This window comes from Craterilacuibacter sinensis (assembly GCF_009831765.1).
Classification (GTDB): domain Bacteria; phylum Pseudomonadota; class Gammaproteobacteria; order Burkholderiales; family Chromobacteriaceae; genus Craterilacuibacter; species Craterilacuibacter sinensis.
The window spans coordinates 223,931-278,063 of the sequence record NZ_WSSB01000002.1 but is presented as its reverse complement, the minus strand read 5'-3'; the positions used below and the strand labels follow the sequence as shown (position 1 = coordinate 278,063).

Below are 54,133 nucleotides of genomic sequence, written 5' to 3'. Positions count from 1 at the left end.
TTCGTTTGCGTCGTCAGCTGAGGAGGCGAAATATACGCACCCTAGGCTGATGCGTCAACACCTTTTGCAAGATATTCCCGATTTATTGCCAACAACCCGTTACATATACCAAGCAACAGCTTTTTGGCATCAAAAATTCTGATACGCTAGCTTTTATCGGCGAAACCATCGCTTGCGGACATCTATCATGCTCAAGTTTGACGTACTCATTATCGGCAGCGGCCTGGCCGGTATGACTTTGGCGCTACATCTGGCCGAACAGCGCCGGGTGTGCGTAATCACTAAACGGGACCTGCTGGAAGGTAGCTCAAGCTATGCCCAAGGCGGCATCGCGGCGGTACTGGATACCGGTGACTCGGTCGAACACCATATAGCCGACACCCTGGTCGCCGGCGCAGGCCTGTGCAACGAAGCCTCCAGCCGCTTTATTGTCGAGCACTCCAAGGAAGCCATAGACTGGCTGATCGAACTGGGCGTGCCCTTTACCCGTGATGAAGCCCACCAGACCGGCTATCACCTGACACGCGAAGGCGGCCACAGCCATCGGCGCATTATCCACGCGGCCGATGCCACCGGTGCCGCCGTGACCAGCACCTTGGGGCAGAAGCTGCGCGCCCATCCCAACATCACTTTGCTGGAAGAGCATATTGCCGTCGATCTGATTACTTCCGCCAAGCTGGGGCAGGAAGGCAAACGCTGTTTCGGTGCCTATGCGCTGGACAAAGCCAGCGACCGCATTATCACCATCGCGGCCCAGCACACCATCATTGCATCTGGCGGCACCGGCAAGGTCTATCTCTATACCACCAATCCGGACACCGCCACCGGCGACGGCATCGCCATGGGTTGGCGCGCCGGCTGCCGCGTGGCCAATATGGAATTCATCCAGTTCCACCCGACCTGTCTCTATCACCCGCACAGCAAGTCTTTCCTGATTTCGGAGGCAGTACGCGGTGAAGGCGGCATTCTCAAGCTGCCGGACGGCACCCGCTTTATGCCCGAACACGATGCGCGCGCAGAACTGGCACCGCGCGACATCGTGGCGCGTGCCATCGACTTCGAGATGAAGAAGCACGGTCTCGATTGTGTCTATCTGGATATTTCCTACAAGCCGGCCGCCTTCGTACGCGAGCACTTCCCCAATATCTACGCCCACTGCCTGGCGCTGGGCATCGATATCACCCAGCAGCCGATTCCGGTGGTGCCGGCCGCGCACTACACCTGCGGCGGCCTGGTCACCGACCTTGCCGGGCAAACCGATGTAGAAGGGCTGTTTGCCGTGGGCGAGGCTGCCTGCACCGGGCTGCACGGTGCCAACCGCTTGGCCAGCAATTCCTTGCTGGAGTGCATGGTCATAGGCAAGGCCGCTTCGGCCCTGATCCTGACCCAGCCCGAACAGAAACTGCCCGAGATTCCGGACTGGGACGACAGCCAGGTGACCGATCCGGACGAGGAGGTGGTGATCTCGCACAACTGGGATGAACTCAGGCGTGCCATGTGGGACTACGTCGGTATCGTGCGTACCAATAAACGCCTGAAGCGTGCGCTGCACCGCATCGAGCTGTTGAAACTGGAAGTCGACGAGTACTACAGTCACTTCCATGTCGGCAATGACCTGATCGAACTGCGCAACCTGCTGCTGTGCGCCGAGCTGATCGTGCGCTCGGCCATGGAGCGCAAGGAAAGCCGCGGCCTGCACTACAGCCGCGACTATCCGGATACCCTAAGCGAAGCGCACGAAACTATCCTGACGCCGGATTAAGCCCTGCACCGTTTAGGCCTGAAACGCCCTGCCCGATGTTGTGTCCGGCAGGGCGTGCCCTTGCCCGGAAAGCGGCAGGGTAAACCAGAAGACACAACCGCCGGCCAGAGTCCGGGTGACACCAAACTCGCCGCGGTGAAATTCGATGATCGAACGGCAGATATTCAAACCGATGCCCATGCCGTCAGCCTTGCTGCTGTAAAACGGGGTAAACAGATTGGCGTAAGCCGCCTCGGACAGGCCCGGGCCATTATCCTGCACCTCGACCCGCCAGCTGGACACGCCGCTTTCGGCGCGCACATCCACCCGCGGGCGCGTGACGCCGGCCTCGACTTGCGCCTCGATGGCATTCTTGACCAGATTCAGCATCACCTGTTCGATCAGCACCGGATCAAGCTGCAAGGCACATGGCCGGCCCAGTTGCGTCAGGCGTAGCGGCACCAGATGCTTGTCGGCCAAGGGCTGTGCCAGGCTCAGCGCATGCGGCATCAAGACCAGCGGATCCACTTCCTGCAATTGCGGCGTATGCCTTTTCACAAAAGCGCGAATGCTGCCGACAATCTGCCCGGCGCGCTGCGCCTGATCGGCCAGAGCCTGCAAGGCGGGGGTGACGCCATCGGGCAAAGACTCAACACCGGCCAGACGCCGTTTCAGCCCCGAGGCATAGGTATTGATGGCGGTCAACGGCTGCCCCAGCTCATGCGCCAGACTGGAAGCCATCTCCCCCATAGCCACCAGCCGGGTTGTCGTCTGGAAACGGACTTCCAGCGCCCGCTCGCGCTCGTCGCGCAATCGGGCTTCGGTCACATCCCGCAAACGCGTCAACCACGCCTGCTCGCCATCACTCCACTCGATCCGGCTATGTTGCAGCTCGAAATAATGCCCGGCGGCATCCGGGCCGTACTCGATCAGCTGTCCTTCGCTTCCCGCCAGCAATGGCAAGCCCGGCAAGACCACGCAATAACTGCCCTCGCCCGCCAGCGGCCACAGACGGGTAAAAGCCGGGTTGCTATAGAGCAGGGTCAAGCCCCCACCCGCCGACACACACAGCCCGGTTTCCAAGCCATTCAACACCGCGAGAAAACGCTCTCTCGATGCCACCATGGTCAGGCGCTGGCGTTTCAGCTCGGTAATATCGTACATGGACGCAATCCAGCCGCGCTGCCCGCCGTCGCCATCGCCCAGCGGCGTCACATAGACCCGCACCTCGACCACGCTGCCTTGCGGCGTCTGCAACTGCAATTCCAGCCCGTGCTCGGGCCAGCCGTCGCACCCGAAGTCCTTGAGCATGGCCAGAAGATCGACCGGCGCTCCCCCACCCCAAAACGGATAGGGCGGCATCCGTCCCGGCAAGCTCTCCGGTTCCGATGCCGTCATGCGACAAAACGCGCGGTTGACGTAGACAATGCGGCCGCTCAGATCAAAGACCAGCAAGCCGTTCTTCATCCCGTCCTCCATCGCCTGACGCAGCGAAATCTCGCCGGACAGCGCACGCTCGGCCCGCAAGCGCTCGCCGGTATAGCGCCGGATACGCCAGAACGCGCCGGCCAAGGCCAGCGCCAACAGGATGATGACCCCCACCAGCACCGGCAGTGTCACCCCCAGGCTCTGGCGGTACGACACGGCCCGCAGGCTGAGGCCGAAGCCGGGCGGATCGAAACTGAGCTGGTGACTGAGCGTACCTTGCGGTTCATGCTGCGGAAACTTACTGGCAATCACCTTACCGCCTACATCAACCAGACTGATGTGGTAGCGCTCGGCCATCCACCACGGCACCTGCGATTGCAGCAAACGATCGAAGCGATAGACCAGCCGCAAAAACTGCCCCGGCCTGTCCGGCAAAGCAACAGCCAGATCAAAGCGGTAGCGTCCATCCTTACCCTGATAAGGCTCGCCATAGGCGGCATGCCCCAGCCGGGCGGCACGCCATAAGGCATCCATCTCCGGCGCCACCCGCGTCTTCTCCGCCAGATCGGCAGAGACAACCAGGCCAAGCTCGACCACATCGGGGTGTTCGCGCAGGAACAAGGCGCGCGCATTGGCCAGGTGGGCGGCGCTACGCTTAACGCCGGCCAGTGATGTCGCCATGTTCTGCGCCCAGTACCGTTCGCCATCCAGCGACACCCGGATCGACTGCTCCAGCCACAACACATCCTGAATCAGGGTATCGCGTTGCTCTTCTTGCCAATCGCGGTACAACAAAAAGGAAATACTGCCTATGCACAGCAATAAGGCAATAAAAGCCACGCCGGTAAAGGACAACAACAACCGCACTGAACGCGGCTTAAGCACTGACAGCAGGTATTTCATGACATATGAGGGTATTCCCTATTGCGGAATTCCCCAATAGATATAAAAGGCAGAGGTTTCTACTTTACACCCTAATGACAGCCTGGGAACAAGGGCTGCATGAACAATCACAAAACACTGGAGAAACCGATGAAACTCAAACTGACCACCCTGGCCATCGCCGCCACGTTTGCTGCAGGCTCCGCCTTCGCAGCCGGCGAAATCGTTATCAAATTCAGCCACGTCGTGGCCAAGGACACCCCTAAGGGCAAAGCCGCCGAATATTTCAAAAAAGTGGCCGAAGAGCGCACCAAGGGCAAGGTCAAGGTTGAGATCTACCCGAACAGCCAGCTGTACAAAGACAAGGAAGAACTGGAAGCCCTGCAACTGGGCGCTGTGCAGATGCTGGCACCGTCCCTGGCCAAATTCGGCCCGCTGGGCGTAAAAGAATACGAAGTGTTCGATCTGCCGTACATCTTCGACAACTACGACGAGCTGCACAAAGTCACCCAAGGCCCGATCGGCCAGCAGCTTCTGGGCAAACTGGATAGCAAGGGCATCAAGGGTCTGGCGTTCTGGGATAACGGCTTCAAGCACCTGTCGGCCAACAAGCCGATCAAGCTGCCATCCGACATCAAGGGCCTGAAGATGCGCATCCAGTCGTCCAAGGTGCTGGACGAAGAAATGCGCGCACTGGGCGCAATGCCGCAGGTGATGGCGTTCTCCGAGGTGTATCAGGCGCTGCAGACCGGCGTGGTCGACGGCACCGAAAACCCGCCATCGAATATGTACACCCAAAAGATGCACGAAGTGCAGAAGAACCTGACCACCACCGCACACGGTTATCTGGGCTATGCGGTGATCGTGAACAAGAAGTTCTGGGATGGCCTGCCGGCTGACGTACGCAGCCAGCTGGAAGGCGCAATGCGCGACAGCACGACCTACGCCAACAAGATCGCCAAGCAGGAAAACGAGGCCGACCTCAAGAAGATCGCCACCTCGGGCAAGACCACCGTCTACAACCCGACCCAGGCCGAGCGCGCTGCTTTCCGTCAGGCACTGGCGCCAGTACACGCCAAGATGGCTGACCGCATCGGTGCCGACCTGCTGAAATCGGTTCAGACCGCCACCGGCTTCAAGGCTAACTGATAGCCCCGTCCCTGGGCGCTACTCCTGACGGGTAGCGCCCTTTTGTATGGAGAGACCCCATGCTCAAATTCCTCGACCATCTCGAGGAGTGGCTGATCGCCTTTTTAATGGCCGCCGCCACCTTGATTACCTTTGCCGCCGTTGCCCACCGCTACGGCTCCGGCATCGACCTGCTCTACCCCTATCTCGCCCATATCAATATGGCGTGGGCACAGGAGCTGACTATTTACCTGTTCGTGTGGATGGCCAAGTTCGGCGCCGCCTATGGTGTGCGCACCGGCATCCACGTCGGTGTCGATGTGCTGATCAACAAGCTGGGGGATAAAAACCGCAGCCGCTTTATCGTGCTGGGCCTGCTCGCCGGCGCGCTGTTCACCGCCATCGTCGGCACCCTGGGTGCGACCTTTGTCTGGGAAATCGCCCACACCGACCAGACCTCGGCCGACCTCGAAGTGCCAATGTGGCTGGTCTACCTCGCCGTTCCCTGCGGTTCCTACCTGATGAGCTTCCGCTTCCTGCAGGTCACCTGGAACTTCCTGCGCACCGGCGAGCTGCCCAAGCATGACCACAGCCACGTTGAAGGCATGGATGACGTTGCCGAAGACAGCAACTGGTTCGCCATGGACGACAACCTGCACCCGCACGATATCAAGCACAAGGATGACAACAAATGAGCGCGCTGATCATCTTCGGACTATTGATTGTCCTGATGCTTACCGGCATGCCGATTTCGATCTCGCTCGGTCTGACGGTACTCACCTTCCTGTTCACCATGACCGAGGTGCCGATCGAGGCGGTGGCGCTGAAGCTGTTCACCGGCATCGAGAAGTTCGAGATCATGGCGATCCCGTTCTTTATCCTGGCCGGTAACTTCCTCACCCACGGCGGGGTGGCACGGCGCATGATCAACTTCGCCACCAGCATGGTTGGCCACTGGCATGGCGGCCTCGGCCTCGCTGGCGTGATGGCGTGCGCACTGTTCGCCGCCGTGTCCGGCTCCAGTCCGGCCACCGTGGTCGCCATCGGCTCCATCCTGTTGCCGGCCATGGTCAAGCAAGGCTTCCCCAACAGCTTCGGCGCCGGCGTGATTACCACCAGCGGCGCGCTGGGCATCCTGATCCCGCCATCCATCGTGATGGTGATGTACTCGGTCGCGACCAACACCTCGGTCGGCCAGCTGTTCATGGCCGGCGTGATCCCGGGGCTGATGCTGGCAACCTTCCTCGGCCTCACCACCTGGTATCGCGCACGCAAGTTCGGCTACCCGCGTCTGGCCAAGGCCACTGCCGTGCAACGCCTGAAGGCATTCCGCGAATCGATGTGGGGCCTGTTCCTGATCGTGGTGGTAATCGGCGGCATCTATAGCGGCATCTTCACCCCGACCGAAGCGGCGGCGATGAGCGCGGTGTACGCCTTTATCGTGGCGGTGTTCGTGTACAAGGACATGAGCCTGAAGCAGGTGCCGAAAGTGCTGCTGGACTCGGCCTCGATGTCGGCGATGCTGCTCTACATCATCACCAACGCGGTATTGTTCTCCTTCCTGATGACCAGCGAAGGCATCCCGCAGGCGATGGCCGGCTGGCTGATCGACGCCGGCCTCGGCCCGATCGCCTTCTTGCTGGTGGTGAACGTACTGCTGCTGCTGGCTGGCAACGTGATGGAGCCGTCATCCATCGTGCTGATCTTCGCCCCCATCCTGTTCCCGGTGGCGATGGCGCTGGGCATCGACCCGGTGCACTTCGGCATCCTGATCGTGGTGAATATGGAAGTGGGCATGTGCCACCCGCCGGTCGGCCTCAATCTGTATGTTGCCTCGGGCATCACCAAGATGGGCATCACCGAGCTGACCATCGCGGTATGGCCATGGCTGCTGACCATGCTGGCCTTCCTGATGCTGATCACCTATGTGCCGGCCATCTCGCTGTGGCTGCCACGCACACTGGGCATGATGTAAACCACGCCCTGATTGGCCAGAAAGCGACGGTTTTATACCGTCGCTTTTTTTGTCAGACAGCCGGCATAGCCGCTAATGCTTCTAAGCCTATATAATGGCCAACGAATGCTGTTAATCCAAACTGCTTAAAAAAGCACCTCAGGAGCCTTCCAATGGATGAGCAACTGCGCCAGAGCGCACTCGATTTCCACCAGTACCCGACCCCCGGCAAGATCCAGGTGTCGCCCACCAAGGCACTCGCCACCCAGCACGACCTCGGTCTGGCCTATTCGCCAGGCGTAGCCGCACCGTGCATGGCCATCGTGGATGACCCGCTGAATTCGTACAAATACACCGCACGCGGCAATCTGGTCGCCGTCATCTCCAACGGGACAGCGGTGCTGGGGCTGGGCAATATTGGCGCACTGGCCGGCAAGCCGGTGATGGAAGGCAAGGGCGTGCTGTTCAAGAAGTTTGCCGGCATCGACGTGTTCGATATCGAAGTGGACGAGCTCGACCCGGACAAGCTGGTCGACATCATCTGCTCGCTGGAACCGACCTTCGGCGGCATCAACCTCGAAGACATCAAGGCGCCCGAGTGCTTCTACATCGAGAAGAAGTGCCGTGAGCGCATGGGCATTCCGGTGTTCCACGACGACCAGCACGGCACCGCCATCGTGGCTGCCGCCGCCGTCCTCAACTCGCTGCGTCTGGTTGGCAAGGATATCGAAAAGGTACGCGTGGTCGCCTCCGGTGCCGGCGCTGCCGCCATCGCCTGCCTCGACCTCTTGGTCGCACTGGGCGTCAAGCGCGAGAACGTCACCGTCTGCGACTCCAAAGGCGTGATCTACAGCGGCCGCGACGACAAGATGGACGAGACCAAAAAGCGCTACGCCATTGCCGACAATGGCCAGCGCAAACTGGCCGACGCCATGGTCGGCGCCGACATCTTTATGGGCCTGTCCGGCCCCAAGCTGGTCAGCCAGGACATGGTCAAGAGCATGGCCGCGCACCCGGTCATTCTGGCCATGGCCAACCCCGAGCCGGAAATCATGCCGGATCTGGTCAAGGCCGTGCGTCCGGATGCCATTATCGGCACCGGCCGTTCCGACTTCCCCAACCAGGTCAACAACGTCCTGTGCTTCCCCTTCATCTTCCGTGGCGCGCTCGATGTGGGTGCCACCACCATTAACGAAGAGATGAAGCTGGCCTGCGTGCGCGCCATTGCTGATCTGGCCATGGCCGAGCAGAACGATGTGGTCGCCACCGCCTACGGCAACCAGGACCTGTCTTTCGGCCCCGAGTATGTGATCCCGAAACCGTTCGATCCGCGCCTGATCGTCAAGATCGCCCCAGCCGTGGCGCAGGCCGCGATGGATTCCGGCGTGGCTGCGCGCCCGATTACCGACATGGACGCCTACGTCGAACAGCTGACGCAGTTCGTCTACAAGACCAATCTGTTCATGAAGCCGGTGTTCAGCCAGGCCAAGAAGGAACAGAAGCGCGTGGTGCTGGCCGAAGGCGAAGACGAGCGTGTGCTGCACGCCACCCAGGAAATCGTGTCGCAAAAGCTGGCCTTCCCGGTACTGATCGGCCGCCCGAGCGTGATCGAGACCCGCATCAAGAAGCTCGGCCTCAAGCTGGAAATCGGCACCGACTTCGAGCTGGTCAACAATGAAAACGACCCGCGCTTCGCCGACTACTGGAAAGACTACTACGCGCTGATGAAGCGTCGCGGCGTCAGCCAGGAGCAGGCCAAGCGCCGCGTGATCGGCAACTCCACGCTGATCGGCGCGCTGATGGTCAAGCGCGGCGAAGCCGATGCGCTGATTTGCGGCACCTATGGCGCCTACAAGCAGCACTTCGGCATCGTCGAAGACATTCTCGGCTACGCGCGCGAAGACAAGGTTGCCGCCGCGATGAATGCGCTGATTCTGCCTAACGGCAACATCTTCATCGCCGACACCTACGTCAACGAAGATCCGGACGCAGAACAGCTGGCCGCCATCACCGAAATGGCCGCCGAAGCGGTCAAGCGCTTCGGTATCGCGCCCAAGGTTGCGCTGTTGTCCAACTCCAGCTTCGGTGCGCTAAACAACCCGGCAGCCAGCAAGATGCGCGACGCGCTCTCGCTGGTACAGGCCAAGCACCCGACGCTGGAAATCGATGGCGAGATGCAGGGCGATGCCGCACTGGTCGAAGCGATCCGCAGCCAGGCCATGCCGGACAGCCCGCTCAAGGGCGCGGCCAACCTGTTGATCATGCCTAACGTCGAAGCGGCCAATATCAGCTACAACCTGCTGCGCGTGTCTGCCTCCGATGGCGTCACCATCGGCCCCATCCTGATGGGCATGGCCAAACCGGTGCACATCCTGACCCCGATCTCGTCGGTACGCCGCATCGTCAACATGGTGGCGCTCGCCGCCGTGGATGCACAAACCGCCAAGTAAGCTCAGGCGCCGCCTGCTTAGGCGGCACAAAACAAACGGGAGGCCGATGGCCTCCCGTTTTTACGCCCACTCTGCAACAGACCTTCCCGCCACCACGACCGTCCATTCCTGAGTCGATAACGGACTAGCTATCTCACCCCAACCGTAGGAGCCCGCACCGCGGGCGACTGCAAGACAGCGGACTTTACCGCAGCTAACGGCGGCCCCATCCCGACCGGGAACAGGGCCACTTCCCCGCTTAATCCACCTGCAGCTTGCCGTCGTTCAGCAGGTTTTGCAGGATCTGCGTGTCGCTGAGCGTGCTGCCCGAAGTCAGATCGGTGCCTTGCAGCACGATCTGCTGCGTCACGTCGCTGGCCTGGTAGCCGTCCTTGAACAGGCCCGTGTGGCTGACTTCGACCAGCGTGTCGCTGCCCACCTTGCTGAAGTGCAAGTAGTCCGTCAGGTTACCCACATTGCTGCCGGCATGGCTCTCGCCTTGCAGCAGGTCACGCAGGTCGAGCACGTCCTTCTCGCCGTTCTTGCCGAAGTCGGTCACCACATCGCGTGCCGGCGCATTCGCTCCCCCCTGGTCGCCCAGCGTCCATTTGAAAGTATCCACCCCCAGACCGCCGGTCAGCCTGTCGTCGCCCGCACCGCCGAACAGCACGTCGTTACCGGTACCACCGTTCAGGCTATCGTTCCCCCCCTGACCAAACAACAGATCGCGCCCATCACCCCCATTCAAGGTATCGTTACCATCACTGCTGAACGAACGGTCAAACTCGGAAGCGTGGCTCAATACATAGCGGTACACATCGGCGTCGGTCGGAACGCTTCCACCCGACTTACTGGCGACATAGGCCTTCAGCGCCTCAAAGCCCTCACCAGGAATCCCATCCAGCCGGATACGATCGCCGAACAGGATGTCATCCCCTGCCCCGCCATTGAGTGTATCGGCAGCAGCAGGCCCATCCAGCTCATACCCCAGAATCGCACTGGCAATACTGCTTGCCGGGATATTAGCCTGCGGCTTTCCGTCCGAATCATAAGAGGTCAAATCACCGGCAGTAATTGCAGAATTAACACCGACCGCCTCAACGCTTGAAACTCCATTGAGCACAATAAATGCATTTTTCGAGCTGTTTACTATTGCATCCGTAGTATCACTACCATTCCCGCCCGTTAAGGAATAGGTGGGCTTGCCATCGGTCATGAAGAAGGTTTGATTGATCGCTCCGCTATTTGCCTTCACATCGGCACGATTGAACCAATCAGTCGTAGCCTTGAACACCGCCTCGTAGTTGGTACCGCCACCACTCGCCAACGAGTCAATCACCCCCTGCAACGTGCTCAAGGCATTAGCCGAACTCAGATCAACCGAAACACTGCTATTGGCCTGTTTATCGAAATCGACCAGGAACACATTCACCTTGCCGGCACCATTGGTCAGCGCAGATGCCTGCAACTGCTTGAACACCGTTGCCAGTTGCGTTTTGATGGTCGCGATATCAGTACCACTTACACTGCCAGAGCTATCGATCATAAAGGCCAGATTGTAATTCTGCCCCGGCTGCATCAAGACCGTGCCGATGTCGCCGATCATCACATCCTGGCCATCCGTCCCTCCCAAGACATCCGGATTCTTGCTGCCCGTCTGCACATGCAGGTCAACCGGTTTCACATCCAGCGTAATCGTCGAAGTCGTCACCCCGCCCTTGCCATCGCTGACATTCACGACAAAACTATCCGTCCCGGTATACCCCTTGCTTGGGGTATAGCTGTAGTTGCCGTTTGCATCGACACTCACCACCCCGTTCGCCGCGCCTTTGTTAACGCTGAATGTCAGGCTATCACCATCAATATCGCTAGCGACAACCTTGCCGCTGACAGTCTCCTGCTCCAGCAGGCTATGGCTGGCATTCTGCGCCACCGGCGCGTCGTTACCCGGTAGCACCGTCACGGTCAGGTCCTGGCTGGTGCTCTCCTTGTCGCCATTCGACGACTCGGTCGCCGTCGCGGTCACTGTCAGCTTGACGCTGCCGTTCCAGTCCTGCGGTCCCTTGAACTGCAAGTTAGACAGGTTCAAGCCATCCAGGCTGACGACACCGTTCTCGCCGGCCGTGACCGTACGCACGCCGTCGCTCAGTTGCGCGCCCTTCGGCAACCCGGAGATCGACAGCGACAAGGTTTCCGAATCGTCGGTATCGACCAGGCCACTGGTAATGCGGGAAAGCGGAATCCAGGTATCCTCGTTGCCGCGGTTCAGCTGCACTTCTGTGTAGTAGCCACCCTCACCACTGGCATTGGGCACAAGTGGCGACAGGTTCACACCGGCACCGGTAATATCGGTCGTTGCAGTGTATAACTTCAGGGTTCCGGAGCTCAGATCCTGTGGCACAGTACCATTGATGCTGACATTCACATCAAAACTGCCCGGGCCGGATTCGTTATGATGGAACATGGTCAGGGTGTAGTAACCGCTGGCCGTCGGCTCAAAGCGGCCCGAATAGTTACCGCTATTGCTGCCCCAGTTGGCATCGGCCACGGTAACACCGCCCACTTCCAGACGGAAGCTATCATCAGCCACGCCGCTGAAAGCGTAAGTCTTACCGGCTTCCAGATATACCAGGCCAGTCACGCGGGTAGCCGTATTCACCACCACCGTGTCCTGCGTAACATTGGTGATGGTCGACACGGTTGCCGTACCGCTGGCACCTTCAATGGCTTTCTCCAGCTTGTCCGGGCTGACGCCCGAGCCTGTGTTCGTACCATCATTGATCACCGTGTTGGTCCAGACCTCCTTCTTCAAACCAGTCGGCACAGCTGTCGGTACCGGGCTGATGCTCAGGGTCGGTGCATCGGCATCCGCCACGATGTCCACCACAAACTTCCCGGTCGTGCTCAGATTCGTACCATCGCTGACCTGATAGTTGAAAGACGCGTAGTCACCCGCCTTGTTGCCGACACTGCTGCCGCTGCCATTGCCCGCCGTCGTGCTGGACTCGTGCAGGTCAGGCTTGAACTGCAGCTTGCCGGCGTCGATGTCGGCCTTGCTGAACTCCTGATCCTTCACCACCGCCTGCCAGTTACCGCTGGCATCCTTGTACTGCAACGCGCCATCGCCTGGCAGCGAGGTGATCTTGATCGACAACGACGAGCCTGCATCGACATCCGCCGCATTGAACTGGCTCCACTGCAACACAAGCGCCACATCTTCACTACCCGCAGCGTAACCGCCGGAGGTGGTGGGGGCTTCGTTGCTGCCCAGCACGTCGACTTTCACCGTCGCCTTGCCGGTGCCGTCTTTCGAGACCACGTCGAAGCTCAGCTCAACCTTCTGTCCATCGGTCAGCGCCTGCACCGCCGGCTTGCTGTTGTCCAGCGTGAAGCTCCACGTCCCGTCCGCGTTCACCTTGAACGTGCCGTAGTCGTTGCTCACTTCCTTCGCGACCAGCACCGCTTCACCGTTGTCGGCGTCGGTCACCGTCAGCTTGCCGCTGGCGATGGTCTGCTCGGCCGTGTCTTCCTTCACGATGCCGCTGCCCACGTCGTCCTTGCCCTGGCCAACCGTCGCGCCGTCGTTGCTGCCGTTGATAGTGATGGTCACCGTATGCTCGGTGCCGTCCTTGCTCTGCACTATGAAGCGTTCGGTACGGGTCTCGCCCGTGCCCAGATACTGCACCTTGCTGTTGTCGACGTTGTAGGTCCAACTGCCGTCGGTGGCGATAGTGAGGCTGCCCAGCACCTCGCCCTGCGCCACACCGGCACCTGCCTTGAACGCCACTTCGGTAGCGACCTTCAGTTGTCCGGAATCGCTCAGCGTCGGAATCGCTGCATCTTCGGTTACTGCTCCACTATCAGTCGTTCCAAAAGCTCCTAGTTTGGCACTATCGCTACCCACACCCTGATTGCCCGCTACATCGGTCTGCACCGCATCGACCTTGAGCCGCTCACCTTCAGCCAAAATACCCTCATTGAAGCGGATCACACCCTTGTCGTAGGTGTATCCCGTCAGTGGCTGACCCTGTGCGTCGGCAAACTGCAGTGCTCCATCGACGAACTTAACGGTAACCACGCGTGTTTCGGGATTACCACCGCGGTCTATGGTCAGGGTCACCTGGCCGCCAGCCCGCAGCGAGTCATGATCCACACGCACTTCCACCTGTGCCTGACCATTACCCGCCTCGGTGGCATTCAACCAGCCATCGTTATTACCGTCGTTGACGATCTCCACGGAGATCTTCGGTGCGGTCACATCGACACTGCCATTGTCCTGTGCGTTGCCTTTATTGCCAGCCGGGTCGGTCACGCTGGCCTCGGCCTTGTAACCGCCTTCCGCCAGTGGCTTCGTCACGTCCACGCTGTAACTGCCGTCAGGCTTCACAGTGGTGGTCAGCGTCTGCTGATTGCCCTTGGCGTCGGTCACCACGAGGGTGACGGTGCTGCCCGGTGCCGCGTCGCTCTTGCCGCTGATGGTCGGCGTGGTGTCCTTGGTGTTGTCCGGCGCGTCGACGGAGATCGTCGGCGCGGTCACGTCAACGCTGCCATCATCGCTCGCCTGACCCTTGTTGCCCGCCGGATCGGTCACGCTGGCCTCGGCCTTGTAGCCGCCTTCGGCTAGCGGGTCTTTTACGTCCACGCTGTAGCTACCGTCCGGTTTCACCGTGGTGGTCAGTGTCTGCTGATTGCCCTTGGCATCGGTGACCACGAGGGTGACGGTGCTGCCTAGCGCTGCGTCGGTCTTGCCGCTGATGGTCGGCGTACTGTCGTTCGTGTTGTCCGGCGCGATGACGCTGATAGTCGGCGCAGTCGTATCGGGAGGCAGCACGGCCTCAGGCTCGGCATTATTCGCGGCCGTACCTTCGATCCGCGGAATGTCGCGGGTTTCGATGTTGCGGGATTCAAGACTCAGCGAATTGAGGGTTTCGACCACGCGATCCAGGCGCACAAAGCCGAAGCCGCCATCGTTGGCACCGCCGCCGCTCAGGCCGGCGGCGGTTTCTTCCAGCACATTCAGCGGGTCTTCGTTATTGTTCAGCGCGGCGATCACGCGCTCGGCTTCGGCACTGATGGGGGCGACGCGGGCTTCGCTGGCATCGACGGCATTGGGCAGCAGGGTTTCTTCGGCCAGCAGTACGGTGCGGCCGCCATCGAGGTTGACCAGCTGGCCATCGGGGCGGGAGAAGGCCAGTGCGGCGCCCTGCGCCAGTTCGATGCGCTCGCCGGAGAGGATGATGTCGCCGGCCTTGAGCAGGCGGCTGCTGCCGTCGGCGGCAATCGCCTTGACCACGCCCTGAATGGAAACAACCTGACCCTGTGCCTGATTCGCCATGATAACCCCCGAGTGACAATATGCTGATGTTGTCAGGCTATAAGCTTACGTATGGCGTGGGTATTGTACTGAAGGGCAGTGTGGTTAAACGGAGACAGGGCAACGGGACGGGATTGAAAATCCCGGGTTCCTGATCCCGGGATTAGATTAGAAAGGTATCGCGGCTGAAGCGCCTACAGGCATCGCGGCTAAAGCCGCTCCTACAGGGCGCACCAAGCTTATTCAGGCCAGCTTGAGCAGCAGTTGCAGGCGGTCGTCGACGCCGAATTTATGGAACAGGCTGCTGAGGTGGGCCTTAACCGTGCGTTCGGCGATATCGAGTTCGCGCGCGATGTCCTTGTTGGCCATGCCGCGCTTGAGGGCGGTGATGACTTCGGCTTCGCGCGCCGTCACCCGCTCGCGCCAGGCTTCCAGCCCCGAGTCCGGCAACTTGCTGCCCAACTGGCCACACAATAGCGCCAGCAGATCACGCCCGACCCAGCTGGAGCCGGTCTCGACCGTGCTGACAATCTGCTGCAGCAAATCGGCGGTGGAATAGGCATGGGCATAACCGGCCGCGCCCTGTTGCAGCCAGCGCAGGCCTTCGCGGCTGTCCGGGTCGGAGCTCATGGCAATCACGCGGCCCTGACGACACAAGGCAGGCCAGTTCGCCGCCTCAATACCGGGCAGTGCCAGATCGACCAGCACCAGCTGTTCGCCTTGCAGCGTACCTGCCAGCGTGGCCGCGTCGGTAACGCGCCAGCAGCGTTCGCGCCCCAGTGCCGTGCGCCAGCTATCGGCCAGCGCTTCACTTAATGTCAGCAGCAGGATGGTCATGGTTTAGCGCTCGCTTAATGCTTCGGCCTTGGCGCGCAGCACCGGCTTGAGCATATAGGACAGGATGGATTTCTTGCCGGTCATGATGTCGACCTGCGCCACCATGCCCGGAATAATCGGCAGCTTGGCCTCGCCCAGACGCGAGCCCTTGGTGCGCACCTTGACGATATAGAAGGCATTGCCTTTTTCATCGGTAATGGTGTCGGCACCGATGCCTTCGAGTACGCCTTCCATGCCGCCATAGATGGTGAAGTCGTAGGCGGTGTAGCGCACCACGGCGCGCTGACCGGGCCGCAGGAAAGCGATATCGCGCGGCGTGATGCGCGTCTCCAGCAGCAGCGATTCATTCAGCGGCACGATTTCGACGATGTCCTTACCCGGCTGCACCACGCCGCCCACGGTATTGGTATACAGGCGCTTGACCTCGCCATGCACCGGGCTGCGGATTTCAGACAGTTTGACCTTGTCTTCCAGCCCGACACTGCCTTCGGACAGGCTGCCCATCTTGCCCATGGTTTCCGATAGTTCGATGCTGGCCTGGTTGCGGAACGCCAGCTCCACTTCCTGTATCTTGCGCTGCGCCTCGCTGATCGCCGCCTGAATGCGCGGAATCTGCGCACCGGCCATATCGCGCTCGCCACGATAGCGCGACACATCGCGCTCCAGACGCAAAAGGTCGACATCGGATACTGCCCCGGTCGCCTTGAGCGGCCGGGTAACGCTCAGCTCGCGGTTGGTCAGCTCGAAGCCCTGTGCCGCCTGCTCGCGCCGCGCACGCGCCTCGTTCAGCTCCTGGGTGCGCTGTGCCAGTTGCTGGCGTGCAATCGACACATTGGCATCCAGCTCCATCCGGCGCGAGTTGTAAAGTTCCAGCTCCTGACGCGCGATATCGGGGGCGCGCTGGCTCACTTCGTCCGGCATCACAAAAGGCTGACCGGAGGCAATGGCCTTGAGCCGCGCCGACTTGGCCAGCTGCGACAGGTATTGCGCCTGGTTTTCCCTGAGCGAAGACACGAAGCGGGTGTTGTCGACCTTGAGCAGCAAGTCGCCCTTGTTCACGATCTGGCCTTCTTTCACCATAATCGCCGACACCACGCCGCCATCCAGGCTCTGCAGGTGCTGGTTCTGGCCCGAGGCCACCACCTTGCCCTCCCCGCGCGAGACTTCGTCCACCTTGGACAATGCGGCCCACAGAATGGCGACCACAAACACCGCGGCCATCAGCCAGATAAACAGGCGCGGACGCTGTGGTTGCTGCTCGAGAATGGCCCAGTCGGCATCGGCGGCAAAATCGTTGCGGTCGGCGATATCCTTGGCCGCCGCCCAGTCCATCAGCCTGTCCCAGTAAGGCGCGGTCTTAGTCTGCCCGCGTTCGCTCCAGACTTTGAAACGTGTTTTCCAGTCCATTACGCGGCCCTCCCGACTTGACCCTGCTGCAAGGCTTCCACCACCTGCGCCTTGGGGCCATCGGCCACGATGCGCCCTTGGTCGATCACGATCAGGCGATCGACCAGATCCAGCAGGCTGTTATTGTGGGTGACCAGAATCAGCGTCTTGCCCGGCAAAATGCTCTTCAGGGTTGCGCGTATCTGCGACTCCGAGGTGTGATCCATATTGCTGGTCGGCTCATCCAGCAGCAGGATGGGCGGGGCATTCAATAGCGCCCGCGCAATGGCGACCGATTTTCTCTGCCCGCCGGACAGCGATTCGCCGCGCTCGCCGATCAGCATGTCGAAGCCCTGCGGGTGGCTGTTGATGAAGCCGGTCAGCCCGGCCTGCTCGGCGGCAGCAGCGACGCTGGCATCGTAGGCATGCGGTGAGCCCATGGCGATATTCTGGCGCATGCTGCCGTAGAACAGCACCGCGTCCTGCGGCACATAGCCGATATTGCGCCGCAACTCGGCCGGGTCTATCTGCTTGATATCGATGCCGTCGACGCGAATGGCGCCTTCGCCCGGCTGGAACAGCCCCAGAATCAGCTTTTGCAGGGTGCTCTTGCCGGAGCCGACGCGGCCGATGATGGCCACCCGCTCGCCCTCGCGGATACTGAACGAGACATCCCGCAACGCCACCATCGGGTTGGCCGGGTAGCTGAAGCTGACGTTCTTGAACTCGATTTCGCCCTTGAAGTGGGTGCGATGGAAGAAGCTGGCATCCTTCTCGCGCTCGACCGGCATTTTCATAAAGCCATCGAGCGAAGCCAGCGACGTCTTGGCATTGTGGTATTGCGTCATCAGCCCCACCACCTGCCCCAGCGGGGCCATGGCACGGCCGGACAGCATCACCGCCGCGATCACGCCGCCCATGGATACGCTGCCGGCCATAATCTGGTACACCCCCATCACCAGCATGCCGACCGAAACCAGCTGCTGGATCAGACCGGCAAAGTTCTGCGTAGACGAGGCCAGCAGCTTGAGACGCGAGCCGACCTGCGCCAGAAACAGGGTCGATTGCTCCCAGCGTCCTTGCAGTTCGCCCTCGGCCGCCAGTACCTTGACCGTCTCCAGATTGGACAGGCTTTCCACCAGATGCGCGTTGCGCTGCGAGGCCGCACGCAAGGTGGTTTCTGCCATTTCCTGCATCTTGCCCTGCACCAGCAGGGTAAACAGCAGCATGGCCACGGTGCCCAGCACCACCGGAATCGCCATCATCGGCGAGATCCACATAATCACCAGAATGAAGACCAGCAAAAACGGCAGATCGATCAGCGCGGTGATGGAGGCCGAGGCGATAAAATCGCGTATGGTCTCGAAAGCTCTGAGGTTGGCGGCAAAGGCGCCGACCGATGCCGGGCGCGCCTCCATGCGAATGCCCAGCACCCGCTCCATAATCAGCGCCGACAAGGTGACATCGACGCGCTTGCTGGCCAGATCGACCAGATAGCCGCGCGACAGCTTGAGCAGAAAATCGAAAATCAGCACCAGCGCGCCGCCGATGGCCAGCACCCATAAGGTGTCGGTCGCCATATTCGGCACCACGCGGTCGTACACATTCATCGAAATCAGCGGGAAGACCAGCGCAAACACATTGATCAGGAAGGCCGCCATCAAGGCGTCGCGATACAAGGGCCAGCTGGCGAATACCGTCTGCCAGAACCAGTGGCGAGAGCGGATCTGCGTAAGCTCGGGGGTACGCTTCTCGTACTGGAAACGCGGCTTCACCAAAATGCCGATGCCGGCATAACGCGCCTCCAGCTCGGCCAGCGACAGCTCGACCACCGCATCCGGCAACTCGGCATAGCTGATGGCCACCCTTTCACCATCGACACTACGCAAAATGCAGGCATCGTTGTTTTCCAGCAACAACACCGCGGGCAACAGTTCGCTACGCAGGCTGGCCAGCGGCTGGCGCACCACCCGTGCAGCCAGGCCTATGCGCCGCGCCGAACGGGCAAACATCGAGGGCGACAAACGGTTATCGGCCAGCGGAATGCCAGCCAGCAGCGACTCGCGCGTCGCATTCAGGCCAAAGCCGCGTGCCAGGGAAAACAGGCAGTCAAGAAGAGGATCGAGGTGAATAGCCTGCTGGCTAAAGCCGCCACTATCGCTGGAAGAAGATGAGCCGTGATAAGCCATGGTGACCTCTGAGCCGAGATACTACTCATGCTCATATAGAGTTTTATGCGTTAACTATAGTTAAACATAATAATAACCCAAATAAATTTCTTGCCGCGGCTTTTTAATGACCTTGTTATTTCTGGCGCAACAGATGCCAGCCATGACGACGCATGGCAAGCCAGAAATCGGCACGGATAATGAGGCGGGAACAGAAGGAAACAAAACCAGGCCGCAAGCGGCCTGGCAGGATTAAAGCGTAGCGTGTGCAGCAGCCGGGCGGCCAGTGCGGATAAACATCAACACCGAAACAAAGTAGAGCGTGGTCAGCGCGATTTCACCCCAGGCCAGTTGCTGGTTCAGACCGCTATCGCCCCAGCCGCGCATCACCCCTTCGCCAAAGAAGGCGAGGATGAACATGCACGACCACTGATAGGTATAGATCCGCCCCTTGAGGATGCCGGGCAGCGGCAGCAGCAAGAGTGCAGCCTTGAGCACCAGCCACGATCCGCCCTCGCGCAGCGGTGCCCACCACAGCTCCCAGCCCAGATTAAGCAGGATCAGCGCGATCAGGCTGACAATGGCACCCCAGTGAAACCAGCCCTGCTTCATGTCGGCTCCTTGCTGCTAGGTTCTGGCGCCTTGCCCAGAAATACCGACAGCAGGATGCCGCACTCGTACAGCAGCCATAGCGGCACCGCCAGCATGATCTGCGACAGAACGTCCGGCGGCGTGACGATGGCGGCGATCACAAAGGCGCCGACAATCACATAAGGCCGGCCCTGACGCAGCTGTTCCACGCTGACAATGCCCATACGCGTCAGCACAATCACCACCACCGGCACTTCGAACGTCACGCCGAAGGCGACAAACATGCCCAGTACAAAAGACAGATATTTATCGATATCGGTCATCATGGCGACGCCGGTCGGCGTCACCGCGCTCATAAAGCCGAAGACCACCGGAAACACCAGATAGTAGGCGAAAGCCATGCCGATAAAAAACAGCAGCACGCTGGATACCACCAGCGGCACAATCAGTTTTTTCTCGTGCTGGTACAGACCGGGCGCGATAAAAGCCCAGACCTGATACAGGGTATTGGGCAGGGAAATCAGGAAGGCAACCAGCATGGTGACCTTGACCGGCACAAAAAACGGCGCGGTCACATCGGTGGCTATCATCTGCGCACCGGCAGGCAGCACGTCCATCATCGGTTTGGCCAGCAGGTGATAAATATCCCCCGCCCAGTGGAACAGGGCGATAAATACGATCACGATGCCGGCTGCGGCGCGCACCAGTCGGTTTCTCAACTCGATCAGGTGCGCAAGCAACGGCTGTTCAGTCATTGATGCTCGTTATGCTGAGGGTTTGTCGGCTGGCGCCGACGCGGGAGGATCAAACAGGTCAAGCTGCTTATCGTTGACCAGCGGCAGTGTGTCATCTGCATCATCGCGGTGCGCGGCGGCAATCAGCTCATGCGGATCGGTATCGGCGGCGGGCGCGAGTGCCACATCCGGCTGCAGGCTGCGGCGGGCCTCGTCAAATGGCGCGGCGGCACTGCTGGCCACCTCATGCAGCGCGCTCTGCTGCTCGGCGACCACATTCTTGACCTCGTCCACCTGCTCCTGCATCTGCGAGCGGAAGCTGTCGGCCGCGCCACGGATGTCCTGCGAAATACCGAGCAGACCGCTATCCGCCGCCTGCTGCTGTACATCGGCCTTCACACTGGACACAAAGCGCTGCGCGCGCCCGACTAGCGCACCTAGCGTGCGCGCCACGGTCGGCAGGCGTTCTGGACCCAGTATCACCAGCGCCACCACGCTGATCAGGATGATTTCGCCAAAGCTGATTTCAAACACGGCTAGCCGCGCTTATTTCTTGTCGGAATCGGCGTCGACATCGATCACGCGGCCGGCTTCCGGCGCCTTGCTCTTGTCGTCGCCTTCTTTCATGCCGTCTTTAAAGCCCTTGACCGCACTGCCCAGATCTTCACCCACATTGCGCAGCTTCTTGGTGCCGAAAACCAATACCACAACCACCAGAACGATCAACCAATGCCAGATGCTGAAGGAACCCATAATGACTCTACCTTAAAAGATGAATGGCACGCCGCCACGCTGGCAGGCGTGCAGATTAAATATGCTCAGGCCTTGTGGCCGAATACGTGCAGGTGCAGATGGAACACTTCCTGCCCGCCACCCACGCCGGTATTGATCCCGCACTTGAAGCCGTCGGCCATGCCCTGTTCGGCGGCCAGTTGCGGCGCCAGCAGCAGCATCCGGCCCAGCAAAGCCTGATGCGATGCACCGCACTGCGCCAGGCTGGCAACGTGCAGCTTGGGAATGATCAAAAAATGCACCGGCGCAATCGGGCGGATATCGTGAAAAGCGAGGAAGTCTTCGTCTTCGTACACCTTGTTCGACGGAATCTCTCCCGCCGCAATCTTGCAAAACAGGCAATCGCTCACTGCATGACTCCCGGGGTTTATGGTTGCGGCTTGCGTGCCAGCTTTTCATCCAGGCCCGAGATGCCCTCGCGCCGCTTGAGCTCCATCAGCACGTCTTCGGGGCGCAGGCCATGATGGGCCAGCAGCACCATGCTATGAAACCATAGATCCGCCATTTCACGCACCAGATGCAGACGGTCGCCATCCTTGGCGGCCAGCAACACCTCGGCGCTTTCCTCGGCCACTTTTTTCAGGATGGCATCCTCGCCCTGCTTGAACAGGGACGCCACATAGGACGACCCGGCCGCGGCTTCGCGCCGCGCTTCCAGCGTATCAGCCAGATGACTGAGTATCTCGGTGTTGATCATCAGACTGCCCTCAAGAAGAATCGGCCAAAGTATAAGTCGATTTTATTGCAAATTTACGAAAACTTGATAAGGAAAAACCCTAGCCTTGCGCCGGATCAAACTACCGTTCAGTTTCCCGCCCCATAAATGGCCGCAGGGTCCTTCAATACCTCATCCACACTCACCCAGGCGCCCTGCTCGAAACGCCGGTAAAAACAGGAGGCGCGCCCGGTGTGGCAGGCGATACCGCCGGCCTGCTCGATCTGCAACACCACCACATCTCCGTCGCAATCCAGCCTGAGTTCCTGCACGTGCTGCAAATGGCCGGACTCCTCGCCTTTTTTCCACAATTTCTGCCGCGAGCGACTGTAGTAGTGGGCGATACCGCTGTCGGCCGTCAGCTGCAGGGCCTCACGGTTCATCCACGCGACCATCAGCACGCGCTGGGTCTTTGCATCCTGGGCGATAGCGGTCACCAGACCGTTGCCGTCCCACTTGACTTCATCCAGCCAGGGGCTGTTGTTCATGGTTTTCCTTTAGGACTCGGGACTCGGGACTCGGGACTCGGGACTCGGGACTCGGGGCTCGGGACTCGGGACTCGGGACTCGGGACTCGGGACTCGAGACTCGGATTTCAGTGTTTAAAACCGGCCAAACCACGTCAACACCCCGGTTCCCGAATCCCGGCTCCCCGATCCCCGTTCCCGCATCGCTACCGTACTTACAACCTCACCTCTATCCCCGCCTCGCGCATGGCTTCTTTGGCCTGACGCACGGTGTATTCGCCGAAGTGGAAGATACTGGCAGCCAGCACCGCATCCGCCTTGCCTTGTGTAACCCCGTCGACCAGATGCTGCAGATTGCCGACGCCGCCAGAGGCGATCACCGGCACCGACACCGCATCGGCGACCGCACGCGTCAGCGCCAGATTGAAACCGGCCTTGGTGCCGTCGCGGTCCATGCTGGTCAGCAGGATTTCACCGGCGCCATAGTCGGCCATCTTGACGGCCCACTCGACCGCATCGATGCCGGTAGCCCGCCGTCCGCCGTGGGTAAAAATTTCCCAGCGGCTGTTGTCGGCATTCACCGCCTTGGCATCCACCGCCACGACAATGGCCTGGCAGCCGAAGCGCTCGGCCGCCTCGCGTACCAGGTCCGGATTGGTGATGGCCGCGGTATTGATGCCGACCTTATCGGCACCGGCATTGAGCAGGCGGCGGATATCATCGACTTTACGCACGCCGCCTCCCACGGTCAGCGGAATAAAGACCTGATCGGCCACCGCTTCGATCACATGCAGGATCAGGTCACGCTCGTCGGAGCTGGCGGTGATATCGAGGAAAGTCAGCTCGTCGGCACCCTGATCGTTGTAGCGTTTCGCAATCTCGATCGGGTCGCCGGCATCACGCAAGCCAAGAAAATTGACACCCTTGACCACACGGCCGGCGTTGACATCGAGACAGGGAATAATGCGTTTGGCGAGCATAATGACTTTCGGGATAGGGGACTCGGAATCCGGGACTCGTAGCCAGCGCCGACACCGGCCGGCTCCCGAGTCCAGGATCCCGCTTTAAGCTGTCAACTCGTCTGCCAGCGCTTGCGCCTCGGCAAAATCGATGCTGCCTTCGTAGATGGCACGACCGGTGATGGCACCTTCGATACCCTCGGCCTGTACCGCGCACAGGGCACGGACATCATCCAGATTGGTCAGGCCACCCGAAGCGATGACCGGTACGGTGAGTGCCTGTGCCAGCTTGACGGTCGCGTCGACATTGACGCCATTCATCATGCCGTCGCGGCCGATATCGGTGTAGATCACCGACACCACGCCATAGTCTTCAAAACGCTTGGCCAGATCGATCACCTTGTGCGGCGTCACCTTGGCCCAGCCATCGATCGCGACCATGCCGTCCTTGGCATCCAGACCGACAATGACGTGGCCGGGGAAGGCATCACAGGCATCGTGCAGGAAGCCCGGGTTCTTCACCGCAGCGGTACCGATAATCACATACTTCAGGCCCATATCGAGATAAGCCTCGATGGTGTCCAGATCGCGGATGCCGCCACCCAGTTGCACCACCATGTCCTTGCCGACCGCCCCCAGAATGTCGCGGATGATGCCGCGATTCTTGGGCTTGCCGGCAAAAGCACCGTTGAGGTCAACCAGATGCAGGCGCTCGGCGCCCTGATCGCGCCAGTGCAGCGCGACCTTGACCGGGTCGTCGGAAAACACGGTCGCGTCGTCCATCACGCCCTGCTTCAGGCGTACGCATTGGCCGTCTTTAAGATCGATAGCGGGTATCAGCAACATGATGCATTCATCTACAGAAGGTTAAACACAGCCATCCCAGGCAAGGAAATTCTTCATCATCTGAAGCCCTGCGCGGTGGCTCTTTTCGGTGTGGAACTGCGTGGCAAAAATATTGTTACGCCCGACGATACAGGAAAACCGTTCGGGATACTCGCTCTGGGCCAGGCTCAGAGCGCTGTCGTCAGGCGCGAAATGGTAGCTGTGGACAAAATAAAAGCGCTCGCCGTCTTCGATGCCGGCAAACAGCGGGTGCGGCCGGGTCTGAAACACGCGGTTCCAGCCCATATGCGGCACTTTCAGGCGCTCGCCGTGCGCATCGTGCAAGTCATGGCCAAAGCGCAGGACATTGCCGGGGAAAATGCCCAGCCCGGCGGTGTCACCCTCGGCGCTGTGTTCGAACAAGAGCTGGGCACCGACGCAAATGCCGAAAAACGGCTTGCTGCGCGTGGTTTCCAGCACCGCCTCGGCCAGGCCGTGGGCGCGCAGTTCGCGCATGCAGTCCGGCATCGCGCCCTGGCCGGGAAACACGACCTTGTCGGCTTTGACCACACGGTCCGGATCGGAGGTCAAAAAGACTTCGGTGCCGCTGTCGCTGACGACCTGCACCGATTTCAACACCGAGTGCAAATTGCCCATGCCGTAATCGATAATGGCGACCTTCATGCCGTCAACGTCCCCTTGGTCGAGGGCATCTGCCCGGCCATGCGCTCGTCGAACTCGACCGCCATGCGCAGTGCACGGCCAAAGGCCTTGAACACGGTCTCGGCCTGATGGTGGCTGTTGATCCCGCGCAGATTGTCGATATGCAGCGTCACCATGCTGTGGTTGACGAAGCCGTGGAAAAACTCGGAAAACAGATCGACGTCAAAACTGCCGATGGACGCGCGGGTGAATTCGATGTTGTACACCAGGCCCGGACGGCCGGACAAATCGATCACTACCCGGCTCAGCGCCTCGTCCAGCGGCACATAAGCATGACCATAGCGGCGTATGCCCTTCTTGTCGCCGATGGCTCGGGCAAAGGCCTGACCCAGCGTAATGCCCAGATCTTCCACCGTGTGATGGGCATCGATATGCAAGTCACCGACTGCATGGATATCAAGGTCGATCAGACCATGGCGCGCGATCTGGTCCAGCATATGGTCAAGAAAAGGCACGCCGGTATCGAAGCGGCCGATGCCGCTGCCGTCAAGATTCAGCGAGACGGTGATCTGCGTTTCGGAAGTATTGCGGGTAACAGTCGCGGTACGCATGGTTCAGCTCAGGATGTCGTAAAGGGCGGCCAGCAGCGCATCGTTCTCTTGCGGGCTGCCGACGGTAAAGCGCAGGCAGTCCTGCAGCAGCGGATGGGCGCCATCCAGTTTCTTGATCAGTATCTTGTTCGCCTTGAGCGCATCGAATACGGCCAAAGCCCCCGGCAGGCGGCAGGTGATGAAGTTGGCCTCGCTGGCAAACACCGTCATCTGCGGCAAGGCGGCAAGCGCAGCCGCCAGACGCGTACGCTCGGCGCGCAGGATGTGCGCCTGTTCATCGAATAGCGGCAGATGATCAAGCGCGAAATGTGCGGCTTCCTGCGTCAGCACATTGATATTGTAGGGCGGGCGCACCTTGTCGATTTCAGCCAGCCATGCGGGATGACCGGCAGCGTAACCCAGGCGGATGCCGGCCAGGCCCACTTTGGATACGGTGCGCAATACCAGCAGATTCGGCACGGTGCCGGCCTGCGCCATAAAGCTGTCGTCGGCAAAAGCCTGATAGGCTTCGTCGACCACCACCAGACCCGGCGCCGCCGCAATAATGGCCTCGACCGCAGCGCGCGGATAGCGGTTGCCGGTCGGATTATTGGGGTAAGAGATAAACACCACTGCCGGCTGATGCTCTGCAATGGCCGCCAGCATCGCGTCCAGATTCAGGCTGAAGTCGGCATTCAAGGGCACGCCGACATAGTCCATGCCGGACAGGATGGCGTTCATGCGGTACATCACGAACGAAGGCTCAAGCGCCAGCAGTTTGGCACCCGGGCGGGCCAGCGTCTGCGTAATCAGGGTAATCAGCTCGTCCGAACCATTGCCCAGCAAGACCTCGGACGGGTCGGGGATGCCAAACGCAGCCTTAAGCCGTGGCTTGAGGCCGGCACCGGCCGGGTCGGGATAGCGGTTGATGGCAACACGGCCAAGGCGTGCACCCAGTTCATCCTGCAAGGCCGGCGGCAAAGGAAACGGGTTTTCCATCGCATCCAGCTTCACCATACCGCTTGCATCCGCGACATGATAAGCCTGCAGCGCAGCAATTTCCGGCCTGATCCATTGTTGTACTGACAATTTCATCTCGATCTTGAGTTTCGACCCGTCATCGCTGAACGGGCCTTGTTATGTCCATATCGTATCGCGATATGACATAGAGCGCGAGTGCTACGCCTTGCTCTCCATCCTCATCTCAGCCGCGCGCGCATGGGCGGTGAGCCCCTCGCCATGGGCCAGCACGCTGGCAATCTGCCCCAGTTGCTGCGCACCCGCACGCGACACCCGGATCAGGCTGCTGCGTTTCTGGAAATCGTAGACACCCAAGGGGCTGGCAAAACGTGCGGTGCGACTGGTCGGCAAGACATGGTTGGGGCCGGCGCAATAATCGCCCAGGCTCTCGGAGGTGAAGCGCCCCATAAAGATCGCGCCGGCGTGCTTGAGCGCCGGCAGCCAGGCTTCAGGCTCGGCCACCGACAATTCCAGATGCTCGGGGGCGATATAGTTGGCGATGCGGCAGGCCTCGGCCAGATCCGCCACCTGGATCAGCGCGCCACGGTTGCTCAGGCTGGCTTCGATAATGGCGCGCCTTGGCATCATAGGCAGCAGCTTCGCTATGCTGGCTTCGACCGCCGCGATATAGGCCGCGTCCGGGCACAACAAAATGGCCTGGGCGATCTCGTCGTGTTCGGCCTGGCTAAAGAGGTCCATGGCGATCCAGTCAGGATCGGTTGTGCCATCGCAGATCACCAGAATCTCGGAGGGACCTGCCACCATATCGATGCCGACCACGCCGAATACGCGGCGCTTGGCGGCGGCGACATAGGCATTGCCCGGGCCGGTAATCTTGTCGACCTGGGTGATGGTTTCGGTGCCGTAAGCCAGCGCGGCGACAGCCTGAGCGCCCCCTACGGTAAACACCTGATCGACGCCGGCGATAAAAGCCGCCGCCAGCACCAGATCATTTTTTTCACCGGCCGGCGTCGGCACCACCATCAGGATTTCACCGACACCGGCCACCTTGGCCGGCAAGGCATTCATCAGCACCGAGCTCGGATAGCAGGCCTTGCCGCCGGGCACATAAATGCCGACCCGGTCCAGCGCGCTCACCTGCTGTCCCAGCAGCGTGCCGTCTTCGTCTTCATAGCTCCACGACTGCGCCCGCTGCTTTTCGTGGTAGCGCGTCACTCTCGCCGCCGCTGCGGTGAGGGCCTCGCGCTGTGCATCCGGCAGACGCAAAAAAGCCGCTTCCAGCTCGGCGCGCGTCAGAGTCAGTTCGGCCATGGACGTAGCCTGCATGCGGTCGAAACGATTGGTGTATTCGACCAGCGCCGCATCGCCACGGGTTTTGACATCCTCGCAGATGGCGGCAACACGGGCGTCGACCTCGGGGTCCTGCGCGGTCTCGAAGGCCAGCAGTGCGGCCAGCTTGGCTGCAAAGCCAGACTCGGTACTATTCAGTTTTTGCATGCGTCCCCCTCAGGCCGGTACGGCCGATGCAAACGCATCCAGCACCGGCTGTATGGTCGAATATTTCAGCTTGAGCGCCGCCTGATTCACCACCAGCCGCGAGCTGATGTCGAGGATGTGCTCGACCGCAAGCAGATTATTGGCTTTCAGCGTATTGCCGGTCGAGACCAGATCGACGATGGCGTCAGCCAGCCCGACCAGAGGGGCCAGTTCCATTGAACCGTACAGCTTGATAATGTCGACGTGCACGCCCTTGCGCGCAAAGTGCTCGCGTGCGATTTGCGGATACTTGGTGGCAATCTTGAGACGTGCGCCGTGCTTGACCGCAGCCTCGTAGTCGAAGTCGTTCGACACCGCGACCATCATTTTGCAGCGCGCAATATTCAAGTCCAGCGGCTGATACAGACCATCGCCCCCGTGCTCGATCAGCACATCGCGCCCGGCAATGCCCAGATCCGCGGCTCCGTACTGCACATAGGTCGGCACATCGGAAGCGCGCACGATCACCAGCTTGACATGTTCGTGGTTGGTGTCGATCACCAGCTTGCGCGACGACTCGGGATCCTCGGCAGGCACAATGCCGGCCGCCGCCAACAAGGGCAGGGTTTCTTCGAAAATACGTCCCTTGGACAGGGCAATGGTCAGTTTCATGATCGTTACTTCTAATAAGAATCAGAGTGACAAGGCGCGGCGCTCGCGTTCCAGCGTGGCGATATAGCGCTGCACCAGGTTTTCGCGCGCCGAAGTCATATTCAGGAACTGGCAGCCAACACGGGTAACTTCTACATCGTTACGCTGCAGCTGGGTCTGGCTATAACGCACCTCGAATGCCACATCCAGCACGCCAAAGGGCTTAAGCTCGATATGGCAATCGCGGTAAGCATCACCGACGGCAAAACCGGCCAGACCAGACTGCGGCAGCAATAAGGCCATGCCTCCCAGGCTGATATCGGACAGGGCAAGTTCCAGTGCGGCACCAGGGTAGTCGCCAATACGGCATAACAAGGGATTGACCCGCGGTGTCTGGATGCGGAAACACTCGCGGCGCTGCAATTTAACGACCGCATCAGGCAGATCGGCCGCCAGCGCCGCGCGACCCTCATGCTCGATACTGAGCACCGGGCCCAGCACACATTGGGTCTTCACGCCTTCGGGGGCACAGACAAACACATTGCGCTCGCTGGCCAGCAACTGGCGGTTGGCCTCTTCGTTGCCCCCCCAGTCGAACACCAGACGGCCGGCATCCAGATCGACATCCAGCAAACGGGTCAGTACAAAAGTCTTGCCGTGGTTGGCAAACAAAGTCGCCATCGCACCGGACAAGGCGATCGTTTTCAGATGGTGGGCAATTTCCAGCCGGGTCGTAAGGGTAAATTGAGCCAGATCCAGCGAACCGGGTTCACGGGGCACATTATTGGGAGAATCTGTACTCACTGGGCTTATCCTGATACATACATGACATCAATCGGCACAGTCTACCGCAACAGCTCCCGAATATCATGAACTAGCGCAGCCGATGGCGTGCCATATGCCTGATACAGCCGCAAGTTGCCCGCACCATCGAACAGATAAGAGCCGGCGCTATGGTCCAGCGTATAGCCGCCACCTTCTGTCGCCACCTTTTGTGCCACCACCTTGAATTGGGTCGCGACCCGATCGACCTGCGCCTGGCTACCGGTCAGGCCGATAAAACGCCGGTCAAAATGCGGCACATAAGCGGCCAGTACTGCCGGGGTATCGCGTGCGGGATCCAGCGACACAAACAAGACCTGCACCCGGTCCGCCTGCGGCCCCAGCGCCTTCATGGCCTGCGCATACTCCAGCAAGGTGGTCGGACAGACATCCGGACAATGGGTGTAACCGAAAAACAGCGCCACCGCCTTGCCGCGAAAATCCGCCAGCGACACGGTCTTTCCCTGCTGGTCCGTCAGGGTGAAATTGCCGCCAAAAGCAACACCGCTGATATCGCTGCCCTTGAATTGAGGCGCGGCTGGCTGCGGCGTACACGCCATCAAAGCCAGCAGACAACAACAGAACAGCACGCGGCGCAGCATCAGGACAGGGGTATCCGCCAGTAGTGATCAAACATCAGCGCCGCAAACAGCCAGGTCAGATACCAGATCGACCCGCGAAACATGCGCCTAGCAAGTTCATCAGCATACTTGTGATGCAGACGGGCGGCAAGCCCGATGAAATAAGCATTCAGCCCCAGCGCCGCCAGCAGATACAGCAGACCGCTCGCCCCCAGCGCCACCGGCAATAGCGAAATGGCGGCCAGCAAGATGCTGTACAGCAGCATGGTCAAGGTGGTGAAGCGCTCGCCGTGGGTGAGCGGCAGCATGGGCAGGCCGGCGCTGCGGTACTCCTCGCGCCGGTATAGCGCCAGCGCCCAGAAGTGCGGCGGCGTCCAGGCATAGATGATCAGAAACAGCACCATGGCCATCGCGCTGACTTCACCCGTCACCGCAGCCCAGCCAAGCAGCGGCGGCATGGCGCCACTGGCGCCGCCGATCACGATATTCTGCGGCGTATTGGGCTTGAGCAGCAGGGTATAGATGATGGCGTAACCGACAAAAGTCGCCAGCGTCAGCCACGCCGTCAGCGCATTCACAAACGCCACCAGCAAGGCCATGCCGAAACCGCCGGCCGTCAATGCCACGACCAGTGTCAGCGCCACGCCCGCATCGCCGCGAGCCGTGGCACGACTGGCCGTGCGGCGCATGCGCGCGTCCAGGCCACGCTCAACCAGACAATTAATCATCGCCGCCGCCCCGGCCACCAGCGCAATGCCCAGCGTTGCCGGCACCATCAGCGCCATGTCGGGCACGCCGGGGCTCGCCAGCAGCATGCCGATCACGGCGCAGAACACAATCAGCAACACCACGCGCGGCTTGGCCAGACGCCAGAGCTGGCGGGCGGAAGGGCGGACAGGGTTCAGGATTTGTGTCGTCATGCTTGCTCTCCGGACAGTCGGGCAAAACGGCGCGCGCGCACGGCAACGGCGGCAGATAGTGGCGAAGTGAAGCGCAGCGCCAGCATCAAGGCGCAGGCCAGCAACAACATGGCGCCGGCGTTATGCGCTACGGCCAGCGCCAGGGGCAGACCCAGCAAGACATTGGCCACGCCAAGAGCAATTTGCAGCAACCACAGCAGCAATAAAACGCGGCGCTGTCCCTGCCAGTCAGCCTGATGACGTCCGCACCACACCAGCAACAGCAACAAGGCCGACACCAGTCCCGCGCCTACGCGGTGTACCCAGTGGATGGCGACCAGATGGCCGAACGACAGCAAGCCACCATCGGGGGCCATGCCCAGCTCGCGCGTCAGATGAAAAGCGTGATCAAAACGCATTTCAGCCGGCTGCCACTGCCCGTTGCACTGCGGAAAGCCCTGACAGGCCAGTGCGGCATAATTGGACGAGACCCAGCCCCCCAGCAGGATTTGCGCGATCAGCGCCACGACCAGCGCCCATGCCAAAATCCGCTGCCACAACGCCACCCCATGCGGCGGCAAAAAGCGCTGGCTGGCCAGCGTCGCCAGCATGGCCACAATCAGCATGCCGCCGATCAGATGCAAGGACACGATCACCGGCTTGAGCAGCAAGGTTACCGTCCACATGCCAAGCAAACCCTGCACCACCACGGCCAGCAGCAAGAGCGTGCTGATCATGCGGCTGGAAAGCGACAGCCGGCGCCGCCAGGCGGTAATACATAAGAGCAGAATGACCCCGCCCAGGCCTGCTGCCAGATAGCGGTGTATCATTTCCTTCCACGCCTTGGCCATGCTGACCGGCCCGTATGGGTCTGCGCTGTGAATGTCGACAATCACGTCCCGCGCATGGGCCGGCGACAGCTGGCCATAACAACCCGGCCAGTCCGGACATCCCAGCCCGGCATCAGACAGGCGTACAAAAGCGCCCAAGGGCACCACGACGCAGGCAATCAGCAGAGCCAGCATCAGCAAGTGATGGATGCTGCGCGGTAATGGTTTCATGCTTCCCCTCTCCCGATATTAATGTGCCGCCAGCGCCTGCTCAGCCCAGGCCGTTATTGGTTTTCATGACCTTGGCCACTTCACGGATGATGCGGGTCGGCTCCGCTCCCGGCGGATAATTGAGCACCTGATTGCCCAAGGGGTCGACCAGCGTAAGGCCGGGCAGCAAGGCCGGCTCGTGCCCGATCAGCGTCGTTACCTGACTGGTATCAACCGGCGAGAAGACATCAAACAGCGTCAAGGACACCAGCCGCTCGCCTGCCTCGCCCTGCGCCAGTTGAATCTGGCCGAGATTGAAACGCTGGCGAGTGCATTCGGCATCACAGGGCGCACGCGCGGCATTGAGCAGCACCCACTTGCCCTTGGGCCAACTAGCTTGCCGGCTGACCGCCAGTGTCTGCGTGGCCAACAATGTGCCGTAGCTCTTGCCGCCGTCAGGCGGGGCGGCAAAATAAGTCAGCGTGGACGCCAATACCGGAGCCACACACACGCCCAGAATCAGCCACAACTTGCTACGCGCTTTCATTGCACTTCCTCCATCGCCAGCGTATGCGATCGCCTGCCGGGTTTAAGCAAACGCCAGGCCGACGCCAGTAACAACAAGCCCAGCAACAGCCATTGCAAGGCATAGGCAAAATGGCGCTGCGGGTCGAATGCCGGCTTGAATGGCGAAGCCAGCAGACCGGCCAGCGGGACTTCCAGCACCACCATGCCGGCACGCAGGCTTGCGCCATAACGGGACTCCAGCACCTCGCGCGAAGGCGCATCGACCACGCCTTTGTGCCCCAGGCGCGCACCGGACAGGGTCAGCAGCTGTGGCCATGGCTGCCAGCGGCCATGGCCGCTCAAGCGATGCGGCAGCACGGGCAAGCGGCCATCGGGCGCAATGCGTCCTGCATCCACCATCACCATGCTGCCATCGCTCAGGCTCAGCGGCAGCCATACGCGGTAATCCGGGCGTCCGCCCAAACCCGTGCCCTGCCATAGCAAAACATCGCCCACCACCCTTCCCTCGACCCGGACCCGGCGCCTATCCGGTGCGGCCACCCGATCCGCCGTCGTCATGGCCTGCGGCGACTGCAAGGCCGCCGCTTCGACGGCAGCCAGCTCGGCACTGCGTGTAACACCGCGCTGCCACTGCCACAGGCTGAGCACAAACGGCAGCAGACAGCAGCCGATAATGACACTAGTCTTCAAAGACAGACTCTTGAGCGCAAACCTCATGAAAATCCTTATCGTCCTTGCCTTGCTGGCCATCCTGCTTGCGCTGTTTTCCGCGCTCTTTGGCCTGCTGCGTCCTGACGCTGACCGTACACGTACGGTGCGCGCCCTCACCTTGCGCATTGCGCTATCCATCGGCCTGTTTCTGCTGCTGATAGCCTCGCGTCTGTCAGGCGGGTGGGGAAGCCATTAACCCTCCCCCTCTCTACTCACAACCAATACACAAAGACAAACAGCAGCAGCCACACCACATCGACAAAGTGCCAGTACCAGGCGGCAGCTTCGAAGGCAAAGTGGTTGTGCTCGCTGAAATGGCCGCGCAACACGCGCACCCAGATCACCGCCAGAATCAGCGTCCCGACCAGAACATGCATGCCGTGAAAGCCGGTCATCATGTAAAAGGTCATGCCGTAGGCTCCGGAGGCGAAGGACAGCCCCAGCTCGCTCAGGGCATGGTGGTATTCATAGGCTTGCAGGCTGAGAAACAGCATGCCCAACAACACGGTGATGCCCAGCCCCCAGGCCAGCTGGCTACGTTTGCCTTCGATCATGCCCCAGTGCGCCCAGGTCAGCGTGCCGCCCGAACTCAACAAAATGGCGGTATTGATGGCCGGCAGTCCCCATGCGCCCATGGCCTGGTAAACGGCATCGATGCCGGGCGCGGTCTGCAAAGGCCAGGCCGGATTGAAATCGGGCCATAGCAATTTGTGCGTCTCATCCCCCAGTTCGGGCAGCGCAATCACACGCACGTAGTAGAGCGCGCCGAAGAAGGCAGCAAAAAACATGACTTCGGAAAAGATGAACCAGCCCATGCCCCAGCGGAACGACATGTCTTCGCGCGCGCGATAGCTGCCGGCACGGCTCTCGCGTATCACATCGCGAAACCAGCCCACCAGCATCCACACCAGGATGGCAACCCCGGCGCCCAGCGACAGCGGCCCCAGCAACATGCCGTTCAGCGCAAAGGCCGCCCCCAGTCCGATGCAGAACAAGGCCACCGCGCCGACCAGCGGCCAGCGCGATGGCGGAGGAACAAAATAGCGTGTCTGCTGCGCGGCCGATTCTTCGCCTGCCGCTGTGCCATGTCCTTGCATATCAGCCTCCCGCGCCATGTGTCACCCGGCGCACAACCCACAGTAAAAATACGATCAGCAGCAGTGCCAGCAACAAGGCGGCGGCAATGATTTCGTACGGCTTCAAGCGCCGGTCAGACTCGGCCGCCTGCCTTTTTCTCACCCCGCCAAAGGCCGACAGCACCGCCAGCAGCGCCGCCCACAGTCTCATGACGCCACCTTGCCCGGCACATCGAACACGGTGTAGGCCAGCGTCAACTCGCTCAGCTCGGCCGGCAATTCACGCGACACCACGAACACCACCGGAAAGCGCCGCGTCTCGCCCGGCGCAAAAGCCTGTTCCTTGAAGCAAAAACAGTCGAGCTTATGCACATAAGGCCCGGCGGCGGCCGGCAGATAACGCGGAATGGCCTGGCCGACCACACGCCGGTTGCTGGCATTGGTGATTTCGTAGTCGACGCGGACAAACTCGCCGGTACGCGCCATCATGCTGCGCACCAAGGGCTTGACCTGCCACGGCAAGCCGGCCTGAACATTGGCATCGAATACCAGCTTGACCGGCACGCCCGGCGCGATGCTGCTGCCGGCAGCCGGGGCCGCATCGGCCTTGACCACGCGGTTGATGCCGGTTACCTCGCAGATCACCCGGTACATGGGAATCAGCGCCCAGGCAAAGCCGAACATCAGGCAGGCAATCAGCAACAGCTTTTTCAGCAGGATGCGGTTGTCGCGCATGGCTCTCACCCTCAATGGTGCTCGCCGCCCTTCATCTCAAGAATCACGCCGTTGTCGCCCACCTCCAGCTGCGGCGCGACCACAAAGCTGTGATACGGCGCCGGCGTGGCGATCGCCCACTCCAGCGTATTGGCGCCTTCCCATGGCTTTTGCGGTGCAGGCTGACCATGGCGGATGGAGCGCACCATGTTGTAGAAAAAGATCAGCTGGCCAAAACCGAACATAAAGGCGCCGACGCTGGCGATGGCGTTAAAGTCGGTGAACTGCAAGGCGTAATCGGGAATGCGGCGCGGCATGCCCGCCAGACCCAGAAAGTGCATGGGGAAAAAGGTGATGTTGAACCACACCAGCGACCACCAGAAATGCAGCTGGCCCAGCTTCTCCGAATACATCTTGCCGGTCATCTTGGGAAACCAGTAATAAACAGCGGAGAACAGGCTGAACAGGGCGCCGGCCACCAGTACATAGTGGAAATGCGCCACCACGTAATAGGTGTCCTGCAACTGGATATCGACCGCCGCCACCGACAGGATCACACCGGACAGGCCACCTATGGTGAACAGCATCACGAAACCGATGGCAAACAGCATGGGCGTCTCGAAGGTCATCGCCCCTTCCCACATGGTGGCCACCCAGTTGAATACCTTCACCCCGGTCGGCACCGCAATCAGCATGGTCGCGTACATAAAGAACAGCTGGGCAGTGGCCGGCATGCCGGTGGTAAACATATGGTGTGCCCACACCATAAAGCTGAGGATGGCGATGCTGGAGGTGGCATACACCATCGAGGTATAGCCGAACAGCGGCTTGCGGGCGAAAGTCGGAATCACCTGGCTGACGATGCCGAATGCCGGCAAGGCCATGATGTAGACCTCGGGATGGCCGAAGAACCAGAAGATATGCTGGTACATCACCGGGTCGCCGCCGCCGGCGGCATTGAAAAAGTGGGTGCCAAAGTGGCGGTCGGTCAGCACCATGGTTACCACGCCGGCCAGCACCGGCATCACCGCGATGATCAGATAAGCAGTAATCAGGCTGGCCCAGGCAAACATCGGCATCTTCATCAGCGTCATGCCCGGCGCGCGCAGATTAAGCACCGTCACCACGATATTGATCGCCCCCATGATCGAACTCACCCCGAGGATGTGGATGGCGAAGATGGTCAGGTCGGTACCCATGCCGCCCTGGGTGGACAAGGGTGCGTACAGCGTCCAGCCGGCAGCGGCCGCGCCGCCGGGTACCCAGAACGAAATCATCAGCAAGAGCGCCGCCGGTGGCAGCAGCCAGAAGCTCCAGTTGTTCATGCGCGCAAACGCCATGTCCGGCGCGCCTATCATCAAGGGCAGCATCCAGTTGGCGAGGCCGGTGAACGCCGGCATGATGGCGCCGAACACCATCACCAGACCGTGCAGGGTGGTGAGCTGATTGAATAGCTCGGGCTGCCAGAACTGCAGCCCCGGGCTGAACAGCTCGGCGCGTATGCCCAGTGCCATCACTCCGCCGGAGATGAACATGGCGAAGGAAAACCACAGATACAGCGTGCCGATATCCTTGTGGTTGGTGGCGAACAGCCAGCGGGCGAGGCCGCGCGGTTTGTCATGCTGGATATGGGAGGCGACCTGGGTGCCATCGGCGATATTCATACTGCCTCCTTAAACCTTGCCGCCGCGCGCGGCCTTGATATCTTTGGGCTGAACCGCATCGCCGGTATTATTCCCCCAGGCATTGCGCTCGTAGCTGATGACCGCCGCGATCTCGGTATCGGACAACTGCTTGCCCCAGGCTGCCATCGCCGCATTTTTCTTGCTGCCGTTCAGCACCATATCGATATGGCCGGGCTTGTCGGTGGTGGCGATCTTGGAGCCGGCCAGTGCCGGGAAGGTACCGGGCACACCAGCACCATTGGCCATATGGCAGGCAACGCAATTTTGCAGGTAGACCTTCTCGCCGCGCGCCATCAGCTCCGGCAAGGTCCAGACCTTGTTCGGATCTTCCGCCTTGGCCGCGGCCGCTACTTTTTTCGCCGCCAGCCACTGCTGATAGTCTTCCGGGCTGCGCGCATCGACCACAATAGGCATGAAGCCATGGTCCTTGCCGCATAGCTCGGCACACTGGCCGCGATAAACGCCAGGCTTGTCTACCTTGAACCAGGTATCGCGCACATAGCCCGGAATCGCATCCTGCTTCACCCCCAGTGCCGGCACCCACCATGAGTGGATCACATCATTGGCGGTCAGCAGCAGCCTGACCTTCTTGCCGGTCGGCACCACCAGGGGCTCGTCGACTTCCAGCAAATACGGCCCGCCGGCGGTCTTGAGCGTACCGTCGCGCGGCGTAGTCAGATGGCTCATAAAAGCCACGCCATCATCCAGATAGTCGTACTGCCATTTCCACTGATAGCCGGTTACCTTGACCGTCATGTCTTCGCCGCGCGTGCTTTTTTGCGCCAGAATGGCTTGCGTGGCCGGCCATGCCATACCGACCAGAATCAGCAACGGAATGGCGGTCCAGATAATCTCGACCGTGGTGTTTTCGTGGAATTGCTTGGCACTGCGCCCCGCTGACTTGCGGTGGCGGATGATGGCGTAAAACATCACGCTAAAGACGATGACGACGATGGCAACCGTGATATACAGCAGCAGCGTATGCAGATCGTAAATACTGCGCGCCACGCTGGTCACCGGCGGCTGCAAGTTCAGCTCGGCCGCCAGCACCACGCCCGGCGACAGCGCAGACACGATCAAGGCTAGGCGCAATGGCAGCATGATGTCCCCTCAGCATAAACCCCGGCCCAGTCAGGCCTAATGGATGCAAACACAACCTTTAAAATGACGGTTGATTCACTGATGCTAGGACAGAATCCGGTGTGTGCAAGAATTACCGATGCTGCATTGCGCTTAACATAAAATGAAACGGTAGCCGCTCCGTCCAGGGGTGGCCCATTCATCCTGCCATGGAGTACAAAATGAAAAAAACCTCCCGCCTGACCAGCCTGCTGCTGGTGACCCTGCTGCTCTCCGCCTGCCAGACCATGATGGCGCCGACCGTGCGCAATAATGTCGCCGCCTACGGCGCGCAATGGTTTGCCAATGCAGGTCACCCGCTGGCCGGCCCGCTGGCTTGCGAGAACGCAGGCAATACCAATACGCTGGTTTGTCAGGGCACCACCGCCAGCGGTAAAGCCGCCACCATGAGCGGCGTCATTCCCTCGGCCGAAAATGCCGGTGCACCCTTCATCGGTACCGTCGGCGGCAACCGCGTGTTTACCGCCAATATGCCCTGAGCGCCGGCCATAGACGCAAAAAAGGCACCGCATCGGTGCCTTTTTGTTTGCGGGGCCGTCGCTTACAGCACCAGTCCACCCAGCAAAAAGCCGAACAATACCGACAAGCCGATAGCCAGCACACCCGGAATAATAAACGGATGGTTGAATACGGCCTTGCCGATACGGGTCGAGCCGGTTTCATCCATTTCCACCGCCGCCAGAAGCGTAGGGTAAGTCGGCAGCACAAACAGCGCCGACACCGCCGCGAACGAGGCAATCACCGTCAGCGGGCTTACGCCCAGCAACAGGGCGGCAGGCAGCAAGGCCTTGGCGGTGGCGGCTTGCGAATAAAGCAGCATGGATGCAAAGAACAGCACCACAGCCAGCATCCACGGGTAGCGGTCGAGCAAGGTACTGGCGGTTTCCTTGATGCCGTCGATATGAGCAGCAACAAAAGTGTCACCCAACCAGGCCACACCCATCACGCAGACACAGGCCGACATCCCGGACTTGAAGGTTGCCGCATTGAGCACCTTGCCGGTATCAACCTTGCACAGCAGGGTAATTACGGTTGCAGCCGACAACATGATCGCCATAATCGCATCGTTACGCGGCATCACCGGTTTTTCGATCAGGCCCACGGTCGGCGAAATAGCCGTTGCATACAGCATCACCGCAACAATGGCGATCAGAAACAGGCCGACCGACAACTTGGCGTGCGGCAGGATTTCCAGCTTCTGCTCGCCGCGTATCGTCACCTGCCCCTTGGCCAGACGCTCCTGATAGACCGGGTCATCCTTGAGTTCGCAACCCAGACGATTGGCCACCACCGAGGTCAGCAACACGGCGGCCAGCGAAGTCGGTATCGTGATCGCCAGCAACTGCAAATACCCCACGCCCAGCGGCTCGAGAATGCCGGAGACAAATATCACCGCCGCCGAAATGGGTGAGGCAGTAATCGCAATCTGCGAGGACACCACCGAAATGGACAATGGGCGCGACGGCCGTATGCCCTGCTCTTTCGCCACTTCGGCAATCACCGGCAAGGTGGAAAAGGCGGTATGGCCGGTACCGGCCATCAGCGTCATAAAGTAGGTCACCATAGGCGCAAGATAGGTGATGTACTTCGGATGCTTGCGCAGCAGCTTTTCCGCCTGTCCCACCAGATAATCCATCCCGCCGGCGACCTGCATGGCCGCAATGGCGGCAATCACCGACATAATGATCAGGATCACATCCCACGGGATGTTCCCCGGCGCAACGCCCAGCACGGCCAGGGCCACCACCCCCAGCCCACCGGCAAAACCGATGCCTATCCCACCCAGCCTGGCGCCCAGAAAGATGGCACCCAGCACGATTGCTAATTCTAGCCCTATCATTATTGACTTTCCTTCATCACAAATAGAAACCGCTCGCATCCAATAAGCGAATTGCTCGCCATCCTATGGTAATAGCCGGATTTTTTTTTGATTTAGCGCAGACAAGTAATGCTTTACGCATCAAAAACACAGGAAAAAGTAAAATGGGCCTGCCGCAGCAGCGACAGGCCCATCTCAAGCGCACAGAAAGAGACTCAGGCAAATGCGATCTTGCCATCCGCAATGCTGCTCAAAATAGCCAGCGACTCGACCCGCGACACGCCCGCTTCTTCGATCAGTTTGCGCCCGCTCTGGAAGCCCTTCTCGATCACGATGCCTACGCCAACCACCTCGCCCTGAGCCTGACGCACGATATCGATCAGACCGCAGGCGGCATGCCCGTTGGCCAGAAAATCATCCAGCACCAGCACTTTCTCGCCCGGCACGAGATAACGACGCGAGACACGCACGCGATAAGTCTTCTGCTTGGTAAACGAGTAGACATCACTCTCGTAGGCATCCTGATCCAGCGTCAGGCTCTCGGTCTTTTTGGCAAACACCACCGGCACATTGCCGAAATGACGTGCGGCCATCACTGCGACCGCAATCCCAGAGGCTTCAACCGTCAGGATCTTGTCAATCTTAACCCCGGCAAAGCGGCGGGCAAACTCGGCGCCCATCGCATCCAGCAAAGCCACATCCAGCTGGTGATTAAGGAAATTGTCGACCTTGAGTACATAACCGTCGAGCAGACGGCCATCGCTGAGGATTTTATCTTTGAGTAGCTGCATGGTGTGGAGGAGGCGGGTGCATGAAAATGCGCGCCATTCTAACACCCCTGCGCCTTCTCATGGCAGTTCCATTAAAAGCAAACAGGCATATGCACATGATATTCAGCCCGATGATGTTGCCGACGCGACGAAGCCGACCTCCTGGGTCGGCTTGTCTTGCGTCCGCGCCTTATGAGCCGGTGTGCTTGTAGGGCGGCCTTGTGGGCCTGGGGTTTCAATCAAAAGGGTGTAATGAAACCTTGTGGTTTGCCGCGCTAAACACCGTGTTATCCGAACTTGCAACGGGACGGAAATGGTCTGGAACCACACGGTGCCTGGCAACGGCGTACCGGATTAAAAAATGAGCAGGGTCAAACGTCTCCTTGTGCCTTCAGACGCTCGTCCTTGTGCGACAGCTTGTTCAGTGCCGACAGATAGGCTTTGGCGCTGGCAACGATAATGTCGGTATCTGCGCCCTGGCCATTGACGATGCGCCCTTCCTTCTCCAGACGCACAGTCACTTCGCCCTGCGACTCGGTACCCTTGGTGATGGCATTGACCGAATACAGCTCAAGCTCCGCCCCGCTGTTCACCACGCTCTCGATCGCCTTGAAGGCGGCATCGACCGGGCCGGAACCACTGGACTCGGCACGCTGCTCGGCGCCATGCTGGGCAAACACGATGGATGCCAGCGGCGGCTCGCCGGTTTCGGTCGCCACTTTCAGCGAAACGAATTTGTAGTCTTCCTGCTCGATGGCAACCAGCTCATCCGATACCAGTGCATGCAGGTCTTCGTCGAAAATCTCGCGCTTTTTGTCGGCCAGTTCCTTAAAGCGGGTGAAGGCGGCATTCAGCGCTTCTTCGCTATCGATAATGATGCCCAGCGCCGCCAGCTTGGTCTTGAAGGCATTGCGTCCGGACAACTTGCCCAGCGTCAGGCGGTTGGCGCTCCAGCCGACCGACTCGGCCGACATGATTTCATAGGTTTCACGATGCTTGAGCACGCCATCCTGATGGATGCCGGACTCGTGAGCGAAGGCATTGGCACCGACAATGGCCTTGTTCGGCTGCACCGGATAGCCGGTGATGGTCGACACCAGGCGCGAGGCCGGCACGATCTGGCTGGTATCGATACGGGTCTCCAGATTAAAGACATCACGCCGCGTCTTGACCGCCATGACGATTTCTTCCAGCGCGGCATTGCCGGCGCGCTCGCCCAGACCATTGATGGTGCACTCGACCTGACGCGCCCCACCCAGCACCGCTGCCAGGCTGTTGGCCACGGCCATGCCCAGATCGTTGTGGCAATGTGCCGACCATACGACACGCTGGCCACCGACCGTGGCACCGATCAGATCGCGGAAAAATGCTTCGGTCACGCGCGGTACGGCATAGCCCACGGTATCGGGCACATTGATGGTGGACGCACCCGCCGCAATGACCTCGCCGAAGATGTGTGCAAGAAAAGTCGGATCGGAGCGCAGCGCATCTTCGGCCGAGAATTCGACGTCATCGGTATATTCGCGTGCCAGCTTCACTGCCTTCACCGCCGCCTCGATCACCTCATCCGGCTGCATGCGCAGCTTCTTTTCCATATGGATGGGGCTGGTGGCGATAAAAGTGTGGATGCGGCCACGCGCGGCCGGGGCAATCGCCTCGCCGGCTGCGCGGATGTCGCGCTCGTTGGCACGCGCCAGCGAGCACACGGTCGACTCGCGAATGGCTTCGGCGATGCTGCGGATGGATTCGGCATCCCCTGCACTGGCCGCTGCAAAGCCGGCCTCGATGACATCGACGCCCAGACGCTCGAGCTGGCGTGCAATGCGCAGCTTTTCTTCGCGGGTCATGGATGCACCCGGCGACTGCTCGCCATCACGCAAGGTGGTATCAAAAACGATCAAACGGTCGCCCATATCGAATGCTCTCCTCTGTCCGCCAGTCAGCCTCACGCCGACCAGATAGTCGCTGTAGTCAAATCTCCTGCCCTGGCTTGCTGCCAGTTGCGCCAGCTTGTTCAGTTGCGCCAGCGGCAAACTGCCCCGCTCGCGCCACTTATAGATTGCGGCCCGCGACACCGGTTCATCCGGAAAAGCCAGACTCAAGGCCTCGGCGATAACTCCGGGACCGCCAAAATCGGCGATCAATCGTTCGATGTCCAACTGCATTGCGCTCTCCTGCTGACTGTTTGTCATAGATTAGAAAAAAAAAGACACAACGTCAAACAATATGCCAAAGAATTTTAAATTATCGCGAAAAATCGTGTCTAATACGCAGCCTTAGACATTTAGTCCGATTTTGTGTCTTTTTTATGCAAGCGAACTGTCCGGAAAGCCATGCCAGGCACCCCGGACAAGCAGATAGGATATAATTCATTCCTTTTGACTTTCGGGGATTGCCCTTGTCCGAGCGCCTATTCGTGCTGCTGCAGCATGTACTACCCAAGCTGGCCATCACCCGCCTGTCCGGTTTTATTGCCAGAAGCCAAGCAGGCAGCCTGACCCAGAAGCTGATCCGCGACTTTATCACTCGCTATCAGGTCAATATGGCCGAGGCGGCACAGCCGGACCCTGCCGCCTATCCAAGCTTTAACGAATTCTTTACCCGTGCGCTCAAGCCCGGTGTACGCCCGCTGGCCGATAGCACACTCATCTGTCCGGTTGATGGCGCAATCAGCCAGTTTGGCCGCATCGAATCCGGCCAGATCTTCCAGGCCAAGGGCAAGTCTTACAGCGCCACCGCCTTGCTCGCCGGCGACACCACACTGGCCAGGCGCTTCGAGCATGGCCAGTTCGCCACCATCTATCTGAGCCCGCGCGACTACCACCGCATCCATATGCCGTGCGATGGCCGTCTGCTGTCCATGAGCTATGTGCCGGGCGAGTTGTTCTCGGTCAACCCGGCCACCGCCCGCGGCGTCGATGCGCTGTTCGCCCGCAACGAGCGTGTGGTATGCGTATTCGACGGCCCCGAAGGCGAATTCGTACTGGTACTGGTCGGTGCCACCATCGTCGGCAGCATGGCCACCGTATGGCATGGCGTGGTCAATCCGCCACGCAGCAAGGACGTGCGCCACTGGGACTACCGGGATCAGGATATCCGCCTGAAAAAAGGCGAGGAAATGGGCCGCTTCCTGCTGGGATCGACCGTGGTGCTGCTATTCCCTGAAGGCCAGTGTGCGTTCAAACCCGAATGGGCGCCGGCCAAGGCGGTGCGCATGGGCGAGGCGATGGCGGATTAAGCCTGCCGCCAGACGCAAAAAAGCCGGGAAAACATCCCGGCTTCCAGACTGCTGGCAAAGTCATCTTCAAAAGAAGATTCCGGACCCGGCGTAGCCGGGCCGCTCCACTTAAGTATTTGAACCGGCAGCCTTCCTGTTTTCAATACAGATCCTGCTTGCACTGCAAGCAGGATCTGTCATCAATCAAAAAGCCGGGACAACATCCCGGCTTTTTTCATGCACCAAACAGGCTTAGTTCTTGGACTGGTCAACCAGCTTGTTCTTGGCGATCCACGGCATCATCGCGCGCAGTTCGGCACCCACTTTTTCAATCGGATGATCGGCGTTCAGACGGCGACGGGCGGTCATCGATGGGTAGTTGGTCTTGCCTTCGAGGATGAACATCTTGGCGTATTCGCCCGACTGGATGCGGTACAGCGCCTTCTTCATCGCTTCCTTGGTGGCGGAGGTCACCACTTCCGGCCCGGTCACGTACTCGCCGTACTCGGCGTTGTTCGAGATCGAGTAGTTCATATTGGCGATGCCGCCTTCGTACATCAGGTCAACGATCAGCTTCAGCTCATGCAGGCACTCGAAGTAGGCCATTTCCGGGGCGTAACCGGCTTCGGTCAGCGTCTCGAAACCGGCTTTCACCAGCTCGACCGCACCACCGCACAGCACGGCCTGTTCGCCGAACAGGTCGGTTTCGGTCTCTTCGCGGAAGTTGGTCTCGATCACGCCGCCCTTAGTGCCGCCATTGGCTGCAGCGTAGGACAGGGCGATGTCGCGCGCCTTGCCGGAGTTGTCCTGATATACGGCGATCAGGGTCGGTACGCCGCCACCCTTCACATACTCGGAACGCACGGTGTGGCCAGGGCCTTTAGGGGCAACCATGATCACGTCGATATCGGCAGCCGGTACGATCTGGTTGTAATGGATGTTGAAACCGTGAGCGAAGGCCAGTGCCGCGCCTTTTTTCAGATTAGGGGCGATATCCTTGGCGTAGACGTCAGGCTGGCTCTCGTCCGGCAGCAGGATCATCACCACGTCGGCCTTTTTCACCGCTTCAGCGACTTCTTTTACCTTGTGACCGGCCGCTTCGGCCTTGGCCCACGATGCGCCATCCTTGCGCAGACCCACCACCACCTCGACACCGGACTCCTTCAGGTTCTGTGCATGAGCATGACCCTGCGAGCCGTAACCGATGATGGCAACGCGCTTGTCTTTGATGATGGAGAGGTCGGCGTCTTTATCGTAATAAACCTTCATTTTGTTTTTCCTTGTGTCGTTATGTTATGGATGGAGAAGCCGCAGCACCGGTAACAATCCCCCGGCGCTTCTTGCCGGACTCCGTTAAATCTTCAGAATGCGTTCACCACGACCGATGCCGGAGGCACCGGTTCTGACCGTTTCCAGAATCACTGCACGGTCTATGGCCTCGATAAAGGCACCGAGCTTTTCCGTGGTTCCGGTCAGTTCTATGGTGTAAGTCTTTTCGGTGACGTCGATAATGCGGCCACGGAAAATATCCGCCATCCGCTTCATCTCCTCGCGCTCCTTGCCGGTAGCGCGCACCTTGATCAGCATCAGCTCGCGCTCGATGTGTTCGGACTCGTTCAGGTCGATCACCTTGACTACCTCGATCAGCTTGTTGAGCTGCTTGGTAATCTGTTCGATCACGTCGTCGGACCCATGCGTCACAATGGTCATGCGCGACAGCGTCGGGTCTTCGGTGGTCGATACCGTCAACGAATCAATGTTGTAACCGCGTGCCGAAAACAGCCCCACTACACGGGACAAGGCACCGGCTTCGTTTTCCAGCAAAATGGAAAGAATGTGTTTCATAGTGATCTCTCCGCTCAGCACAGGTTGCCGTAGTCACGATTGGCCGGCGGCGCATCGTCTTCGCGCATATGCGGCGGCAGATCCATCTGATCCAGACCCTTGCCGTTGCGTATCATCGGGAACACGTTTTCCGACTGGTCAGTACGGAAATCCATGAACACCAGCCGCTCTTTGAGCTTGGCGCTGAACGCCTCGCGCAGCGCCGGCTCGACATCGGCCGGGCTCTCGATCTTCATGCCGACGTGGCCATAGGCTTCGGCAATCTTCACGAAGTCGGGCAGCGCATCCATATACGACTCGGAATAACGCGTGCCGTAGAAGAACTCCTGCCACTGGCGCACCATGCCCAGATAACGGTTATTGAGCGAGATCACCTTGACCGGCGTGTGGTACTGCTTGCAGGTCGACAGTTCCTGAATATTCATCTGGATCGAGCCTTCGCCGGTAATACAGGCGACGGTGGCATCCGGATTAGCCAGTTGCGCACCCATGGCGGCCGGCAAGCCGAAGCCCATGGTGCCAAGACCACCCGAGTTCAGCCACTGCTTGGGCCTATCGAATTTGTAGTACTGCGCCGCCCACATCTGGTGCTGGCCCACATCGGAGGTCACGATGGCATTACCGCCGGTAATCTCATAGAGCGCCTGCACCACGGACTGCGGCTTGATGAATTCGCTGGACGGCTTGTACAGCAGGCAGTCGCGAGAACGCCAGGCCTCGATCTGCTGCCACCAGTCGGCAAGCGCAGCGGCATCCGGACGCTCGCCGGAGGCGCGGATCAGCTCCAGCATCTCTTTGAGCACATGCTTGACGTCACCGACGATAGGCACATCCACCTTGACCCGCTTGGCGATCGAGCTTGGGTCGACGTCGATATGCACGATCTTTTTCGGGGATGACAGGAAATGCTCGGGCACGCTGATCACGCGATCATCAAAGCGCGCACCGATGGCAATCAGCACGTCGCAGTTCTGCATCGCCATATTGGCTTCGTAGGTGCCGTGCATGCCCAGCATGCCGAGAAATTGCGGATCCGAGCCCGGATAGGCACCCAGCCCCATCAGGGTATTGGTGCATGGCAGGCCCAGCGAACGCACAAGCTCGGTCACTTCTGCTGCCGCGCCGCCTTGCACCGCCCCCCCGCCCACATAGATATAAGGGCGCTTGGCGCCCATCAACAGGCCGACGGCCTTCTTGATCTGGCCGGGGTGGCCGCGCGTCACCGGCAGATAGGAGCGGATATGCACACTGTCCGGATAGGCGAATTCGGCGAGCGCCTGAGTCACATCCTTGGGGATATCCACCACCACCGGACCTGGGCGGCCGGTCTTGGCGATATAAAACGCCTTCTTGATCGTCTCTGCCAGATCCTTGATGTCCTTGACCAGGAAGTTGTGCTTCACGCACGGGCGGGTGATGCCCACCATGTCGACTTCCTGGAAAGCATCCATACCGATGGCCGGCGTCGCGACCTGGCCGGAAATCACCACCAGCGGAATCGAATCCATATAAGCGGTCGCAATACCGGTCACGGCATTGGTCGCGCCGGGACCCGAAGTCACCAGCGCAATGCCGACCTTGTCGCTGGAACGCGAATATGCGTCCGCCGCATGGATGGCTGCCTGCTCATGCCGCACCAGTACATGCTTGAACTGGTTCTGCCTGAAGATGGCATCGTATATTTCTAGAACCGCGCCGCCGGGGTAACCGAAAATATACTCGGCACCTTCTTCCTGCAGGCTGCGGACCAGTATTTCCGCGCCCGATATTTGCATCTTGGCCTCTACTTATCTCTATTGCGTCCCGTTGCAGTTAATGACCATAGCGTATCTGCCAAAACACGGTCAAGCGCTTTTGTGCAGCCGCACAAGGCATGGGCACGCTGGAAAAACCGGCCTTTGCTGCATTCATACCCTGATGGACTGCGCTTTGTTAAGATAGCGTCTTACCCCTATTCCATACTATTGATGGCTACCCGCAAGCAACTGTCCGGTTTTCTGGTTTCGGCCATGCCCAAAGCCCTGTATCAAGCCATGCTGGTGCTGCCGGACAGGCAGGCGGCGCAACAGGTGCTGACGCGCGCCATGCTGCTCACCATCACCCGTCATGGTGCGGCAAGGCCGGAGCTGCTAGCACTGCTATTCCAGCGCACGCTGACACAAGCCTGCCGCCGCCCTGCCCGCCTATGGCGCCAAGCCGCACGACTGGATGCGGATGCACCCATCCTGCTGGAAATGCTGGCCACGCCAGCGCCGGAGTCACACTGGCCGGCCAGCAGCGAAGCACCTGCCCTCATCCATGCCGCGCTGGCCTTATTGCCGGACGCAGACCGGCAAGCCTATCTATTGCGCCACTGGCTGGGGTTCAGCCCGCAACAAGCGGCACAAAGCATGGCACTTTCGTCCCGCACCCTTGCCCGGCATGAGCACAATGGCCGCCATGCCCTGCATACCCTGCTCTCACTGAAGGGACTGAGCCTGCCTGCTGGCTACGCCAGTCTGGATGCCGCCATCTGCGCCGTATTGACGGCCGCCCTGCCCAAGGATGAGGTTCAGCTACCAGATCCGTGTCTGGCGGCACTGGATGCCGCCGAACACCATGCCTCGCGCCGGTTTGCCCGCCTGCGCCCATGGCTGGCGCTCAATCTGCACCCCTTGCGCCGCGCGACATTTACCTTGCTGCTGGCAGTCCTGATCAGCGCCAGCCTGCCGCAACTGCCATGGCAAACGCGGACAGACACTATGGATGACACCGCCTTGCTAGCCGATAGCTGGCCGCTGGACACCCTGCTCGACCCGGCTCTGGAACAAAGCCATGACTAGACGACTGCTACTGTGTATCTGCCTGTATGCCCTGCAAGCTAGCGCAGGCACGCCCGCCTCGCCCGACTGGAACGAACTGGCCGAACACGAGCGCCAATTGCTTGCCCCTCTGGCGCGCGACTGGAACCGCTACTCCGCCCCCAAAAAACAGGACATGCTGGCCTTGGTACCGGATGGCGTCACGCTGCCGCCGGCCAAGCGTGCCCGCCTGCAAAGCAAGCTCAAACGCTGGGCCGAGCTCACGCCGGCGCAGCGCCAGCTGGCAAGACAGAACTGGCGCAAATTGCAGGCCATGTCGCCCGCGCAACAACAATACTGGCGCCAGCAGCACACACCGGGCTCACTGGCTCCACGCTGAACCTGCGGCCCCCACAATCATTCAGGTAGAATATCGTCCTCTCTCTTGCGCCCGGATACTGCATGCCCGCCCACCCAGCTCTACCCACAGCACGCCGCACGCTGGCCGCCTTGCTGTATGAAATATTGCTCACCGCAGCCGTACTTCTGGCGATCGCCACCCTGCTGACCCCCCTCAAAGCCATGCTGGGCGCAAGCCCGCTGGCCGAGTTGCTGTTCCGCCTTTTGCTGGCCGGCCTGCTGTTTGCCTATTACGGCTGGTGCTGGGTCAAGGGCGGACAGACGCTGGCGATGAAAACCTGGCGTCTGAAGCTGGTGCGTGCCGATGGCGCGGCGCTTGACTGGCCGCTGGCTTTGCGCCGCTACCTGATTGCGCTGGCGCTGTTTGTCGGCGTGCCGGCGCTGGCCTATGCAGGCTGGAGCCGCAGTCTGGGAGAAAGCGCGCCTTTCTGGCTCGCCCTGGTCTGGTTGCCGCTACCCTTTATCGCCCGCGGTATAGACCCGGAAAAACGCAGCCTGCACGACAGGCTGGCCGGAACACGGGTGGTGTGCCTGAAGTAAGTGCATGACAGGGAAGGGGGAACGCCCCATTCCCCATTCCCCATTCCCCCTCTATACTTGCGCCCCGACGGAGCGGGTGCCGGATATCTGCCGGCTGCCCGCCTAGCGCCTGACTGTAGCTCAGGTTTTGCCCACCTTAATCTCTCCGGAAATCACGCATGCTGGAAAAGCTATTCCACATCCGTGCGCAAGGCTCGTCCGTGCGCACCGAAATCCTCGCCGGTTTCACCACCTTCCTCACCATGTCGGCCATCCTGTTCGTCAACCCGGACATCCTCGCCGCCGCCGGCATGGACCATGGCGCCGTGTTCGTCGCCACTTGTCTGGCCGGAGCCATCGGCTGCCTGCTGATGGGCCTGCTCGCCAACTACCCGATCGGCCAGGGGCCGGGCATGGGCATCAACGCTTTCTTCGCCTTCGGCCTGGTCAAGGGCATGGGACTGCCATGGGAGACTGCGCTGGGCGCGGTGTTCCTGTCCGGCATCCTGTTTATTCTGGTGAGCCTGTTCAAGGTGCGCGAGTGGTTCGTCAACGCCATTCCCGCCTGCCTCAAGCATTCGATCTCGGCCGGCGTCGGCCTGTTTATCTCGCTGATTGCGCTGCAGCAGGCCGGCATCGTGGTCGCTAGCCCCGACACCATGCTGGCACTGGGGCCGCTGGGCACCCCATCGGTACTGCTGGCGGCATTCGGCTTTTTGCTGATGGTGGTACTCGACCGCCGCGGCGTGCCTGGCGCCATCATTATCGGCATCCTGACCGTCACCGCGATCTCGGTGGCGCTGGGTTACACCCCGTATGGCGGAATCGTTTCGGCCCCGCCCTCGCTGGCACCGACCTTCCTCAAGGCCGACATCCTCGCTGCCTTGCATCCGGCAGTACTGGGCGTGGTGCTGTCCTTCTTCCTGATGAGTCTATTCGAGACCTCGGGCACGCTGATCGCCATTGCCGAGCGCGGCAACTTCCTCGACAAGGATGGCCATCTGCCACGCCTCAAGCGCGCACTATTGGCTGACTCGACCGCGATCAGCGCCGGCGCGCTCTTGGGCACCTCCAGCACCACCAGCTATATCGAGTCGACCACCGGCATCGCCGCCGGCGGCCGTACCGGCCTCGCCGCCGTGGTCATCGCCGGCCTGTTTATCGCCGCTCTGGTATTCGCGCCGCTGGCGGCGATGGTGCCGGGTTACGCTACCGCACCGGCACTCTTGTACGTCGCCATCCTGATGCTGCGTAGCCTCACCCATCTGGAGTGGGACGAGCTGACCGAAACCGCGCCGGCCATTGCCTGCATCACCACCATGGCGTTCACCTTCTCCATCGCCGACGGCATCGCCTTCGGTGCCATCACCTACGTGATCACCAAGCTGGCCACCGGCCAGGGCAAGCAGCTGTCCTTGCCCATCGTGGTGATCGCCGGCCTGTTTATCGCGCGCTATCTGTTCCTGTAAGCGCCGGCCGGATACGACAAAGGGGATGCCGCGGCATCCCCTTTTTGCTGCGCTCAAAACACTCAGCCACCCAGCGCATGCACCCGCTTGCCGGCGATATAGGTCGCTGCAATGGCGCGGTCATCACCCAACGTCATCTGGATGAACAAGGCCTCATGGATATCGCGCGCGTACTTCATGCGGTACTCGATGATCGGCGTCGACTTGAGGTTCAGCACGGCGAGGTCGGCTTCCTTGCCCACTTCAATACTGCCGATCTTGCCCGCAAGGCCCAGCGCCTCGGCGGTGCCGCGGCTGGCGAGATAGAAGGCGTGGCCGGCGGAGAGTGCAAAACCGTTCAGCTGTGCCGCCTTATAGGCTTCGTTCATGGTCTGCAGCATGGAAAAGCTGGTGCCGGCACCCAAGTCGGTCGCCAGACCCACCTTGACCGGACGGCGCGCGTCCCGCGCCTGCTTGACGTTGAAGCAGCCGGAGCCAAGGAAGAAGTTGGACGTCGGGCAGTGCGCGATCGCGGTGCCGGTGCCGGACAAGACGTCAAGCTCGGCCTCTGACAGATGGATGCCATGGCCGTAGATCGCACGATCGCGCAGCAGGCCGAAGCGGTGGTAGACGTCGGTGTAGTCGCGGCAGTCGGGAAACAGCGCCTTCACCCACTCGACTTCGCCGCGGTTTTCCGACAGGTGTGACTGGATCAGCGTAGTCGGGAATTCGGCTGCCAATGCGCCGACCATTTCCAGCTGCTCGGGGCTGGATGTCGGGGCGAAACGCGGGGTGATCACGTACTCGGCACGGCCCTTGCCGTGCCAGCGCGCTATCAGCGCCTTCGATTCGTCGTAGGCACGCTGCGGCGTGTCGAGCAAGGCCTGCGGCGCATTGCGGTCCATGCATACCTTGCCGGCCATGATGCGCATATCGTAGCGGGCAGCCTCCTCGAACAGCGCATCCACCGACTGCGGGAACACGGTGCCGAAAACACAGGAACTGGTGACGCCGTTTCTGTGCTGTTCTTTCAGGAACACCGACGCGACCCCGGCGGCGTGCGCCTTGTCGGCAAAGCCCTGCTCGGTGATAAAGGTGTAGTTGTTCAGCCAGTCGATCAGCTGCTCGCCGTAGGCGGCGATCATCTCGGTCTGCGGATAGTGGACATGGCTGTCGATAAAGCCCGGCAGGATCACGCTGTCGGTATAGCGCGTGACTTCAAGCCCTGCGGGCAGGGTAGGCAGGAGGGTGACGGCAGGGCCGACGGCGGCAATCTTGCCGTCTTCCATCACCACGATGGCGTCTTCTTCGAACACCATGCAATCCTGCATGTCGCGCACAAACGGATCATCCTTGAAGGTGAGCAGCGCGCCGCGAATGGCTGTTTTCATCGTTATATATTTTCAAGCAAAGAATCTTTTTATCAAAATTCTTCACCTGAGGCAAAAAAACCCGTCCATGTTAAGCTTACGACATTGTTAATCCATCCTAAGTCTGCCTGTATGAGCGCCTCTACCCCCGACCAGATAGACCAGATCGTTGCCCTGTGGCGTGCGGTCCGTCCCGACCTTGATCCCTCGTCCACCGAAGTCATCGGCCGCATTGCACGCATGGAATATTTCATCACCCGCCGCGTGCTGCAGGATCTGGCGCTACACGCCATCAATGTCGGCGAATTCGATGTGCTGGCGGCAATCAGGCGTGCGGGTGCGCCATTCCAGCTGTCGCCGGGGCAATTGCAGAATATGGTGTTGATTTCGTCCGGTGCGCTGACCAACCGTATCAACCGACTGGAAAAGGCCGAACTGGTAACACGCCACACCGACCCGAACGACAGGCGTGGTGTAGTTGTCACGCTGACAGACAAGGGGCTTACGGTGATAGAAGATGCGGTCAGCCACCATCTGGCAGCCGAGGCGGAACTGCTGGAGCCGCTGGATCAAGCCGAACGCATGCAACTGGCGGCGCTATTGAAAAAGCTATTGCTGGCGCAAAAGGATTAAGAGGCCGGGCAAGCCGGCCTCTTAAAGAACAGGGCTCAGGTACGGAAACGACCGATTTCCAGGTCCAGTTCACTGGACAGTTTGGACAGCTCGCTGGCCATGGTGGCCGACTCGGCCACCGAGCGGCTATTGCTCTCGCTCATCTGGGCAATGTGCTCCACACTGCGCGCCGCCTCCTGGCTGGCATGGCTCTGCTCCAGCATCGCAGAGGCAATCTCGTCGGTCTTGCCCAGTACCTGGGCTGATAGTTCGCGTAGCATCTCCAGCGTGTCGGCCACGGTACGGCTCAGTTCGACCCCGCTGCTGACCTGCCCGGCCGCCTGCTGCATGCTGGCGACAGCGGTCTTGGTCTCGCCCTGCACCAGGGAAATCTTGGACGAGATTTCATTGGTCGCCTGCGCGGTGCGTTCGGCCAGCTTGCGCACCTCATCCGCGACTACGGCAAAACCACGCCCGCTCTCGCCGGCACGCGCCGCCTCGATGGCAGCATTGAGCGCCAACAGATTGGTTTGCTCGGCGATCTCGCGGATCACGCCGACAATGCTGCCGATCTCGCTGGAGCGCTGGCTTAGCGTGGCAATACTGGCTTCGGAAAGACGGATCACCTTGGCGATTTCCGCCATTTCCGCCGCTGCCTGGCCGGCTACGCGGCTGCCCTCGACCGACATTTCCATGCTGGAGCGCGCTTCGCCTGCCATCTTTGATGCATGTTCGGCCACACGGGCAATACCTGTCGTCATCTGTTCGACCACGGCAGCCGTCGACGATGAGGCATCTGCCTGTTCGTTAGACGCTTCGGTAATGCGTGATGCAACGTCCGACATCGAGCGGGAGGTCGCACTGACACGCTGCGAATCGCCACGGGTACGCTCGACAAAAGCCGACAGGTTACCCAGCAAGGTGGACAGTGCGCGCGCCGTCTCGCTGACTTCATCCTGCCCCGAGGTATCGATCCGTATGGTCAGGTCATTCTGTGCCGCCGCTTGGCGCATACTCGCCTGCAGTCCGCCCAGCGGACGGGTGATCGAACGCACGATCAGCACCGCCAGCAACACGCCCAAGACCAGTGCCAACGCCAGCGCACCCAGCATGACGTTGCGGATCTGGCCCAGCATGGCTTCCTGCTTGCCATCCGCCGCATCGATATAGCCATCGGCCAGTTCACGCAAGGCAGTCACCTGATCGCGCAAGGCGTACAGTTGGGTCTTGAACGGCTGGATCGCGGCATCGGCGTGGTTGGCCTGGGTAATCTCGCCGGACTGCAATTTCAGGTACAGCGCCTCCATTCCCTGGCGATAGGCATCGACATTGCCCTCCAGCGCAGCGAGTTCACCCTGCTTGTCCGCCAGACGTACCAGAGAACGCGCCTCTTTGACCTCGGCGCTGAGCGCCGCCACGTTCTTGT

At 60.4% G+C, this 54,133-nt stretch carries 51 protein-coding genes (1 of these 51 only partly in view); 13 read left to right on the top strand and 38 right to left on the bottom strand.

The window, feature by feature from the left end:
- Positions 1-187: 187 nt before the first annotated feature.
- Positions 188-1,762: an L-aspartate oxidase gene (nadB, locus tag GQF02_RS03850; RefSeq protein WP_160794959.1), complete on the top strand. Its 1,575-nt coding sequence runs from the start codon at positions 188-190 to the stop codon at positions 1,760-1,762.
- A 12-nt stretch (positions 1,763-1,774) separates the two neighbouring features.
- Here the strand turns inward: nadB and GQF02_RS03845 are convergent, their stop codons facing one another.
- On the bottom strand, positions 1,775-4,072 hold the full coding sequence (locus tag GQF02_RS03845; protein WP_220789315.1) for a PAS domain-containing sensor histidine kinase: 2,298 nt from the start codon (positions 4,070-4,072) through the stop codon (positions 1,775-1,777).
- Between the two features lie 129 nt (positions 4,073-4,201).
- Between GQF02_RS03845 and GQF02_RS03840 the strand changes: the two genes are divergently transcribed.
- The 4 genes from GQF02_RS03840 (at position 4,202) to GQF02_RS03825 (ending at position 9,583) form a co-directional block, all read left to right on the top strand.
- Entirely contained in the window at positions 4,202-5,200 is a 999-nt protein-coding gene (locus GQF02_RS03840) for a TRAP transporter substrate-binding protein (RefSeq protein WP_160794957.1), read from the top strand.
- 59 nt (positions 5,201-5,259) lie between these two features.
- The gene (locus tag GQF02_RS03835; RefSeq protein ID WP_160794955.1) at positions 5,260-5,874 is read left to right on the top strand and encodes a TRAP transporter small permease; all 615 of its coding nucleotides are present in this window, start codon (positions 5,260-5,262) and stop codon (positions 5,872-5,874) included.
- Positions 5,871-7,154 carry a TRAP transporter large permease gene (locus tag GQF02_RS03830; RefSeq protein ID WP_124736688.1) on the top strand — a complete coding sequence of 428 codons (1,284 nt, stop codon included), beginning with the start codon at positions 5,871-5,873 and terminating at the stop codon, positions 7,152-7,154. The genes GQF02_RS03835 and GQF02_RS03830 overlap by 4 nt, the downstream gene beginning before the upstream one ends.
- Positions 7,155-7,306: 152 nt before the next feature.
- On the top strand, positions 7,307-9,583 hold the full coding sequence (locus GQF02_RS03825; RefSeq protein ID WP_160794953.1) for an NADP-dependent malic enzyme: 2,277 nt from the start codon (positions 7,307-7,309) through the stop codon (positions 9,581-9,583).
- Positions 9,584-9,821: 238 nt separating this feature from the next.
- Here the strand turns inward: GQF02_RS03825 and GQF02_RS03820 are convergent, their stop codons facing one another.
- From GQF02_RS03820 to GQF02_RS03705, 24 genes are all read right to left on the bottom strand, one after another.
- Positions 9,822-14,897 (bottom strand): retention module-containing protein, encoded by a 5,076-nt coding sequence (locus tag GQF02_RS03820; RefSeq protein ID WP_160794951.1) that lies wholly within the window; start codon positions 14,895-14,897, stop codon positions 9,822-9,824.
- Positions 14,898-15,119: 222 nt separating this feature from the next.
- Positions 15,120-15,713, bottom strand: a complete 594-nt coding sequence (locus tag GQF02_RS03815; RefSeq protein WP_160794949.1) for a response regulator transcription factor — start codon at positions 15,711-15,713, stop codon at positions 15,120-15,122.
- Between the two features lie 3 nt (positions 15,714-15,716).
- On the bottom strand, positions 15,717-17,120 hold the full coding sequence (locus GQF02_RS03810; protein ID WP_220789314.1) for an HlyD family type I secretion periplasmic adaptor subunit: 1,404 nt from the start codon (positions 17,118-17,120) through the stop codon (positions 15,717-15,719).
- Positions 17,120-19,288: a type I secretion system permease/ATPase gene (locus GQF02_RS03805; protein ID WP_160794947.1), complete on the bottom strand. Its 2,169-nt coding sequence runs from the start codon at positions 19,286-19,288 to the stop codon at positions 17,120-17,122. The genes GQF02_RS03810 and GQF02_RS03805 overlap by 1 nt, the downstream gene beginning before the upstream one ends.
- 231 nt (positions 19,289-19,519) lie before the next feature.
- Complete coding sequence (locus GQF02_RS03800) at positions 19,520-19,879, bottom strand: DUF2069 domain-containing protein (RefSeq protein WP_160794945.1); 360 nt, start codon at positions 19,877-19,879, stop codon at positions 19,520-19,522.
- Positions 19,876-20,613 (bottom strand): twin-arginine translocase subunit TatC, encoded by a 738-nt coding sequence (tatC, locus tag GQF02_RS03795; protein WP_160794943.1) that lies wholly within the window; start codon positions 20,611-20,613, stop codon positions 19,876-19,878. Before tatC ends, GQF02_RS03800 begins: the two co-directional genes overlap by 4 nt.
- A gap of 9 nt (positions 20,614-20,622) precedes the next feature.
- Complete coding sequence (locus GQF02_RS03790) at positions 20,623-21,126, bottom strand: Sec-independent protein translocase subunit TatA/TatB (RefSeq protein WP_124736695.1); 504 nt, start codon at positions 21,124-21,126, stop codon at positions 20,623-20,625.
- Positions 21,127-21,138: 12 nt separating this feature from the next.
- Positions 21,139-21,345: a Sec-independent protein translocase subunit TatA gene (tatA, locus tag GQF02_RS03785; RefSeq protein ID WP_124736696.1), complete on the bottom strand. Its 207-nt coding sequence runs from the start codon at positions 21,343-21,345 to the stop codon at positions 21,139-21,141.
- A 65-nt stretch (positions 21,346-21,410) separates the two neighbouring features.
- Positions 21,411-21,734, bottom strand: a complete 324-nt coding sequence (locus GQF02_RS03780) for a histidine triad nucleotide-binding protein (RefSeq protein WP_160794941.1) — start codon at positions 21,732-21,734, stop codon at positions 21,411-21,413.
- Positions 21,735-21,751: 17 nt separating this feature from the next.
- Complete coding sequence (locus tag GQF02_RS03775; RefSeq protein ID WP_220789313.1) at positions 21,752-22,081, bottom strand: phosphoribosyl-ATP diphosphatase; 330 nt, start codon at positions 22,079-22,081, stop codon at positions 21,752-21,754.
- Positions 22,082-22,188: 107 nt separating this feature from the next.
- A complete protein-coding gene (gene hisI, locus GQF02_RS03770) occupies positions 22,189-22,587 on the bottom strand; it encodes a phosphoribosyl-AMP cyclohydrolase (protein WP_160794939.1) in 399 nt (132 codons plus the stop codon).
- 194 nt (positions 22,588-22,781) lie between these two features.
- Positions 22,782-23,546 (bottom strand): imidazole glycerol phosphate synthase subunit HisF, encoded by a 765-nt coding sequence (gene hisF / locus GQF02_RS03765; protein WP_160794937.1) that lies wholly within the window; start codon positions 23,544-23,546, stop codon positions 22,782-22,784.
- A gap of 84 nt (positions 23,547-23,630) precedes the next feature.
- Entirely contained in the window at positions 23,631-24,371 is a 741-nt protein-coding gene (hisA, locus tag GQF02_RS03760) for a 1-(5-phosphoribosyl)-5-[(5-phosphoribosylamino)methylideneamino]imidazole-4-carboxamide isomerase (RefSeq protein WP_124735103.1), read from the bottom strand.
- Between the two features lie 21 nt (positions 24,372-24,392).
- Positions 24,393-25,034, bottom strand: a complete 642-nt coding sequence (gene hisH, locus GQF02_RS03755; RefSeq protein WP_124735102.1) for an imidazole glycerol phosphate synthase subunit HisH — start codon at positions 25,032-25,034, stop codon at positions 24,393-24,395.
- Positions 25,031-25,624: an imidazoleglycerol-phosphate dehydratase HisB gene (hisB, locus tag GQF02_RS03750; protein WP_160794935.1), complete on the bottom strand. Its 594-nt coding sequence runs from the start codon at positions 25,622-25,624 to the stop codon at positions 25,031-25,033. Before hisB ends, hisH begins: the two co-directional genes overlap by 4 nt.
- A 3-nt stretch (positions 25,625-25,627) precedes the next feature.
- Positions 25,628-26,698, bottom strand: a complete 1,071-nt coding sequence (gene hisC, locus GQF02_RS03745) for a histidinol-phosphate transaminase (RefSeq protein ID WP_160794933.1) — start codon at positions 26,696-26,698, stop codon at positions 25,628-25,630.
- Between the two features lie 84 nt (positions 26,699-26,782).
- A complete protein-coding gene (gene hisD / locus GQF02_RS03740; RefSeq protein ID WP_124735099.1) occupies positions 26,783-28,081 on the bottom strand; it encodes a histidinol dehydrogenase in 1,299 nt (432 codons plus the stop codon).
- 9 nt (positions 28,082-28,090) lie between these two features.
- Positions 28,091-28,732 (bottom strand): ATP phosphoribosyltransferase, encoded by a 642-nt coding sequence (hisG, locus tag GQF02_RS03735; RefSeq protein WP_124735098.1) that lies wholly within the window; start codon positions 28,730-28,732, stop codon positions 28,091-28,093.
- Between the two features lie 21 nt (positions 28,733-28,753).
- Positions 28,754-29,515, bottom strand: coding sequence for a flagellar brake protein (locus GQF02_RS03730; protein WP_328698588.1), 762 nt, complete (start codon positions 29,513-29,515; stop codon positions 28,754-28,756).
- A 41-nt stretch (positions 29,516-29,556) separates the two neighbouring features.
- Positions 29,557-30,135, bottom strand: a complete 579-nt coding sequence (locus GQF02_RS03725; RefSeq protein ID WP_160794931.1) for an SCO family protein — start codon at positions 30,133-30,135, stop codon at positions 29,557-29,559.
- The gene (gene cyoE / locus GQF02_RS03720; RefSeq protein ID WP_124735096.1) at positions 30,135-31,034 is read right to left on the bottom strand and encodes a heme o synthase; all 900 of its coding nucleotides are present in this window, start codon (positions 31,032-31,034) and stop codon (positions 30,135-30,137) included. The genes GQF02_RS03725 and cyoE overlap by 1 nt, the downstream gene beginning before the upstream one ends.
- Positions 31,031-32,074 carry a COX15/CtaA family protein gene (locus tag GQF02_RS03715; protein WP_220789312.1) on the bottom strand — a complete coding sequence of 348 codons (1,044 nt, stop codon included), beginning with the start codon at positions 32,072-32,074 and terminating at the stop codon, positions 31,031-31,033. Before GQF02_RS03715 ends, cyoE begins: the two co-directional genes overlap by 4 nt.
- A 40-nt stretch (positions 32,075-32,114) precedes the next feature.
- Positions 32,115-32,600, bottom strand: a complete 486-nt coding sequence (locus GQF02_RS03710; protein WP_160794929.1) for a hypothetical protein — start codon at positions 32,598-32,600, stop codon at positions 32,115-32,117.
- The gene (locus GQF02_RS03705) at positions 32,597-33,271 is read right to left on the bottom strand and encodes an SURF1 family cytochrome oxidase biogenesis protein (protein ID WP_235930043.1); all 675 of its coding nucleotides are present in this window, start codon (positions 33,269-33,271) and stop codon (positions 32,597-32,599) included. Before GQF02_RS03705 ends, GQF02_RS03710 begins: the two co-directional genes overlap by 4 nt.
- Before the next feature lie 25 nt (positions 33,272-33,296).
- Between GQF02_RS03705 and GQF02_RS03700 the strand changes: the two genes are divergently transcribed.
- Entirely contained in the window at positions 33,297-33,488 is a 192-nt protein-coding gene (locus GQF02_RS03700; RefSeq protein WP_160794925.1) for a twin transmembrane helix small protein, read from the top strand.
- 16 nt (positions 33,489-33,504) lie between these two features.
- Here GQF02_RS03700 and GQF02_RS03695 read toward each other — a convergent pair whose 3' ends face one another.
- Genes GQF02_RS03695 through coxB form a run of 5 tightly spaced genes read right to left on the bottom strand, consistent with a single transcriptional unit; the run spans position 33,505 to position 37,868 of the window.
- The gene (locus GQF02_RS03695; RefSeq protein ID WP_124735092.1) at positions 33,505-34,389 is read right to left on the bottom strand and encodes a cytochrome c oxidase subunit 3; all 885 of its coding nucleotides are present in this window, start codon (positions 34,387-34,389) and stop codon (positions 33,505-33,507) included.
- Between the two features lies 1 nt (position 34,390).
- Entirely contained in the window at positions 34,391-34,579 is a 189-nt protein-coding gene (locus GQF02_RS03690; RefSeq protein WP_160794923.1) for a DUF2970 domain-containing protein, read from the bottom strand.
- Entirely contained in the window at positions 34,576-35,103 is a 528-nt protein-coding gene (locus GQF02_RS03685) for a cytochrome c oxidase assembly protein (RefSeq protein WP_160794921.1), read from the bottom strand. The genes GQF02_RS03690 and GQF02_RS03685 overlap by 4 nt, the downstream gene beginning before the upstream one ends.
- Before the next feature lie 11 nt (positions 35,104-35,114).
- Entirely contained in the window at positions 35,115-36,746 is a 1,632-nt protein-coding gene (gene ctaD, locus GQF02_RS03680; RefSeq protein WP_160794919.1) for a cytochrome c oxidase subunit I, read from the bottom strand.
- A gap of 9 nt (positions 36,747-36,755) precedes the next feature.
- Entirely contained in the window at positions 36,756-37,868 is a 1,113-nt protein-coding gene (coxB, locus tag GQF02_RS03675) for a cytochrome c oxidase subunit II (RefSeq protein ID WP_160794917.1), read from the bottom strand.
- Positions 37,869-38,068: 200 nt separating this feature from the next.
- On the opposite strand from coxB, the gene GQF02_RS03670 reads away from it, so the two are divergent.
- Positions 38,069-38,386, top strand: coding sequence for a hypothetical protein (locus GQF02_RS03670; RefSeq protein ID WP_124735087.1), 318 nt, complete (start codon positions 38,069-38,071; stop codon positions 38,384-38,386).
- A gap of 62 nt (positions 38,387-38,448) precedes the next feature.
- Here GQF02_RS03670 and GQF02_RS03665 read toward each other — a convergent pair whose 3' ends face one another.
- From GQF02_RS03665 to GQF02_RS03655, 3 genes are all read right to left on the bottom strand, one after another.
- Positions 38,449-39,747 carry an anaerobic C4-dicarboxylate transporter gene (locus tag GQF02_RS03665; RefSeq protein WP_160794915.1) on the bottom strand — a complete coding sequence of 433 codons (1,299 nt, stop codon included), beginning with the start codon at positions 39,745-39,747 and terminating at the stop codon, positions 38,449-38,451.
- 194 nt (positions 39,748-39,941) lie between these two features.
- Entirely contained in the window at positions 39,942-40,517 is a 576-nt protein-coding gene (locus GQF02_RS03660; RefSeq protein WP_124735085.1) for a xanthine phosphoribosyltransferase, read from the bottom strand.
- A gap of 350 nt (positions 40,518-40,867) precedes the next feature.
- On the bottom strand, positions 40,868-42,661 hold the full coding sequence (locus tag GQF02_RS03655; RefSeq protein ID WP_124735084.1) for a 2-isopropylmalate synthase: 1,794 nt from the start codon (positions 42,659-42,661) through the stop codon (positions 40,868-40,870).
- Between the two features lie 233 nt (positions 42,662-42,894).
- Here GQF02_RS03655 and asd point away from each other — a divergent pair, with 233 nt between their 5' ends.
- Positions 42,895-43,734, top strand: coding sequence for an archaetidylserine decarboxylase (asd, locus tag GQF02_RS03650; protein ID WP_160794913.1), 840 nt, complete (start codon positions 42,895-42,897; stop codon positions 43,732-43,734).
- Positions 43,735-43,965: 231 nt separating this feature from the next.
- Here the strand turns inward: asd and ilvC are convergent, their stop codons facing one another.
- From ilvC to ilvB, 3 genes are all read right to left on the bottom strand, one after another.
- Positions 43,966-44,982: a ketol-acid reductoisomerase gene (gene ilvC, locus GQF02_RS03645; protein WP_124735082.1), complete on the bottom strand. Its 1,017-nt coding sequence runs from the start codon at positions 44,980-44,982 to the stop codon at positions 43,966-43,968.
- An 84-nt stretch (positions 44,983-45,066) separates the two neighbouring features.
- Positions 45,067-45,558, bottom strand: coding sequence for an acetolactate synthase small subunit (ilvN, locus tag GQF02_RS03640; RefSeq protein ID WP_124735081.1), 492 nt, complete (start codon positions 45,556-45,558; stop codon positions 45,067-45,069).
- 14 nt (positions 45,559-45,572) lie between these two features.
- Positions 45,573-47,333, bottom strand: coding sequence for a biosynthetic-type acetolactate synthase large subunit (ilvB, locus tag GQF02_RS03635; protein ID WP_160794911.1), 1,761 nt, complete (start codon positions 47,331-47,333; stop codon positions 45,573-45,575).
- Positions 47,334-47,525: 192 nt separating this feature from the next.
- Between ilvB and GQF02_RS03630 the strand changes: the two genes are divergently transcribed.
- From GQF02_RS03630 to GQF02_RS03615, 4 genes are all read left to right on the top strand, one after another.
- Complete coding sequence (locus tag GQF02_RS03630; protein WP_160794909.1) at positions 47,526-48,380, top strand: sigma factor-like helix-turn-helix DNA-binding protein; 855 nt, start codon at positions 47,526-47,528, stop codon at positions 48,378-48,380.
- Positions 48,373-48,738 (top strand): DUF3106 domain-containing protein, encoded by a 366-nt coding sequence (locus GQF02_RS03625; RefSeq protein ID WP_160794907.1) that lies wholly within the window; start codon positions 48,373-48,375, stop codon positions 48,736-48,738. Before GQF02_RS03630 ends, GQF02_RS03625 begins: the two co-directional genes overlap by 8 nt.
- A gap of 62 nt (positions 48,739-48,800) precedes the next feature.
- The gene (locus GQF02_RS03620) at positions 48,801-49,298 is read left to right on the top strand and encodes an RDD family protein (RefSeq protein ID WP_160794905.1); all 498 of its coding nucleotides are present in this window, start codon (positions 48,801-48,803) and stop codon (positions 49,296-49,298) included.
- 158 nt (positions 49,299-49,456) lie between these two features.
- On the top strand, positions 49,457-50,746 hold the full coding sequence (locus GQF02_RS03615; protein WP_160794903.1) for an NCS2 family permease: 1,290 nt from the start codon (positions 49,457-49,459) through the stop codon (positions 50,744-50,746).
- Between the two features lie 62 nt (positions 50,747-50,808).
- Here the strand turns inward: GQF02_RS03615 and guaD are convergent, their stop codons facing one another.
- Entirely contained in the window at positions 50,809-52,116 is a 1,308-nt protein-coding gene (gene guaD / locus GQF02_RS03610) for a guanine deaminase (RefSeq protein ID WP_160794901.1), read from the bottom strand.
- 111 nt (positions 52,117-52,227) lie between these two features.
- Here guaD and GQF02_RS03605 point away from each other — a divergent pair, with 111 nt between their 5' ends.
- Positions 52,228-52,728, top strand: a complete 501-nt coding sequence (locus GQF02_RS03605; RefSeq protein WP_160794899.1) for a MarR family winged helix-turn-helix transcriptional regulator — start codon at positions 52,228-52,230, stop codon at positions 52,726-52,728.
- A 35-nt stretch (positions 52,729-52,763) separates the two neighbouring features.
- On the opposite strand, the gene GQF02_RS03600 is transcribed toward GQF02_RS03605, so the two are convergent.
- On the bottom strand, positions 52,764-54,133 hold the 3' portion of the coding sequence (locus tag GQF02_RS03600; protein WP_160794897.1) for a methyl-accepting chemotaxis protein. The gene runs 277 nt beyond the window's last position; 1,370 of the gene's 1,647 nt are visible here — the last part of the coding sequence; its start codon lies off the right edge, out of view; its stop codon occupies positions 52,764-52,766.

Coding starts and splice junctions, on each gene's coding strand:
- GQF02_RS03800 (WP_160794945.1), bottom strand. CDS start 19,879: ATGAAGCAGGGCTGGTTTCACTGGGGTGCCATTGTCAGCCTGATCGCG.
- hisF (WP_160794937.1), bottom strand. CDS start 23,546: ATGCTCGCCAAACGCATTATTCCCTGTCTCGATGTCAACGCCGGCCGT.
- hisG (WP_124735098.1), bottom strand. CDS start 28,732: ATGAAACTGACCATTGCCCTGTCCAAGGGACGTATTTTCGAAGAAACC.
- coxB (WP_160794917.1), bottom strand. CDS start 37,868: ATGCTGCCATTGCGCCTAGCCTTGATCGTGTCTGCGCTGTCGCCGGGC.
- GQF02_RS03670 (WP_124735087.1), top strand. CDS start 38,069: ATGAAAAAAACCTCCCGCCTGACCAGCCTGCTGCTGGTGACCCTGCTG.
- cyoE (WP_124735096.1), bottom strand. CDS start 31,034: ATGACGACACAAATCCTGAACCCTGTCCGCCCTTCCGCCCGCCAGCTC.
- hisH (WP_124735102.1), bottom strand. CDS start 25,034: ATGAAGGTCGCCATTATCGATTACGGCATGGGCAATTTGCACTCGGTG.
- GQF02_RS03690 (WP_160794923.1), bottom strand. CDS start 34,579: ATGAGACTGTGGGCGGCGCTGCTGGCGGTGCTGTCGGCCTTTGGCGGG.
- GQF02_RS03825 (WP_160794953.1), top strand. CDS start 7,307: ATGGATGAGCAACTGCGCCAGAGCGCACTCGATTTCCACCAGTACCCG.
- GQF02_RS03685 (WP_160794921.1), bottom strand. CDS start 35,103: ATGCGCGACAACCGCATCCTGCTGAAAAAGCTGTTGCTGATTGCCTGC.
- GQF02_RS03630 (WP_160794909.1), top strand. CDS start 47,526: ATGGCTACCCGCAAGCAACTGTCCGGTTTTCTGGTTTCGGCCATGCCC.
- GQF02_RS03625 (WP_160794907.1), top strand. CDS start 48,373: ATGACTAGACGACTGCTACTGTGTATCTGCCTGTATGCCCTGCAAGCT.
- GQF02_RS03840 (WP_160794957.1), top strand. CDS start 4,202: ATGAAACTCAAACTGACCACCCTGGCCATCGCCGCCACGTTTGCTGCA.
- GQF02_RS03665 (WP_160794915.1), bottom strand. CDS start 39,747: ATGATAGGGCTAGAATTAGCAATCGTGCTGGGTGCCATCTTTCTGGGC.
- ilvN (WP_124735081.1), bottom strand. CDS start 45,558: ATGAAACACATTCTTTCCATTTTGCTGGAAAACGAAGCCGGTGCCTTG.
- GQF02_RS03820 (WP_160794951.1), bottom strand. CDS start 14,897: ATGGCGAATCAGGCACAGGGTCAGGTTGTTTCCATTCAGGGCGTGGTC.
- GQF02_RS03845 (WP_220789315.1), bottom strand. CDS start 4,072: ATGAAATACCTGCTGTCAGTGCTTAAGCCGCGTTCAGTGCGGTTGTTG.
- hisA (WP_124735103.1), bottom strand. CDS start 24,371: ATGTTGCTGATACCCGCTATCGATCTTAAAGACGGCCAATGCGTACGC.
- GQF02_RS03835 (WP_160794955.1), top strand. CDS start 5,260: ATGCTCAAATTCCTCGACCATCTCGAGGAGTGGCTGATCGCCTTTTTA.
- GQF02_RS03710 (WP_160794929.1), bottom strand. CDS start 32,600: ATGAAAGCGCGTAGCAAGTTGTGGCTGATTCTGGGCGTGTGTGTGGCT.
- GQF02_RS03775 (WP_220789313.1), bottom strand. CDS start 22,081: ATGATCAACACCGAGATACTCAGTCATCTGGCTGATACGCTGGAAGCG.
- hisB (WP_160794935.1), bottom strand. CDS start 25,624: ATGCGTACCGCGACTGTTACCCGCAATACTTCCGAAACGCAGATCACC.
- GQF02_RS03660 (WP_124735085.1), bottom strand. CDS start 40,517: ATGCAGCTACTCAAAGATAAAATCCTCAGCGATGGCCGTCTGCTCGAC.
- GQF02_RS03815 (WP_160794949.1), bottom strand. CDS start 15,713: ATGACCATCCTGCTGCTGACATTAAGTGAAGCGCTGGCCGATAGCTGG.
- GQF02_RS03715 (WP_220789312.1), bottom strand. CDS start 32,074: ATGAAACCATTACCGCGCAGCATCCATCACTTGCTGATGCTGGCTCTG.
- hisI (WP_160794939.1), bottom strand. CDS start 22,587: ATGAACAACAGCCCCTGGCTGGATGAAGTCAAGTGGGACGGCAACGGT.
- nadB (WP_160794959.1), top strand. CDS start 188: ATGCTCAAGTTTGACGTACTCATTATCGGCAGCGGCCTGGCCGGTATG.
- tatC (WP_160794943.1), bottom strand. CDS start 20,613: ATGACTGAACAGCCGTTGCTTGCGCACCTGATCGAGTTGAGAAACCGA.
- GQF02_RS03805 (WP_160794947.1), bottom strand. CDS start 19,288: ATGGCTTATCACGGCTCATCTTCTTCCAGCGATAGTGGCGGCTTTAGC.
- guaD (WP_160794901.1), bottom strand. CDS start 52,116: ATGAAAACAGCCATTCGCGGCGCGCTGCTCACCTTCAAGGATGATCCG.
- GQF02_RS03620 (WP_160794905.1), top strand. CDS start 48,801: ATGCCCGCCCACCCAGCTCTACCCACAGCACGCCGCACGCTGGCCGCC.
- GQF02_RS03605 (WP_160794899.1), top strand. CDS start 52,228: ATGAGCGCCTCTACCCCCGACCAGATAGACCAGATCGTTGCCCTGTGG.
- ctaD (WP_160794919.1), bottom strand. CDS start 36,746: ATGAATATCGCCGATGGCACCCAGGTCGCCTCCCATATCCAGCATGAC.
- ilvC (WP_124735082.1), bottom strand. CDS start 44,982: ATGAAGGTTTATTACGATAAAGACGCCGACCTCTCCATCATCAAAGAC.
- ilvB (WP_160794911.1), bottom strand. CDS start 47,333: ATGCAAATATCGGGCGCGGAAATACTGGTCCGCAGCCTGCAGGAAGAA.
- hisD (WP_124735099.1), bottom strand. CDS start 28,081: ATGCAAAAACTGAATAGTACCGAGTCTGGCTTTGCAGCCAAGCTGGCC.
- GQF02_RS03830 (WP_124736688.1), top strand. CDS start 5,871: ATGAGCGCGCTGATCATCTTCGGACTATTGATTGTCCTGATGCTTACC.
- GQF02_RS03655 (WP_124735084.1), bottom strand. CDS start 42,661: ATGCAGTTGGACATCGAACGATTGATCGCCGATTTTGGCGGTCCCGGA.
- GQF02_RS03695 (WP_124735092.1), bottom strand. CDS start 34,389: ATGCAAGGACATGGCACAGCGGCAGGCGAAGAATCGGCCGCGCAGCAG.
- GQF02_RS03615 (WP_160794903.1), top strand. CDS start 49,457: ATGCTGGAAAAGCTATTCCACATCCGTGCGCAAGGCTCGTCCGTGCGC.
- tatA (WP_124736696.1), bottom strand. CDS start 21,345: ATGGGTTCCTTCAGCATCTGGCATTGGTTGATCGTTCTGGTGGTTGTG.
- hisC (WP_160794933.1), bottom strand. CDS start 26,698: ATGAAATTGTCAGTACAACAATGGATCAGGCCGGAAATTGCTGCGCTG.
- GQF02_RS03700 (WP_160794925.1), top strand. CDS start 33,297: ATGAAAATCCTTATCGTCCTTGCCTTGCTGGCCATCCTGCTTGCGCTG.
- GQF02_RS03810 (WP_220789314.1), bottom strand. CDS start 17,120: ATGGACTGGAAAACACGTTTCAAAGTCTGGAGCGAACGCGGGCAGACT.
- GQF02_RS03725 (WP_160794931.1), bottom strand. CDS start 30,135: ATGCTGCGCCGCGTGCTGTTCTGTTGTTGTCTGCTGGCTTTGATGGCG.